At 40.0% G+C, this 57,671-nt stretch carries 55 protein-coding genes; 11 read left to right on the plus strand and 44 right to left on the minus strand.

All coding sequences use genetic code 11. The features are described from left to right. The 3 genes from G6Q00_RS04395 to G6Q00_RS04405 form a co-directional block, all read right to left on the minus strand. A partial coding sequence (locus tag G6Q00_RS04395) for a hypothetical protein (protein WP_163532030.1) occupies window positions 1-224 on the minus strand: 224 nt, incomplete at its 3' end. Window positions 225-1,803: 1,579 nt separating this feature from the next. Next, window positions 1,804-2,667 (minus strand): outer membrane protein, encoded by an 864-nt coding sequence (locus G6Q00_RS04400; RefSeq protein WP_163532182.1) that lies wholly within the window; start codon window positions 2,665-2,667, stop codon window positions 1,804-1,806. Window positions 2,668-2,784: 117 nt separating this feature from the next. After that, window positions 2,785-3,831, minus strand: coding sequence for a type II asparaginase (locus tag G6Q00_RS04405; protein WP_163532183.1), 1,047 nt, complete (start codon window positions 3,829-3,831; stop codon window positions 2,785-2,787). A gap of 156 nt (window positions 3,832-3,987) precedes the next feature. Between G6Q00_RS04405 and G6Q00_RS04410 the strand changes: the two genes are divergently transcribed. Beyond that, a complete protein-coding gene (locus G6Q00_RS04410; RefSeq protein ID WP_163532184.1) occupies window positions 3,988-4,539 on the plus strand; it encodes a hypothetical protein in 552 nt (183 codons plus the stop codon). On the opposite strand, the gene mnmA is transcribed toward G6Q00_RS04410, so the two are convergent. From mnmA to G6Q00_RS04460, 10 genes are all read right to left on the minus strand, one after another. Then, the gene (gene mnmA / locus G6Q00_RS04415; RefSeq protein WP_163532185.1) at window positions 4,536-5,573 is read right to left on the minus strand and encodes a tRNA 2-thiouridine(34) synthase MnmA; all 1,038 of its coding nucleotides are present in this window, start codon (window positions 5,571-5,573) and stop codon (window positions 4,536-4,538) included. The two genes, G6Q00_RS04410 and mnmA, sit on opposite strands and share 4 nt — an antisense overlap. 42 nt (window positions 5,574-5,615) lie before the next feature. After that, the gene (locus G6Q00_RS04420; RefSeq protein WP_163532186.1) at window positions 5,616-6,314 is read right to left on the minus strand and encodes a hypothetical protein; all 699 of its coding nucleotides are present in this window, start codon (window positions 6,312-6,314) and stop codon (window positions 5,616-5,618) included. A 16-nt stretch (window positions 6,315-6,330) separates the two neighbouring features. Next, window positions 6,331-7,470, minus strand: coding sequence for a methyl-accepting chemotaxis protein (locus G6Q00_RS04425; RefSeq protein ID WP_163532187.1), 1,140 nt, complete (start codon window positions 7,468-7,470; stop codon window positions 6,331-6,333). Between the two features lie 9 nt (window positions 7,471-7,479). Further along, window positions 7,480-7,971, minus strand: coding sequence for a PAS domain-containing protein (locus tag G6Q00_RS04430; protein WP_163532188.1), 492 nt, complete (start codon window positions 7,969-7,971; stop codon window positions 7,480-7,482). 105 nt (window positions 7,972-8,076) lie between these two features. Next, window positions 8,077-10,050, minus strand: a complete 1,974-nt coding sequence (locus G6Q00_RS04435) for an ATP-dependent helicase (RefSeq protein WP_163532189.1) — start codon at window positions 10,048-10,050, stop codon at window positions 8,077-8,079. A 45-nt stretch (window positions 10,051-10,095) separates the two neighbouring features. Then, window positions 10,096-10,863, minus strand: coding sequence for a hypothetical protein (locus G6Q00_RS08590; RefSeq protein WP_240330989.1), 768 nt, complete (start codon window positions 10,861-10,863; stop codon window positions 10,096-10,098). A gap of 12 nt (window positions 10,864-10,875) precedes the next feature. Then, window positions 10,876-12,504, minus strand: a complete 1,629-nt coding sequence (locus G6Q00_RS04445; RefSeq protein WP_163532190.1) for a DUF262 domain-containing protein — start codon at window positions 12,502-12,504, stop codon at window positions 10,876-10,878. 3 nt (window positions 12,505-12,507) lie between these two features. Next, a complete protein-coding gene (locus G6Q00_RS04450) occupies window positions 12,508-14,313 on the minus strand; it encodes a flagellar hook-basal body complex protein (protein WP_163532191.1) in 1,806 nt (601 codons plus the stop codon). Next, window positions 14,310-15,614, minus strand: coding sequence for a flagellar hook assembly protein FlgD (flgD, locus tag G6Q00_RS04455; RefSeq protein ID WP_163532192.1), 1,305 nt, complete (start codon window positions 15,612-15,614; stop codon window positions 14,310-14,312). The genes G6Q00_RS04450 and flgD overlap by 4 nt, the downstream gene beginning before the upstream one ends. Window positions 15,615-15,668: 54 nt before the next feature. After that, entirely contained in the window at window positions 15,669-17,192 is a 1,524-nt protein-coding gene (locus G6Q00_RS04460; RefSeq protein ID WP_163532193.1) for a flagellar hook-length control protein FliK, read from the minus strand. Between the two features lie 130 nt (window positions 17,193-17,322). On the opposite strand from G6Q00_RS04460, the gene G6Q00_RS04465 reads away from it, so the two are divergent. From G6Q00_RS04465 to G6Q00_RS04485, 5 genes are read left to right on the plus strand one after another with little or no spacing between them, the layout of a single operon-like run. Continuing rightward, on the plus strand, window positions 17,323-18,462 hold the full coding sequence (locus tag G6Q00_RS04465; RefSeq protein ID WP_205426511.1) for a YbfB/YjiJ family MFS transporter: 1,140 nt from the start codon (window positions 17,323-17,325) through the stop codon (window positions 18,460-18,462). Window positions 18,463-18,480: 18 nt separating this feature from the next. After that, complete coding sequence (locus tag G6Q00_RS04470) at window positions 18,481-19,617, plus strand: YbfB/YjiJ family MFS transporter (protein WP_205426512.1); 1,137 nt, start codon at window positions 18,481-18,483, stop codon at window positions 19,615-19,617. 42 nt (window positions 19,618-19,659) lie between these two features. Then, complete coding sequence (gene accD / locus G6Q00_RS04475) at window positions 19,660-20,505, plus strand: acetyl-CoA carboxylase, carboxyltransferase subunit beta (RefSeq protein ID WP_163532195.1); 846 nt, start codon at window positions 19,660-19,662, stop codon at window positions 20,503-20,505. Continuing rightward, a complete protein-coding gene (locus G6Q00_RS04480) occupies window positions 20,502-20,924 on the plus strand; it encodes a 23S rRNA (pseudouridine(1915)-N(3))-methyltransferase RlmH (protein WP_163532196.1) in 423 nt (140 codons plus the stop codon). The genes accD and G6Q00_RS04480 overlap by 4 nt, the downstream gene beginning before the upstream one ends. Before the next feature lie 16 nt (window positions 20,925-20,940). Continuing rightward, window positions 20,941-22,017, plus strand: coding sequence for a hypothetical protein (locus G6Q00_RS04485; RefSeq protein WP_205426502.1), 1,077 nt, complete (start codon window positions 20,941-20,943; stop codon window positions 22,015-22,017). A gap of 15 nt (window positions 22,018-22,032) precedes the next feature. Here the strand turns inward: G6Q00_RS04485 and G6Q00_RS04490 are convergent, their stop codons facing one another. The 4 genes from G6Q00_RS04490 to topA are packed head-to-tail and all read right to left on the minus strand — an operon-like array spanning window position 22,033 to window position 26,274. Next, window positions 22,033-22,458: a U1 small nuclear ribonucleoprotein gene (locus G6Q00_RS04490; protein WP_163532197.1), complete on the minus strand. Its 426-nt coding sequence runs from the start codon at window positions 22,456-22,458 to the stop codon at window positions 22,033-22,035. Further along, complete coding sequence (locus tag G6Q00_RS04495) at window positions 22,455-23,021, minus strand: nitrate reductase cytochrome c-type subunit (RefSeq protein WP_163498857.1); 567 nt, start codon at window positions 23,019-23,021, stop codon at window positions 22,455-22,457. Before G6Q00_RS04495 ends, G6Q00_RS04490 begins: the two co-directional genes overlap by 4 nt. A 54-nt stretch (window positions 23,022-23,075) precedes the next feature. Further along, window positions 23,076-23,987 carry a radical SAM protein gene (locus G6Q00_RS04500; protein ID WP_240330990.1) on the minus strand — a complete coding sequence of 304 codons (912 nt, stop codon included), beginning with the start codon at window positions 23,985-23,987 and terminating at the stop codon, window positions 23,076-23,078. Beyond that, window positions 23,980-26,274, minus strand: a complete 2,295-nt coding sequence (gene topA / locus G6Q00_RS04505; protein ID WP_163532199.1) for a type I DNA topoisomerase — start codon at window positions 26,272-26,274, stop codon at window positions 23,980-23,982. Before topA ends, G6Q00_RS04500 begins: the two co-directional genes overlap by 8 nt. Before the next feature lie 126 nt (window positions 26,275-26,400). On the opposite strand from topA, the gene G6Q00_RS04510 reads away from it, so the two are divergent. Then, on the plus strand, window positions 26,401-27,945 hold the full coding sequence (locus G6Q00_RS04510; RefSeq protein WP_163532200.1) for a flagellin B: 1,545 nt from the start codon (window positions 26,401-26,403) through the stop codon (window positions 27,943-27,945). A gap of 12 nt (window positions 27,946-27,957) precedes the next feature. Next, entirely contained in the window at window positions 27,958-29,865 is a 1,908-nt protein-coding gene (locus G6Q00_RS04515) for a motility associated factor glycosyltransferase family protein (RefSeq protein WP_163532201.1), read from the plus strand. Here the strand turns inward: G6Q00_RS04515 and rseP are convergent. The 16 genes from rseP to G6Q00_RS04595 all read right to left on the minus strand — a co-directional run bounded on the left by rseP (window position 29,837) and on the right by G6Q00_RS04595 (window position 45,100). Further along, entirely contained in the window at window positions 29,837-30,850 is a 1,014-nt protein-coding gene (rseP, locus tag G6Q00_RS04520; RefSeq protein WP_163532202.1) for an RIP metalloprotease RseP, read from the minus strand. The two genes, G6Q00_RS04515 and rseP, sit on opposite strands and share 29 nt — an antisense overlap. Then, entirely contained in the window at window positions 30,850-31,410 is a 561-nt protein-coding gene (pgsA, locus tag G6Q00_RS04525; protein ID WP_163532203.1) for a CDP-diacylglycerol--glycerol-3-phosphate 3-phosphatidyltransferase, read from the minus strand. Before pgsA ends, rseP begins: the two co-directional genes overlap by 1 nt. A 1-nt stretch (window position 31,411) precedes the next feature. Further along, the gene (locus tag G6Q00_RS04530; RefSeq protein ID WP_163532204.1) at window positions 31,412-32,026 is read right to left on the minus strand and encodes a phosphatidylglycerophosphate synthase; all 615 of its coding nucleotides are present in this window, start codon (window positions 32,024-32,026) and stop codon (window positions 31,412-31,414) included. A 6-nt stretch (window positions 32,027-32,032) separates the two neighbouring features. Then, window positions 32,033-32,803, minus strand: coding sequence for an enoyl-ACP reductase (locus G6Q00_RS04535; RefSeq protein WP_205426514.1), 771 nt, complete (start codon window positions 32,801-32,803; stop codon window positions 32,033-32,035). 5 nt (window positions 32,804-32,808) lie between these two features. After that, a complete protein-coding gene (dapA, locus tag G6Q00_RS04540; RefSeq protein WP_430734515.1) occupies window positions 32,809-33,687 on the minus strand; it encodes a 4-hydroxy-tetrahydrodipicolinate synthase in 879 nt (292 codons plus the stop codon). 1 nt (window position 33,688) lies between these two features. Beyond that, entirely contained in the window at window positions 33,689-35,029 is a 1,341-nt protein-coding gene (locus G6Q00_RS04545; protein ID WP_163532206.1) for a M16 family metallopeptidase, read from the minus strand. Further along, entirely contained in the window at window positions 35,026-36,048 is a 1,023-nt protein-coding gene (gene pyrD, locus G6Q00_RS04550) for a dihydroorotate dehydrogenase (quinone) (protein ID WP_163532207.1), read from the minus strand. The genes G6Q00_RS04545 and pyrD overlap by 4 nt, the downstream gene beginning before the upstream one ends. Beyond that, a complete protein-coding gene (gene ppk1 / locus G6Q00_RS04555; RefSeq protein ID WP_163532208.1) occupies window positions 36,045-38,054 on the minus strand; it encodes a polyphosphate kinase 1 in 2,010 nt (669 codons plus the stop codon). The genes pyrD and ppk1 overlap by 4 nt, the downstream gene beginning before the upstream one ends. Before the next feature lie 79 nt (window positions 38,055-38,133). Continuing rightward, entirely contained in the window at window positions 38,134-38,745 is a 612-nt protein-coding gene (locus tag G6Q00_RS04560; protein WP_163532209.1) for a MotE family protein, read from the minus strand. Beyond that, complete coding sequence (locus tag G6Q00_RS04565) at window positions 38,738-39,172, minus strand: flagellar FliJ family protein (RefSeq protein ID WP_163532210.1); 435 nt, start codon at window positions 39,170-39,172, stop codon at window positions 38,738-38,740. Before G6Q00_RS04565 ends, G6Q00_RS04560 begins: the two co-directional genes overlap by 8 nt. 1 nt (window position 39,173) lies before the next feature. Continuing rightward, a complete protein-coding gene (locus tag G6Q00_RS04570) occupies window positions 39,174-40,391 on the minus strand; it encodes an adenylosuccinate synthase (protein ID WP_163532211.1) in 1,218 nt (405 codons plus the stop codon). An 11-nt stretch (window positions 40,392-40,402) separates the two neighbouring features. Then, the gene (locus tag G6Q00_RS04575; protein ID WP_163498872.1) at window positions 40,403-41,338 is read right to left on the minus strand and encodes a ribose-phosphate pyrophosphokinase; all 936 of its coding nucleotides are present in this window, start codon (window positions 41,336-41,338) and stop codon (window positions 40,403-40,405) included. A gap of 8 nt (window positions 41,339-41,346) precedes the next feature. Next, window positions 41,347-41,841, minus strand: coding sequence for an HIT family protein (locus tag G6Q00_RS04580; protein ID WP_006565197.1), 495 nt, complete (start codon window positions 41,839-41,841; stop codon window positions 41,347-41,349). Window positions 41,842-41,849: 8 nt separating this feature from the next. Then, window positions 41,850-43,313 carry a Mur ligase family protein gene (locus tag G6Q00_RS04585; protein ID WP_205426515.1) on the minus strand — a complete coding sequence of 488 codons (1,464 nt, stop codon included), beginning with the start codon at window positions 43,311-43,313 and terminating at the stop codon, window positions 41,850-41,852. Window positions 43,314-43,328: 15 nt separating this feature from the next. Further along, window positions 43,329-44,054: an alpha/beta fold hydrolase gene (locus G6Q00_RS04590; protein WP_163532212.1), complete on the minus strand. Its 726-nt coding sequence runs from the start codon at window positions 44,052-44,054 to the stop codon at window positions 43,329-43,331. Then, window positions 44,054-45,100 carry a D-alanine--D-alanine ligase gene (locus tag G6Q00_RS04595; protein WP_163532213.1) on the minus strand — a complete coding sequence of 349 codons (1,047 nt, stop codon included), beginning with the start codon at window positions 45,098-45,100 and terminating at the stop codon, window positions 44,054-44,056. The genes G6Q00_RS04590 and G6Q00_RS04595 overlap by 1 nt, the downstream gene beginning before the upstream one ends. A 173-nt stretch (window positions 45,101-45,273) precedes the next feature. Between G6Q00_RS04595 and prmC the strand changes: the two genes are divergently transcribed. Beyond that, a complete protein-coding gene (gene prmC / locus G6Q00_RS04600) occupies window positions 45,274-46,104 on the plus strand; it encodes a peptide chain release factor N(5)-glutamine methyltransferase (protein WP_163532214.1) in 831 nt (276 codons plus the stop codon). Here prmC and nspC read toward each other — a convergent pair. The 10 genes from nspC to G6Q00_RS04650 are packed head-to-tail and all read right to left on the minus strand — an operon-like array spanning window position 46,101 to window position 54,589. Continuing rightward, a complete protein-coding gene (gene nspC, locus G6Q00_RS04605) occupies window positions 46,101-47,303 on the minus strand; it encodes a carboxynorspermidine decarboxylase (RefSeq protein ID WP_205426503.1) in 1,203 nt (400 codons plus the stop codon). The two genes, prmC and nspC, sit on opposite strands and share 4 nt — an antisense overlap. Then, window positions 47,303-48,274, minus strand: coding sequence for a chemotaxis protein (locus tag G6Q00_RS04610; RefSeq protein ID WP_163498877.1), 972 nt, complete (start codon window positions 48,272-48,274; stop codon window positions 47,303-47,305). The genes nspC and G6Q00_RS04610 overlap by 1 nt, the downstream gene beginning before the upstream one ends. 32 nt (window positions 48,275-48,306) lie before the next feature. Next, window positions 48,307-49,404: a redox-regulated ATPase YchF gene (ychF, locus tag G6Q00_RS04615; protein ID WP_163532215.1), complete on the minus strand. Its 1,098-nt coding sequence runs from the start codon at window positions 49,402-49,404 to the stop codon at window positions 48,307-48,309. Next, window positions 49,404-50,876 (minus strand): leucyl aminopeptidase, encoded by a 1,473-nt coding sequence (locus tag G6Q00_RS04620; protein WP_163532216.1) that lies wholly within the window; start codon window positions 50,874-50,876, stop codon window positions 49,404-49,406. The genes ychF and G6Q00_RS04620 overlap by 1 nt, the downstream gene beginning before the upstream one ends. After that, entirely contained in the window at window positions 50,870-51,502 is a 633-nt protein-coding gene (locus tag G6Q00_RS04625) for a DedA family protein (RefSeq protein WP_163498880.1), read from the minus strand. Before G6Q00_RS04625 ends, G6Q00_RS04620 begins: the two co-directional genes overlap by 7 nt. A gap of 9 nt (window positions 51,503-51,511) precedes the next feature. Then, a complete protein-coding gene (apt, locus tag G6Q00_RS04630; RefSeq protein ID WP_163532217.1) occupies window positions 51,512-52,060 on the minus strand; it encodes an adenine phosphoribosyltransferase in 549 nt (182 codons plus the stop codon). A gap of 6 nt (window positions 52,061-52,066) precedes the next feature. Then, window positions 52,067-52,399: a hypothetical protein gene (locus G6Q00_RS04635; RefSeq protein WP_163498882.1), complete on the minus strand. Its 333-nt coding sequence runs from the start codon at window positions 52,397-52,399 to the stop codon at window positions 52,067-52,069. Then, the gene (gene rpiB / locus G6Q00_RS04640; RefSeq protein ID WP_163498883.1) at window positions 52,393-52,842 is read right to left on the minus strand and encodes a ribose 5-phosphate isomerase B; all 450 of its coding nucleotides are present in this window, start codon (window positions 52,840-52,842) and stop codon (window positions 52,393-52,395) included. Before rpiB ends, G6Q00_RS04635 begins: the two co-directional genes overlap by 7 nt. Further along, window positions 52,842-53,714, minus strand: a complete 873-nt coding sequence (lepB, locus tag G6Q00_RS04645; RefSeq protein ID WP_163498884.1) for a signal peptidase I — start codon at window positions 53,712-53,714, stop codon at window positions 52,842-52,844. The genes rpiB and lepB overlap by 1 nt, the downstream gene beginning before the upstream one ends. Before the next feature lie 20 nt (window positions 53,715-53,734). After that, on the minus strand, window positions 53,735-54,589 hold the full coding sequence (locus tag G6Q00_RS04650; RefSeq protein WP_205426504.1) for a bifunctional 5,10-methylenetetrahydrofolate dehydrogenase/5,10-methenyltetrahydrofolate cyclohydrolase: 855 nt from the start codon (window positions 54,587-54,589) through the stop codon (window positions 53,735-53,737). A 68-nt stretch (window positions 54,590-54,657) separates the two neighbouring features. On the opposite strand from G6Q00_RS04650, the gene G6Q00_RS04655 reads away from it, so the two are divergent. Then, window positions 54,658-55,014, plus strand: a complete 357-nt coding sequence (locus G6Q00_RS04655) for a c-type cytochrome (protein WP_163532218.1) — start codon at window positions 54,658-54,660, stop codon at window positions 55,012-55,014. Here the strand turns inward: G6Q00_RS04655 and thiC are convergent. Next, entirely contained in the window at window positions 55,011-56,357 is a 1,347-nt protein-coding gene (gene thiC, locus G6Q00_RS04660) for a phosphomethylpyrimidine synthase ThiC (protein ID WP_163532219.1), read from the minus strand. The genes G6Q00_RS04655 and thiC overlap by 4 nt on opposite strands. 117 nt (window positions 56,358-56,474) lie before the next feature. On the opposite strand from thiC, the gene ispF reads away from it, so the two are divergent. Then, a complete protein-coding gene (gene ispF / locus G6Q00_RS04665; RefSeq protein WP_163532220.1) occupies window positions 56,475-57,647 on the plus strand; it encodes a 2-C-methyl-D-erythritol 2,4-cyclodiphosphate synthase in 1,173 nt (390 codons plus the stop codon). Window positions 57,648-57,671: the final 24 nt, after the last annotated feature.

The raw sequence follows: 57,671 nt of genomic DNA on the forward strand, positions 1-57,671 counted from the left end.
CTTTTAGTGATGTCAAAGTTGCCCATATGCTTTAATACATATTGTCTAACCTTGCGCTCCTCTGCTTGGTCTCTCCACTCCCCAGCGTGTTTGCCTTTATGATGGATAAACGAATTTTTTGTTAAACGGGGAATGTGATCAGATTCTAAATTTGAGAGATCAACTGGCTTAGATCTAATTAGATTTGCTAGCTCCTCTTGTGTCATGTCTTCGGGTTGTTTCAAGTGCTCCCCTTATTAAATACTTCATCTTGGGGGAGGATACAGACAATCGCCTTAAAATGCGCTTAGCACCCACCGCGCCAACAAGGCACGATCGCTAGTGCAATTGGCAAGGTCTACAATGCCGCTAATTGAAGCACCTAACTTTTTGACATACACGGCACAATTTGCAATAAAATGTTATTTACTTTGTTAAAAATAAAGGTTTATAGAACGCCTTAAAAGTGAGGAGTAGGTTTAAAATAAAACTCTAATTATTTTTTAAAAAAGAACACTTTTTTAGCCTCTCTAGATTTTACGGTGGGTTAATCTTTCTTACTTTCATTTTTCCTCTTTAGTTGTTTTTATTGTTCTTAAGGAGCTCGCATGCTAAATGTCTTAAAAATGGCTAGCTACCTTCAGAATCAAGCCTCTAATCAGAATTATAGTGATTTTCAAACTTACCTAGAGCCTTTAAAAAGGCGTGGGAGGTGTATAAACCTGTGTTGCTGAAGAATATAAGCGACAGATGGATGAATATAATCGACAGAGAGAGTTGGCTGAGGCATATAACAAGAAGTTTGAGACCTCTTTTGCGTTGAGAGGAGTAGAAGGGTTTCATATGATGCTGAGAAGTGCTGGTTTCTTCACCTATCTCTGATTAAAGAGGGGGTAGATTTAGAAGAATCTAAAAAGTTGTAGAGTTTTTTGTAAAGAGATTCTAGATCACACAAACTTTGAAGAAAATGCAAAATTTCAAGAGGATTTTAAACCCGCCTTTGAATCTCTAACCTCTTTTTTACATGCGATTCAGCTCTCTGAGGAAAGTAAGTTAAAAGATTACCACCAGTTGTTGGAGTAAAATAGAGCGGCTTGCCAACAGGCATGGAAAATTTTTTATTCTCTCGATAAACGGGAGTGTAAGGAGAAAGAGAAGAAAAACTTTGAATGGTTATCACAATAATCAGTATTTTAGCGAAGAATTAGAAGAAGTCCATGAGGATTTTGGGGCCTGTCTGGATCTAAGAGAGACTCTTAAGCTAGTTTTGAGATATGCAGAATCTATAACTAGGGTGCGTGTCTTGCGTAAAGTGTTGGATCTAGATGAGTATGCATATCATGAATTATATAAAGTGACACTGAGGATGTAGAGAAAAAGGTAAAATATCGAGGGATTAGGTTTTATATAAGGATTTGGAATTAGATTATTTATTAGACCGTTTAGATGAAGCATAAAAAACTCTCCAGTTTTAAGAAAGTCATTGCCCTTAAATGTTGAATACCCGCCCTGAACTAACCACAGTCATACCAACATTATTAAGAAAACCTACAATACCGCCAAATTAAAACACCGTCCTTTTGGCATCATGTTCTAAATAGTTGTTGGTTAAAGCTAATAGTATTAAGCACTCAATGAGAAAGAAGAGTTTATACAATGAGAGCCACCTATAATCTTTACAACAAACAACCTAACGCTTCTCTAACCCATTCTTATCTTTAAAAATGCCTACAGATTTTCCACCGCAGTATTTAGTTTAAAGTTTTACTAAACCTAAAACCCTATGCCACTTTGTATCTAACAAAGTAAGCATAGATTAACCCCCTAAAAGTTGATCACATAGTTGATATAAACAGCAACTTTGCGTCTGAGGGTGATAGTTTCTGTAGTACTACTAGAATAAGTATTCCCATAAGTATTATTAGAGATAGGGGACTGGGTGTTGGAGTAGGAGTAATAAGGATAGTTAATGGTGGGGATACGCACGCCAAATTCAATACCCTGATGTTTGCTAAAGTTAGCCCTTAAACCAATGTTAACGATGACTTGCCCGTACCGAGTTGTTATCTGAGATGATACCTGACAAGTACCATCTGGATTGGGAATACATGTTCCATTTTGATTATTTCCCGTTAACCATGAACTCCCCCCTCCCATCACACCAAGAGCCATACCAAAGGTTTTTTCATTCTTATCATAAAAATTAAAGAGCATATCCATGCCCACACCATAGAAGAGATCGGCTAAGGATTGGTTGTAATTAAAGGTATTGTAGCTCCCCTTACCCGGAACAACAGTTGCGCTCCCACCCTGACCACTGAAAAAAGCATAAAAACGCAAACCAAAGCGTTTTGTTTTGCCAAAAAATTGTTTATAACCAATTTGAATATCCCCTCCAAAGAGATTACCGTTATAGGTTGTGGTGGAAGTATAACTTGCTATGTTAGCATTTGTACTTTCTTGAGAGCTAGAGTTATCCTTACCGCCAAAATTAGAATACTGAAAACCTCCCTCTATAAAACCACCTTTTCTCTCCGCACTTAAAGGCGCTAAAGAGACAAAACTAAGAACACCGATTAAGGTAACAGAGCGGGTAAAAGCTAGAGAGAAAACGCTACGCGCTTGTCGCTTGTTGCTTGTTGCTTGTTGCTTGTTGCTTGTTAGACGATACCATAAAAATCCTTTCAAAAAAATAGAACTAGTAGTCTAGTAGCCTAAAAATAAAATGTCAAGAATGCGACTTAAAGTTGATAGAACAAAGCCAAAAGTCTAATTTTATTCTCTAATAAACTATTTAGCATGGTTTTAATGCGTCTCAAAATACTCTTGGATTTTTTGGCGATTATGGGTTTGGCTTAAGGCTAGCATTAAAAGTACCCTAGCCTTTTGGGGGTTGAGATTATCGCTAGTTAAAAAGCCATATTTAGAATCATCAATTTCACCTAGTGGTGTGATAAACCCACTCCCCACACGGCTAGAGCGCACCACCACTACTCCCTGTTTTACGGCACTTGCTAGCGCATTTAACACAGACGGATAAAGATTACCATTACCCACGCCCGCGCTAATAATTCCTTTAGCCCCATGTTGGATCGCACTTTGTATTAAATCTGCATGATCATTAGCATGGCTATAGATAATATCTACGCGAGGCAAATGATTAATCTTAGTAATGTCAAAAGCACTTTCTAGCGTGTGTTTGCGCAAAGACTGCATGTAAAAGCGCACATGCCCATAAAGTACTTTGCCCAAGGGACCACTATTAAGAGATTTAAAAGTAGCGACATCTGTGCTGTGTGTTTTACTCACTTCTCTGGCTGCATGGATAGTATCATTCATCACCACTAAAACCCCCTTGCCTTTAGATTGAGGATCACTAGCCACTGCAATAGCGTTATAAAGATTAAGGGGACCATCTGCGCTTAAAGAGCTAGCATTGCGCATTGCCCCAACCATTACAATAGGTTTATGGCTTTTAATCACTAAATCTAAAAAATAAGCCGTTTCCTCCATTGTATCTGTGCCATGTGTGATCACCACCCCATCTACATCTTTTTTAGAGAGTAAAGCCTGTACCCGTTTAGCTAGTTTAAGCCAAACTTGATTGTCCATTTCTTGAGAGCCGATATTGCTGATTTGCTCAGCTTTAAGATTGGCTAAGTCTTTAGCTTGTGGAATGGCACTAATTAAACTATCTACAGATAACACTCCAGAGTGATAAGCACTATTTAGCCCACTAGAAGAACGCCCGGCAATAGTTCCCCCTGTAGCAAGAATATACAAATTAGGTTTTGCGCACACAACCCCCACTAACGCCGCTACAATTATAAACGGATAAAATAACTTTAACATAACACTCTCCACTATAAATTTTGCCAGCTCAAGGTCTGATTTTTTAACTCTAAAATAATATTGTAACAGAAAATAAAACCCCTAAGTCTTTTCTCAAAAAAGCCTAAGATTTTGCATGTTAAAATACGAGTCTTCACTAAAATAAAAAATCAGGAGTTGGTTGATGGGGTATTTAAGCCATTGATTTTTGCGGTCTTTGTGAGCCGCGTGGCGCATGTTGAAGTTGGCTACGCTAGGGATTCTAGCGTGCTTGTTAATCCTTTAAGGTTGTCTGTTTTAAGTATCGGGTCTTTAGTTGCTGGTAAAGAAGAGAGGCGTACTTTTAATGCTATGTTTGATGCCTTTGTTTTAGGTAATACTAAGCAAGTGCTTAAGCGATTAGCAGCCCCTAGAACTACGAGTATCTTATACCGCCGGCGTGGGAGTGTTATGGGTAAATCTAATCTAACTATCTTAAATCTTGAAGCTTTAATTGCCGGTAAAAAGATAAGACGGCTTTTTAATGCTAGATTTGATGCTTTAGTTTTAGGTGATGCAAATCAAGTGCTTAAGCGTTTGACAACCCGCAATTTTTCAAATATTCTATCTTACCAGTATGATAATTTTGTAAGCAAGTGCCAAAAGCATGTTAAGATTCATGTGCCTAACATGGGCTCAGGCGTATCACCAACTTCTACCTTTCATGCTAGTTTTCACTGGAAATTTTAGGCGCTCTTGGTGATAACGCCTCCCCCTAAGACGCAGTCTTTTTCATAGACTACCAGCGCCTGCCCTAGAGCCACACCATAAACTGGCTCTTCAAAGGTGGCGTAGATAGTTTGGTGGTTTAAAGTGATCTGGGCTTTAGTGGGGGTACTTCTATAGCGCACCTTAACCATGTAGGTACCTGTTTTAAAATTAGAAGGTAGGGATTTATTTTCAGCTTCTAAAGTAAAGATCGCTAAGTCCTCTTTTTGCCCTACAATAATTTCATTGGTTTTAGCATGGATGCCCACAACAAAATGGGGGGTGTGTGCCCCTTGGACTGTAAAACCCTTGCGTTTACCAATGGTATAGTGCATGTAGCCCTTATGTGTACCCACCACCTCCCCTTTTAAATTACGCACTAAACCTTTTTGATCTACATTGGTATGTTGTTTAAGCGTATCAATATAAGAACCCTCTACAAAGCAAATTTCTTGGGATTCTTTATAAGTCTGTAAACTCCCCAAAAAAGGCATAACTTCTAGGGCTTTGGGTTTGATCTCACTTTTTAATAAAGCACCTAGTGGAAAGATAAGCGCATCAATGGCGCGTTGTGGGAGCGCGTATAAAAAATAGCTTTGATCTTTGCTTAAATCAAAGGCTTCTTGAATGCGCAACACACCCTGAATACGCATTAATCTAGCATAATGCCCTGTAGCTACCTTTTCACACCCGCGATTAAGGGCAAATTCTAGCCCCAAACCAAATTTCATTAAAGGGTTACACAAAGCGCAAGGGTTAGGCGTTTGGCCATTTTTGTAGGTGTCAATAAAAACTTCATAGACTTGTTTTTTAAAGGGTTCTTGTAAATCCACTACTTCAAATGGAATATCTAAAAAAGAAGCCACTTCTTGGCAATTTTTAATGTACATGGCATGTTTTTCTTCTTTTCCATGTAGTTTTAAATACAGCCCTAATAAATCATGGCCGGCTTGTTTTAACAAATAAGCGCTATAAGAGCTATCCACCCCCCCACTCATCAAAACGGCAATTTTCACATTCTAACCTTTAGTGTAATAGGGCGGCATTATAGCACATTTCTAACAACCCACCGTGAGTCTAGCCGTGAGGTTAAAGGTTTGTTTGCTATCTTGTTGCCCCTCTACTTTAAAGCGCATGGGGAAATGATTAGGGTAAAAATCTAGGCTTTTAATAGCGCATTGTCGTTTAAATTTCTGGCTAAAAAAGCTAGCTTTATCCTGAGCTTCTTTTAATAGCGCGCCTTGCAGGGCTACTATATCTGATTCTTGCATTTTGGCATAAAGAGCGGGCGTGTTAAGTACAAATAAAGCACTCTTTGCCACCACTTCAGAGATTTTATTTTTAAGGGTTTCATAGTCGCTTAGTTTGGGAGTGGGAATATTACAGATCATTAAGGCATGCAAAGAATAGCCGCTTAATTCCTGCTTAAAAGTGTAATTAGGCTTTAGGCTATAAGAAGTTTGTTGGCATAAATGGCTATCTTTTACAAGATCATTAATTTGTTTAAAACTCTCTTTGATCTCTTGTTCTTGTTCAGGGGTTAGTTTTTCTGTTTTTAAGAGTGCATTAGCGCTACTAAAAAGAAGATGCGCGTTATAACTCCCGGGGATAACCATTTGCTTACTTTGAATTTGCATGCTAATTTCACTACCACTTTCAGCTTTATGTTTGCCTAAGACAAACCGTTCAAAGGCAAGCCCGCCGATAAAACACCCTAAAAACACCACCGCTACTACCATAGTTAAAACATATTTCATATTATTCCTTTATCCATTAATCTAGTTCAACGGCATCTAATGCTTGCAAGCGCGCTGCCATTTGTTCTACCTCATCTAACTTATAATGATCCTTAACATGGGCTAAAACTTCCTGTGTTAGGGTTTTGGCTTTATCATTGAGTGCCTTTTCTAAAGTGATGTGTCCGGTCTCATTGGTGAGTACGCTTTTATAAATGTGCATTTTTAAAATAATCCACTCAATATGGCACATGATTTTACCAAGCCCTTGTTCTAACCCCTTATTATTCTCTAAACTTTTACGGCTATCTTGCACAAAGGCCTCTAGCACCTTTAAAAAATCTTGAAAATGCGCGCTAATCTCTGTACTTAAACTTGTTACTTCTGAAAACGCCTCCTCTAACTTATCAATTTCTTCTTTAAAACCACTAAAACTACCCTTAATGCTACTAACTTCCTTAGCCACCCTTTCAGCAAGTTTTCTAATTTCATCAGCCACCACTGCAAAACCGCGCCCATGTTCGCCACTTCTAGCTGCCTCAATAGCCGCATTTAAAGAGAGTAAATTAGTCTGATTAGCAATATCATTAATAATATCAGCAACCTGCATGATAAAATCCATGTTCTTTTTCAACTCTTCCATAACCGTATTAACATGGGAGCAATGCGCGCTAAAATTATCTAAATTAGTGTGAATACCTAAGATTTCATCTTGGCTTTTTAAAGAACTCTCTTCAATATTTTGCGCTAATTGCTTATTCTCTGTACACTGCTGTACCCTCCGGCTAAGTTCGCTTAATATGGCTAAAATCCCCTTAGCGCCCCCTCCCATTTCTAATAATCGTTGTACAATCTTACTATTATTGCTTGCAATGATTCCATCAACATGCGATCTCACATGCTCTCCATATTGCTTAAAAATCCCCCTATACCCTTCTAAAAAGATGTTGCGATAATCCCTCCCTTCTTTAGCCGCCTGTACACATGCATCCATTTCACGAAATAAGGATTCGATTTGATCTAGCAGATCGTTTAAACCATGCATCATAGCGCTATAGGGGCTTTTCTCATCAATATCTATAATCCGGCATTCCAAATACCCGTCTCTAACCTGAGTGATAAACTCATGGATTTTTTGGATAGCAAGATCAGAGTCGCCTGAAATCCATTTAAACATGCACCGTCCTTATAATCGTTGTAGCTGGTTGACCCATTGGTGGTAATCACAGCCTTGTTTTTGTAAAACTTGTTGGAGGGCACTGTAACTAGCCTGTATTCCCTGTGTTTTCTCAGCGGATAACAAAGAAGTATAAAGAGGAATGATCACCTCAAGGGCTTTTCTATTGGGAGCTCTCCTCACAGAATAATACCCGATAGAATTGTGTAATTCATCTACAGAGGCGGTTACATTGGCAAAAACCCAATAAAAATGCCCATCAAAGGTTTTATTTTTAATGTAGGCAAAGATTTCATGCTGGGCTTTGATGTTATCCCAAAGAAGTTTAAAAATGATCTTAGGCATTTCTGGATGGCGCACTATGTTATGGGGCTTATACAAAAGGTCTTTTTCTCCACTGCCCCCCACAATCTCTATAAAGGGCTTATTGGCATAGGTGATCACTCCCTTTAAATCTGTCTTAGTAACCAAAAAGTGATTTTTATCCACAAATTTTTCCATGTAACTCTTTTATTTATTCTTGTGCACCTAGCCCTAAAAAATCTAAACGCGCTTACCAAATCGTCCTAAAAACTAACTTTTTGACACTCCTTATAGCAAAGGTTTTTATAGCACTAGTTGTAAAAGCCCTGCTTCTTCTAAAAAACATGAGGGTTCATAACGGGTTTTTTTACGCCGGTCCTCTTTTGCATAGGATAGATAAAGATGATCCTTAGCCCTAGTAACTGCCACATAAAACAAACGGCGCTCCTCCTCTAAACCTCCATTTTGTTTAGCTAACTTAATATTAGGGAAGCGCTTTTGCATTAAATCAATCACATACACCTCGCTAAATTCAAGCCCCTTACTTGCATGCACGGTGAGTAAGTGTACCCCACTCCCACTACCCATTTCTTGAGAGTCAAGCCCTATTTCATTAATAAAATCTTTCAAATGGCTATATTTACTAGACATCTGTACAAGTAATTCCCCCCGCCTTTTAATTTTCTCTAAAGCCTGCTCATAGCGATCTGTATCCACACTCCCATCTTTATTTTTAGCGCGATCCCGCGCAAGCTTTTGCATAATGTTCTCAAACCACACAGATTGCATGATGTGCTCTAGGCTTTTAGCAGGGGTTTTAAAAGAGTGGGTTTTACAAAGGATATACAGATCTTCTAAAAAGCGCGTAATAGGTGTTTTTATTTTAGGGTGGCTTAAAAGGGGGTGATCTTTAAAATCAGAGTGCAGATCAAAGGTGGAGGTATTGAGCATGAGATTTTCAAATAAACCCATTTGGGGGCGCTTTATACTAGCATAGGGCTCTTTTTGATTAGGGGTAAGCAAGCCCTTTAAACTATTACCCTCGCCTAAAATCTGCAAACCCTCATAAAGCTCAGCACACAACTTAGCCCCTATCCCATGCCCATAGCCTAAAATTTGCATGGTTGCTACCATTTCCTTAGGCCGGATTAAAAAGGCACAAACATCTAAGAGTAATTTTATCTCTTTAGTCTCAAATAAACCCACCCCGCCTTTGCGAATTGAAGGGATACCAAGTAGCCGCAAAGCCGCCTCACAGCCTTCTGCGCTAGCGTTATTTCTAAAAAGAATAGCCACTTCCTCAAAGCGCCCCCTTAGCGCAATTCTCTTAGCAATGCCTTGATATTGATCTATTAACTCGTCATAAACCAAAAGTTGAGGGGTAGAGGGGTTATTTTGTTTCACCACTTCTAAGCTTTTAGGATAAATACGCGGGTTATTAGCAATCACGCGGTTAGCCAGATTTAAAATAGCCCCAGAGGATCGGTAATTTTTGCGCAAACTAAAAACCTGTGCGTTTTTGTGCTTTTGTGTAAAATTACTAATAATAGAAATATCTGCCCCATTGAAGGCATAAATGCTTTGATCATAATCCCCCACACAAAAAAGGCTAGCAGGTTGCAGGGCATCTAAAATTGAATCTTGTAAGGGGTTAGTGTCTTGATACTCATCGCATAAAACTTCACAAAAGGTTTTAGGTTGGTGCTTTATCTGCTCTTTAAAAAGAATTAAGAGATCGTTATAATCCACATAGTGCTGTTCTCTTTTACAGCTTTCAAAAAGCTCTAGCGCGCATTCATATAATTCTGTATATTCCTCTTGATCAGGGGTGCGCTTTAACAACCAATCTGTAAAACTTTGGGTGCAATTTTCATTCAGATAAGAAGAATACAACTCGTATAAATACTTCGCGCTATAAACTCTTTCTTTTTCTGTTTCTGCTAAAAAACTCTTAAGCAAAGTTTGCATATCTGTGGGTTGTTTTAAACTTAAAGAGGGGTCTTGTAGTTTAAGAAAGCGATAAGCTACAGCGTGGAAAGTCCCGGCTTCAATTTTTTCAGCTTCTTTAGTGTAGCGTGCTAGGCGATCTTTCATCTCTTGGCTGGCTTTATTGGTAAAGGTGAGTAAAAGAATTTGGCGCGGATCAATGCCACTTGTAAGCAGGTGTAAAATCCGCCCCACAATAGTAGAAGTTTTACCCGTACCAGCAGAGGCAATCACTAAATTACGCCCTAAAGGGGCTTTGATAGCCTGTAATTGTTCGCTATTAAGTTGCATAAATACCTACTTTAATGGGTTTAAAAAAATATGTAATTAAGCGCGCTACCCTCTTAGATTAACGATGGCATCTACTACTTTATTACACGCATCAGAACCGCGCTTGCACCATTTATACTCAATATTTATAAAGCCACTCTCAAGAATAAAACCCTCGTTCTTACACCTATAACCATTAATCACCGCCTGATTATCCCCTATGACAAAGAGTTTATAGCTAGAATCTAATTTATTGGTTTTAAGCATGGCTTGTAAATTTTTCATACTTGTAATAATGGCTTGTTTTTCAGCTTTAAAACTTTCATTGAGTTCTGATTTTAAGGGGCATTTGTAGCGATTAATCTCTTCAAAATACCCCTCCTTAAAAGAATAAAGGCAAAATCCACACATCACCTCATTTTCTTTAACCCCAGCATCTGTATAAAGAAAATAAGCCTTTTCTAAATCTTTAAAATCATAATCTTTAAAAATAGTCTCAGAGAGTGCAATTTTCTTTTCTCCAATGTGATCGTAGGTGCTTTTTGGAGGGATATAGGGAGTTTTAGGTTTTGTGGTGGTATTTTGGGTTATTGTTAAACAACTGCTTAGATCGTTTAACTCGCTAATTTGAAAACTTTTAATCTCAAGATTGGAGCTATTTAAAAAGGTTTTTATTTCAGATAGACAGGCATAAATTTGGGCTAATGGATTGGTATAGTGCGAACTTAAAATATACACGCCACCAATTAATTTAGAAAACCCATAACGACACAGCACACCCTTAAGCGTATCTAAATCCCCATTTCCCTTATATTCAATCCCTAAACACCACATCGCTATCCTTTTTTAGGTGATCTCGCGGATTTTCTCTAAAATTAAACGCGCACGCATGGATAAGAACTTTTGATAATCCTCTAAAACTTTAGAATCGTCTAAAGCGATTAAGTGGGTTTTTAAAATCCTCTCTAAATCCGGGTTATTTTGCTGATAACTTTTAATATATTGCTTGGGAGGGGTGTCTTTAATGGCTTGGTTTAAACTTGCACTAATGAGGGTGATATTAGCAAGTACATCTGCATTTTCCACGCCTATAGATTTAAGATAATTTTTAGGGAAGAAGTGGTGGATATTTCTTTTTTGTTTGTCTACTAAAAAGAGATGATCTAAAACCACTTTACTATTATTATCAAAGTTTTTAGGCTCTAAGGTTGCTAAAACACAAAGAATACCCCTCTGAAATCCACTTTTAATATTAAGTTTTTCCTCCATTAAATATTTTTCTGTGATGTAATAAGACAATTCCTTATCAAAATCAATAGCTTCCTCTTGATAGATCCGGCGAATCAAGCCTAGTTGTTTGAGTAGGGTATCGCCCACTGGACCAGAACTAAAAAAGGTACTTCTAAAAAAGAGTTTTTGTAAATTTGTAATCTGGCTAGCATTAGGGCTTTTTCCCTCGCTTAAAACAAAGAAATAGGCCATGAGCATTAAAGAGTTAGCGGAGGGTAAGAAGTCAAAAGAGGGGATTTTAAAATCATGTTTGAGTAGATGGGCGGCATTTTTAAAACAAGGGGCAATAAAATCCCATTGCTTTTGTACAAGCTTAGGTTCTAATTTTAAAAGGGTAGGAGTAGAAATTTTCTCTGTTAATCTACCGGATGCACTAAGTTGCAAAATATAGGAAATAAGTTGTAAAACCACTACACATTGGCTAAAATCAAAGCCATAATCTAAGCGATCTAGCTCTTCTCTTAGTTCTTCAAAACGCTCTTCTAAGTCAAAACCTTTTTGTATGCTTTGGTGGTGATTTACAGGGGGGATATAAAACTTAGCACAGAGGATTTGAGGGAGGCTTAGTTTGGTGCCTCCTGTGTTAATGCGTGTAAAGATTTCTACAATTTCTTCTAAAGTGGTGTCTGTGATCTCAATGATAGGAAATTGGTAGTTTTCAAGATTTGTTTTAAAACTTTCAAAATCCCTAGCAACTCTAACTTCTAATTCGTATTCGTCCTGTATGTCTAAAATACTTTTATTGAGCAAATCATAAGCACTCACGACTGTTTCTCTAACCAACTCCTTAGGTTTTTTAACAAAACAACATTCCCCGTTTTCATCAGGTTTTACCCTTAATAAAATATCCTTATAATCACCACCCTTAGCTACCTGTAACCCATAATAGACTAAAAACAGCGCTCCCATGCGTTGTTGCCCATCTAAGACATAGTACACATATTCCCCAAGATCAGGCCATTTAGGCGTAAAACCCCCAATTTCACGGCACGCCTGCAATCTTTCTTTTGTTTTCCATAATACAAAACTCCCTGTGGGAAAGCCCCTTAAAATACTATCAATGAATCTAGCTATCTGCTCTTTTTTCCACACAAAATTACGCTGGAAGCGCGGAATTTGATACTCCCCCTTATACAAAAACAAAACGAGTTCTTTAAATTTCTTCTCTACATAGTTACAAGGCATGGATTATTTCTTTAAATTAATGGCCTCTTTGATTAGATCATCGCCCGTTGTAAAGGCTTTAGCATTCATAGAATAACCCCGTTGCATTAAAATTAAATTTGTTAAAGATCGCCCGGCATTAACATTACTAGTTTCTAAATATTTATGCATGATCTTGCCAAATTTAAGTTTGCCATCATCTCTATCCCAGCCTAAAATGGGGTTTCCGCTTAAAGGTACAGCGCGGCCATTGCGCGTAGCGTTGCTAATATCAAATAAATTACTCCCCACCTTTTTAAGCCCTTGATTATTAGTAAAGGCCGCAATGCCCACCCGCCCCATCGTTTCAATCGCTCCATTGCTAAAGGATAAATGAATGATTCCATCATCATCAATGCGCATGTTTCTTAATATTCCCTTAGGTTTGCCGTCTTGAGAAACTTGGTAGATTCTAGAATCTTCATAGGGTACATCGCTAGATTCAAAATCATCGCTTTTATTGATTGAATAAACAAGGGGGTTACCTTTAAAATTAAGCGTGATAGGCTTAGATTGCATTTTACCGGCTTGATCAAAAGTGATAGTCTGGCGCACGGGTTTAGGGGTGATAGGGGTTTTATCGCGCATTTCTAAAATGGAGCTCTCCACATCCCATTTTTGCTCTGTGGGCGGGGTTGCCATAGGGTCTTTAGAATTAGTCATGAAAAAATCGCTTTTAAGCAAATATTTATCCCCAGCCTTATCATAAATTTCTGTAGTGGTGCTATAAAAAGGGATACGGATATTTACCGAATCGCGTGTTTCACCCTTTTTTAAAATCATGCCACTAGCAACCCAGCCTAATTTTTCTGCCATAGGACCCCCAATAAAAAGCGTGGCCTCCGGATCGCTAGGGTTTTTAATCTGTAACATCAAAGGCGAGATCACTTGATCGGGTTTGCTTTTAGCGATAGTGAGATCTAAATTAGCCTTGCTTTTAAGTAAATTTTTTAAATCCCCTAGCGTGTGAAACTCGTTTTTCCCAGGCCCGCCTGTGCCGTATTTAAAAGTCAAGTCTTGAGCCATATCGCCCTTAACAATCATGATCTCTAAATTGCGATGCGTGGCTAAATCTAAAGGTTCATTATCACTATTGGCTAAAGCATTGGCATCTTGGTTTAAAAAGCGATTGGTGATCACCTCTCCATTTTCATCTAAAAAATACTCCTCAGCCGGGCGTACATGGTTTTTAGGGTTTAAATTCAAACTCATGTTAACCTTAGTACTCACAACCGGTTGGTACTGTACATCGCGGGGCAAATACAGCGTGCTAAGTTTACCGCCCCTTAAAATTTTGGCTTCTGCATCTGCATTACCTGCCATGAGTACGCCATTTTTAATCTTGTGTAAATCAATGCCATAAACATAGTAGCCATGCGTGTTGACAATATAACCATCGGCATCGCGTAAGAAATTCCCATCGCGGGTGAAAAAGTTTTCCTGACTTTGCTTATAGCCATCTTTATCAATTTCAAAACTCCCATCTTTATTAGGCCCTACAATAAACCACCCACTCCCCTGATAGGCCATGTTAAAATCTGAGTCGCTTGGCATATACTCGCCATCTTTATCTGAAATTGCATTACTCCCCTTAGAAACCCCAAAATTGCGATCATCGGCTGTAACATTACTCCCCATCGAATCAAAATGGGCTGATAAGAGAGATTTAAATTCAGGTTCATTTTCACGATACCCCACCGTGTTAATATTGGCAAGATTGTTAGAAAGGCTATCAATTCCAAACTGGTGGGTTTTAATCCCGGAGTAGGCATGTAAGATCGTATCATTCATGTGAGATTTTCTTGTGGGTTAGAGTGGCTACTAGCCCGTTCTAAGGGATTAGGTTTTAAAGCAGTGTTGGGCGTTTCAAAGGCACTTTTGGGGTTAGGGTGGGAGTTGGCAGTACTGATCATATTATGCGCTAGAGCGGGGTTATTTAGTGGGTTTGAGCTATGAGGACTTGAGCTATTAACTCTAGCTGTATTTTGATTTGTGGTTTTTACCGGATTGGTAGGGGGCTTTTGGCCTAATCCTTGTAAGCTCTTATCTGGCGCGTGTAAACCTTGTTGGCTTTGTGGGGTTTTTTGATTAGACGCAAACGAAGTTTGCGCCTTTACAGGGGTTTTAGGATTTAAGGCGGTGTTTGTGTGGTGTGCATTTAAAGGGGGGTTTGAGGGGTGATTTTGGCTAGTGTTTAAGGGGGGGGTTTGTGTGGGGGGTTTTTGGGTTTTGGAGGGTATAAAGTGGGCTGCATTCTCGCGTTGTTCCTCTTCTTGACGCGAATTTGTTTTATCATAAAACTCTAAAGCACTATCCATAGGCAAAATCATCTCTCCCATGCGTAACATTGGCTTTCCCTTATCAAACACCACGCCTTGTATCTCGCCTCTACCAATACGGGTGTGTAGGTATTTATTACTCGTTGGGTTTAAATTATACTCGGCAAACACTTCATAAGTTCCTGCTGGTACAGGTTTACCCTGATCATTTAACCCATCCCACTCAAAGGCCACATACCCCTGTTTGCCATTTTTATCCTTTAAAGAGAGTGTGCGTACTAATTGTTTATCCTTATCAAAAATCTGTACCCCCGGGCTACCCTCACTCACTTTAATTGGCTCATCAAAGTATAAAGAAAAATCTACTTTACCCTTAGTAACATTAATCCCTTTCACATCAGTTTCTGCAATCTTACCAATCATAGAGACACTATTTAACCCTGCCACCTGAGCCATAGCCATATTGCTTTGCAAAGTATTATCCATTCCCTTATTAAGGTGTTCAAGCGTATCTTGGAGTTTACCCTGAGAGTCTTTTAAAGATTTATTGGTCTCTTTAGTTGATTGCATCGCATCGGCTACTTCTTTCATCGCCTTTTTGTTTTCCTCTTGCATTTCTACCTGCGAGAGTTGTGCGGTCTGGCTAATGATTTTATCTGTCTCCATAGGTGCGGTGGGGTCTTGGTTTTTAAGTTGCTCTAAAAATAACTTCATAAACGCATCTTTATTTAAGCCATTGGCAACTTTAGGCTCATGTTTTTTCTTTTCCATTGCCGCCTTAACCCCGGTTACCTCTGCTAAATCAATGGGCATGTGCGCCTCCAAAAATGCAGGATTTTAGCCATTATACACTAGAACTTCTACCTTTTAGGCGTAATTAGGGATTTGTGTACTAGAGGGGGGCGTGTTTTGATCGCGCGTGGTAAGAGTGGGGGTTTGGGTGGGTGGCTCTATATTTTGCTGGGGTTGGCTTTGTTGGGGTTGGTTTGGATTTTGCCCTAAATTTTGTTGTTGTTGGGGGTGTTGTCCGGGATTTTGGCCTAAATTTTGTTGTGCAGAACTCCCCCCCGTGTCATTTTGAGCATTAAAGCGCAAATCCACATCGTTAAAACCCATTTGGGCTAAGTTTTGGCGCAATTCGCTTTGGTGGGTGGCTAAAAGAGCGCTTACCGGTGGGCTAGAGGCCACACTCACCTGAATATTTTTACCCACCTGTTGAATCACCACCTCCACCTTGCCTAAATTATCAGGGTTAAGCTCTATAGAAAGTTTTGTAATGGGTGGTTTAAAATCTAAAAGTTCTTGGCGTAAAATAGTGGCAAAATTTTTCAAAGTTTCTTTAATTTGGGGAGCTTGTAAAGAGGGTTGGGACTCTACTTGGGCGTTGTGCATAGAATGATTGGGCGTTTCTATAGAACTAGTTTTAATTTCCTCGCTTGTGTCTTTAGAGGGTGTGGGGGGTTTACCCGGACTTTGTAAAGGTAAATGATTAGGATTAAAAGAGAGGGGAATTATGGCAGGTTTTTGTCTTAAAGGCCCTTCAAAGGCTTCTTCAAAGGCCTGTTTGATGTCTCTATCATTGGTATGGCTATCCTTAATCACATGAGAAGAGGGGGTTGGCGCTTTATTAAGGAGATTGCCTAGTGGTGTAGCTGGTGTGGGAGTGGTGGGGGGAGTGGCTAGCTTTGGGGTTTGAGGGGTTTGAGTAGGGGTTTTAGTAGCTTCTGTAGGGTTAGGGGTTTGCTTAGAGGCGGCTTGAGTGGGGGTTTTAGGGGTAGTGGGTGGGTTATTTTTAAGAGCTAATAAATCAGCTGTTGACATTTTATTATCTGGTTTTGTATCTACTTTAGAAGGGTTTGGGGTTTGTGTCTGTGTTTTTGTACCTTGATCTTTAGTAGTACTCTCACCGGGTTTACTCTCATGTTGGATTTTAGCTAAGTTGAGTTGCTTAGCGCTATCTAATTGTTTAATATCTGAGAGTTTGGCGCTATTTTTTTTAAGAGCATTTGCCTTTTCAAAGGCTTTAGATTGCTGGGCAAAATTTAACGGGGCTTTATCCTTACTCTTATCTGGGTGCGTTCCTTTAGACTCTGTACTTTTAAGGGGGGCTTTTTTATCAAGCAGTTGGGCTAGAGGGCTATTTGGAGAAATATGGGGGTGTTTGGTCTTATCAGTAGTTTTCTCAGAGGCTTTTTCTTCTTTGTTTAAATTTTTTGTCTTATCTGGGGGTATTTTAGCAATGCTAGGGGGTGTTTTAAGATTGGCTTTCTTTTTTTCAACAAGCTTTTTAAAGGCGTCCTTGTCCTCTGTAGCTGTGTGCTTTTTGCTAACCCCTTGAGTGGGTTTGCTTTTAAGATTAGGGGCATTTAAACCCTTAACATTGCTTGGCACAAATATCCTTGTGGTGGTGTTAACAAGTTACAAGCAAAAGTAATTCCTTAAAGATAGCCTGAAATGGTTAACAAAAAAAGGAGTATAGTTTGGTTTTCCCAACTCTAAAACTTAGGAACTTTTCATGGCAATGCGTGTATTTGTGTGCTTTTTGGCTACTTTTGTGTCTAATGGCCTAGCCCGCTTTGGTTATATCGTACTCATTCCTTTTCTCATTCTTTCGGGCAAATTTAGCGAATCACAGAGCATGCAACTAGGCATTGCCGTGATCGTGGGCTATATTTTTGGGAGTGCAGTTTTAAGTTTTTTTAAAAAATACTACTCCTTAGAAAGTATCAGCAAAATTAGCTTTTTAATCATTGCTCTAAGTTTTTTTGCCTGCTACTTAGATAACTTCCCTTTTGTTTGGATCTGGATTTGGCGCTTTTTAGCCGGTGTGGCCTCCTCTTGTTTGATGATTCTCTCAGCGCCTTTATGTCTAGGTTTTATTAAAGAACAACACCGTCCCTATGTGAGCGGTTTAGTCTTTAGTGGCGTTGGCATGGCAGCGGTTTTTAGTGGCTTTATTCTGCCTCACTTTTCTCATATTCTCTCTTGGTCTTGGATTTTTCTAGGAGGACTTAGCTTTTTAATCTTTCTTTGCTCACTCTCTTTAAAAACCCTGCACCCACCAAAGCCCGCTACCACCACACAAACAGAAAAATTTAAATTTTCCTATTACTTTGTACTCTTGCTTATCTCTGTTGCTCTTAATGCGATTGGTTATTTGCCCCACACGCTTTTTTGGGTGGATTATTTAGTCCGCTTTTTACATTTCAACAAAGCCACTGCTGGGGCTTCGTGGGCGCTTTTTGGTTTTGGGGCGGCTTTAGGGACTTTTTTAAGTGCGAGTTTAGCCGGTGCTATCGGGCTTAAACATGCCCATAGCGTGATTTTATTACTTAAAACCCTCTCTTGTATTCTAGCCGCCTATTGTACCAACATTTACTGGCTTAATCTCTCTATCTTTTTGATGGGCTTTAGTTCTATGGGTAATACCGCTTTGACAAGTACTATGGGACTTTACATCGTAGGCAAGCAATATTTCATGCCCGCCTCTAGCGCTATCTTTTTAACCTTTGGGATTTTTCAAGCGCTCTTTTCTTTCTTTTTCACTTGGTGTTTAGGGACTGTAAGTTTTTATTCGATGTTTATGATCTGTGCGGCTGTGTGTTTTGTAAGTTTTATAGTGTTACTCCCCATTGCACAAAAAACTTTTAAAAGCGCTTAAAAGGAGTTTGTTATGAAAATGCGCGTATTTGTATGCTTCTTGGCTACCTTTGTCTCTAATGGTTTAGCTCGCTTTGGCTATACTGCCCTCATTCCCTTTTTAATTCTCTCTGGTAAGTTAACAGAAAATCAGAGTTTACAACTAGGCATTGCTGTTATGGTGGGCTATATTTTTGGGAGTGTGGTTTTAACTCTTTTACAAACGCGCTACTCTCTTGAAAGCATTAGCAAGGGGAGCTTTTTAATCATTGCGCTTAGTTTTTTTGCCTGTTATCTGGATAACTTCCCCTTTGTTTGGGCGTGGATTTGGCGCTTTTTAGCCGGTGTGGCCTCCTCTTGTTTGATGATTCTCTCCGCGCCTCTATGTTTAGGCTTTATTAAAGAACAACACCGCCCTTATGTGAGTGCCTTAGTTTTTAGTGGCATTGGTGTAGGGGTGGTCTTTAGCGGTCTTGCTTTGCCCCATTTTGCCCATATCATTTCTTGGTCATGGATTTTTCTAGGCGCTCTTGCACTTTTAGCCTTTTTCTGCTCGCTCTCTTTAAAAACCCTGCACCCACCCAAACCTGCCACCACAAAAACAGAAAAATTTAAAATTTCTTATTTTTTCGCGCTCTTGCTTATTTCAGTTGTGCTTAATGCCATTGCTTATTTACCCCACACGCTTTTTTGGGTGGATTATCTAGTCCGCTTTTTGCATTTCAATAAAGCCACCGCCGGGACTTCATGGGCGTTTTTTGGTTTTGGGGCGGTATTGGGTACTTTTTTAAGCGCTGGAATGTCTCATAAAATTGGGCTTAAAAACGCCTCTAGTGTGGTTTTATTGCTTAGAACCCTCTCTTGTATTCTAGCCGCTTATTGTACCAACATTTACTGGCTTAATCTCTCTATCTTTTTAATGGGCTTTAGCACAACGGGTAATGTCGCTCTGACAAGTACCATGTGTATTTACATTGTAGGTAGAGAAAATTTTGTACCCTCCTCAAGTATTGTCTTTTTATCCTTTGGGATTTTTCAGGCGGCCTTTTCTTTTATCTTCACTTGGTGTTTAGGGACTGTAAGCTTTTATTGGATGTTTATGATCTGCACAGTTGCTTCATTCTTAAGTTTTGCGGTACTATTACCCATTCCACAAAAAACTTTCAAAAGCGCCTAGTCCATGCTAAAATAGTCCTATTTTTTGATTGAGGATACATAGATGGGTTTAGGAGACTTCTTAAAAAATTTCAAAAGAAATAGAGTGCAATCTTCTGGGCAGGACATGCCAAGCCATTGGATTAAATGCCCTAAATGCGCGGCTCTTATGTATTATAAAGAAGTGTTTTCTAAACACCATGTTTGTCTTAAATGCAATTATCATTTTAGAATGAGTGCTAATGATCGCCTTGAATTTCTCTGTGATTCTTTTATAGAGTTTGATAAAGAATTACAACCTATCGATCCGCTCAATTTTGTAGATAAAGAGAGTTACAAACAGCGCATCAAAAAGCACCAAGCCAAAACAGGACGGCCTAGCTCTCTGATCAGTGGGGAGGGAGAAATTAATGGGATTTCTTTACAAATTGCTGTTTTTGACTTTGCTTTTATGGGGGGATCATTAGGCTCTGTGGAGGGAGAAAAAATTGTACGCAGTATTAACCGTGCTGTAGAAAAATCCCAAGCTTTGCTCATAGTTTCAGCTAGCGGAGGGGCGCGCATGCAAGAATCTACTTATGCGCTTATGCAAATGGCTAAAACTAGCGCCGCTCTTAATAAACTCTCAGAGGCTAAATTGCCCTTTATCTCACTACTAACCGATCCTACCTTTGGGGGTGTGAGCGCCTCTTTTGCTTTTTTAGGCGACTTAATCATTGCTGAACCCGGTGCGATGATTGGCTTTGCTGGAGCTAGAGTGATTAAGCAAACTATCGGGGCAGAATTACCCGAAGGCTTTCAAAGCGCAGAATTTTTACTTGAGCATGGCTTGATTGATATGATTGTACAACGCAAGGATTTAAAAAAGACAATCAGCGATTTAGTAGGCATGTTAAGAGAAAATAGATGACTTGTATTATTTATTCTATTTCTAAGAAAAATTCCCTCTATGCCTCTCTTTTTAAACACCACCAACAGGCGTGTTTACAATTTAAAACCAAGCTTGAAATTGTAGATATTTCTGTATCAAAAGAGAGTAAAGAGCACTACAGCAAAGCCTTTAACCCCTATCTTAAGCCAAATTCTTATGCCATGCACCCAACAGGTAAGCTTTATGATAGTTTGCAATTTAGTAAACTATTAAGCACACATGCCCGTATGCAATTTTTCATCGCGGGGGCTTATGGCTTTGAAAGCACCTTTTTAGACAAATTAATCCCCCTCTCTTTAAGCCCGCTAACTCTAAGCGCTTCGCTAGCTAAACTTGTCTTGTGTGAGCAGATTTTTAGAGGGCTTAGTCTTTTAAACAAACACCCCTATCACAAATGAGAAAAATGGAGGCAATATGAAACTGCGCTACTATAGTACATTTACAATTTTATTTATGGCAGCTATTGGCTGGTATGTCTACCACGCCACCCCTGAAAAACTCGCGCTTAATGTCGCGCAACACACTTTTATTTTACCCGTTGCTGTTTGGGTGGTGGGGGCGGTGTTTGTGTTTTTCCTCTTTACCCTATTTTTTATGCTCTTAGGAGGGATTGGTAGCTTTTTTAAACGCTATGCAGAGAAAAGAGATTTTGAAAAACTAGTAGGGCAGATCATTGATCAAAACACCCATAATAGCTTTAGTAAACAAAATTATTCTAACCCCCATTTTGCAGAACTTTCTAATATTCTCTCCCGCTTTTTTCTCAAAGAGGATTTAAACACAGCACAAAGTGGGTATGAAAAAGTTGATCAACTTTTTGAGCTTTACCAAAAAGTACAAAAGGGGGAGGAAGTGGAGTGGCAAAAATACCATTTAGATGCGCATAATTCTCTTTACACCCAAAATATTTTCAACAAAATAGATCGCGATTTAAAATACGCCTCTTTTGTTCTTAAAAAAGAAGGCTTTAGTCCGGAGGCTAAAAAACAGGCGCTAATTAACATCATTCAAAGAGGTTCTTTAAAAGAAATCCCTAAGGTGCTTAAAGGCGCTAAAGAGTTGGTGGATAAATCTGTTTTAGCGGTTCTTTTGCAGGTTTTTTGGCAAAAAAATGTGGGGTTAAGCCAAGCAGAAGTTGTGGAGCTGTGTGTGGGGGTGGGTTATGATAAACAGGAATATTTGCAAATGGCACTAGACTCTAAGCCCTTTTTATCCCCTGATGATTGGTTTAAATTCTTTGAGCTTTTAGCTAGCAAGGACGAGTTAGCCGAAAAGGCTTTATTATTTGTACTATTAGATTTAGAAATGCTTGAGCAGGCAAAAGAACGCTTAAACACCCACCCTCAAGATGAGTTTTTAATTATCAAGGCTTATTTGGAGCTAAAAAAATCCGATCGATCCTACCCGCTTGCCCTATTCTTTGGCTTAACAACCCCGGTTAAACTTATCAAATTAGACAAAACAGAGAGTACACCACCGCCTAAGCTGTGATTACTCTTGTATGAATCACCACCAAGGCCCATACATCATGGGCATGCCTCCCATCATCGGATACATGCCCATAGGATACATGCCATAAGGATACATTCCCATTGGATACATTCCCATAGGGCTTATCATCGGACGCATCATCATCGGATTGTAGGGAATATAACCCGCTCCAGTTGGAGGCAGAGCTGAGAGGGCAAATTTACCCCCGTGGGCAAGTTTGATACCGGCTAGAAAAATATCATGGAAAGATCCGTATTTTTTAGGCTTAAGCGCTATAGGAATATCCCCATCTTTATTGCCCACGCACTCATTTTTCATTTCATTGCACTCATTAAGCGTGTCTACATCGGGGAGTTTAGGGTTGACATCTTTAGGATCACCCACCCAGCACCCCCCAAAAAATACAGCCACCCCTAAGCACTGGAAAGTTTTAAAATTCATTGCTTTTTAGAGTGTTTACCATAATCTTTAACCCCGACATTAACCACATTCATAAAATCAGAGCGGTACTCTAAAGATTTATTGGTAAAAACGGGTTTGAAATTGTTCTTTACAAGGGGTTGGGCATTAGCTTGGGGAGCGTGGCAAAGAGTGCAGTTAAAACGCGCATCGCTTACATTGCCTTTTCTAGTGGGGCGATTATGCCTAAAGTCAAAAAAATGTGATTGGGGTACAGGTGTAGCCCCTACAGTTTTAGCCACAGCTGGCATATGACAACCCAAACACTGGTTATTATCTTTTGTAATGGGAAGTAACCCGGTAGTGTCATGGGGAATCATGGGTGGGGCATTTTCATAAGCCCGTTCGAATCGTTGGCTTTCCCCGGGAGGGTTTTTATGGAAGTTATAATCATGTAAGTGTAAATCTTTCTCGTCCTCTAAAGGGGCTTTGCGCAAACCAATTTGTGTATCGCTTAGTAAGGATACATCTTTTTCATAAGCCTGAGTTAGAGTACAAAGTCCGCCTATAAATGCAGCAGTTACAAATAAAGCGCGTAGTTTCATGTTTTCCTCCTATATCGAGCTTTTAACGCCAAAATTATAGCACACTAAAAAGAATTAAGGCAAATGATAAAAATCCACACACCCGACTTTTTTAACCACAATTTCTCTTTGTGCACTGAGGCGCTCTAGTTGTACTGGTGTAAGATAACAGCGTGCCTCATCTACACTTAGGGGGCGGTATTTGAGTAAATCTAAAAAAGCTTGTGGGGTGGTTTGTAACTTTGTAATTTTAAAGGGAATGCGGCTAGGTAAGCTAATAGGTAAGCCTTCAAAATAAGTAGCCAATTCTAATAAATGCGTGGGAGTTAGAGGCTGGACTTTATAGGCTGGGGGGCGATCAATACTACTTAAATCTACACGGGCTAAGTTGGGGACTTTTTGTAAAAAGGCGGCTAAATCTTGAATATGTGCCTCTTGATCATTAATCCCTGCTACTAATAGCATTTCTGCAACTAAAAAGCCTTGATACTGGCTAGCAAAATCTAAAATGCCTTCTAAAATAGATTCTAGGGGTAGATTTTTATGGGGGCGATCTATCTTATTAAAAACTTGTGGCCAAATGGCATCTAAAGAGAATTTAACAATATCATAGTGTAAGAGTGCTTTTTGTACTTCTTTATTGCCAAGCCGCGTACCATTGCTTAAAATTAAAGACTGCACACCACTAGGGATTAAGGGCTTTATCGTGGTGATAAGCTCTTCTAAGTGAGGATAAAGAGTGGGTTCGCCATTAGCTGTAGTGGTGAGTACATCTAGGGAGCTGTATTTGTGGGCTAGGGCTTGTTTGATTGCAGAAACCAAAACCTCTAGGGGTAAAACTGAATGCATACTTTTCATAGGCTTATTTGGCGTGAGTTCGCAGTAAAGACAATCAAAATTGCACTGTTTGGCCTCTCCTGAAACATCAATCCCTAAGGACCAGCCAAAACGGCGCGATTTAATAGGGCCAAAAACTAAATTAGACATCTGCTGGCTCTGTAAAATCACATTTTAAGCAGCTATGAAGGCTAGGTTTTTTCTTATAAGCTTTTAAAACCATTAAAGAGCCACACTGCGGGCATGGTTTCTCTATGGGTTTATAATTGGTCAGAAAAGTACAGGTGGGGTAATTATTACAGCCATAAAAAATCCCTCTCTTGCTTCTTTTTTGCACCACTTGCCCCTGACACTGCGGGCATGGATAAGTAGAGCCTTGATCTTTAGGGGTTTGTGAACGGATATTTTTACAGCTAGGGTAATTACTACAAGCTAGAAATTCCCCAAAACGCCCCTTTTTAACTACCATAGCAGATCCGCACTTTTCACAAGGTTGTACATTTTCAGAGTCTTTAGAGGTGAGTTGGATAAATTTACACTTAGGATAACCACTACAGGCAACAAAAACCCCAAATCTACCCTTTCTTTGTACTAACTCTGAACCACATTTGGGGCAAAATTCCCCAGTGGGGATACTAACTTTTTGGGAGGCAATTTGGGCTTTGCCTATCTCTATTTGTTCCATAAAAGGCATGTAAAAATCCATGAGCATTTGTTGCCAAGAGGCTTTATTGCCAGCAATGGCATCTAATTTATCCTCTAAACTAGCGCTAAAGGCAGCATCTACAATATTGGTAAAATACTTCTCTAAAATACCCACGACTACAAAGGCATTTTCAGTAGGGGTAAGCTGTTTTTTCTCTAATTTGACATAATCACGGTTGAGTAAAAGGGCAATAGTGGGGGCATAAGTGCTAGGTCTACCAATGCCTAAACTTTCTAAAGTTTTAATCAAAGAGGCTTCAGAATATCTAGCGGGGGGTTCTGTGTGGTATTCACGGGCTTGTATTTTTTCTAAACCAATGGATTCTTTAAGGTTTAAAGAGGGGAGTAATTTATCCTCGCTATTATCTTTAAGAACTTTATGATAACCATCAAAGATCAGTTTACGCCCACTGGCTTTAAATATCGCCTCTAGTGGTGTACAGGCAATTAAAATATGTTGTTGCTCAAAGATCGCATCGCTCATTTGAGAGGCTAAAAAGCGTTGGTAAATAAGGGTATAAAGTTTGTGTTCCTCAGGTTTGAGATAATCTTTAGCAATATGGGGGGTAAAGGCTAACTGTGTGGGGCGGATAGCTTCATGGGCTTCTTGGGCGCTTTTATTCTTAGAGGTGTAATTTTTAAAAGTGGGTGGTAAATAGGAGTTACCATAGGTCTTTTGGATAAATTCTCTAGCGGCTTGTTGGGCTTCTTTTGCGATGTGTAAACTATCGGTGCGCATATAAGTAATTACCCCGCTTATTCCATCAGGAGTAGCTACACCCTCATAAAGCTTTTGGGCAATGCCCATAGTTTTAGAAGGGTTATAACCCAAATGGGTAGAGGCGCTTTGTTGCAAGGTAGAAGTCATAAAGGGAGGTGGAGTAGGGGAAGTCTTATTTTTATGGCTAATTTCTTGGACTTGATAAACTTGATCCTTTAAATTAGCCACCATTTCTAAGGCTTTTTCAACATCAGTTAAACTTTGCCTTTTAATTTTAGCACCCTGATAGCTTTCTAAACTTGCTTCTATCCCATGGGCAAAGATAGCCTCAATATTGTAATAAGTGAGGGGTTTAAACGCTTGGATTTCTTTTTCACGATCCACAATGATTTTTAAGGCTGCACTTTGTACGCGCCCGGCACTCATGCCCCGTGAAATTTTATGGGCTAATAAAGAGCTTAAACTAAAACCCACGATGCGATCTAAAAGCCTTCTAGCTAGTTGGGCGTTAATTTTATCAATGTCTAAAGTTTTGGGGTGTGCTAGGGCGTGTAAAATAGCTGATTTGGTAACTTCATGGAAAACAATACGGGGGAGTGCAAAAATAGGGTTGTTTTTGGGGTTATTTGTTTGTGCTTCTAAATCTAAAATTTCTTGTTTTGTAGAATGGGAGGTTTTTTTAGCCCCCCCTTGTTTTTCTTGAATGAGATAGGCAATGTGATAACCAATGGCTTCCCCTTCGCGATCTTCATCTGTAGCGATATAAATTTGTGAGGCATCTTTGGCTAAATCTAAAATCTGGCTCACAATTTCTTCATGATCTTTACTCACCGTGTATTTAGGGAAAAACTTTTCATTCTCAATATGAATACCCATAGCATATTTGCTTAGATCGCGTACATGTCCTTTGGAGGCAATAACTTGGTAATTAGGATCAAGAAAATGCGCGATTGTTTTAGCTTTTGTAGGGGATTCTACGATGATGAGGTTTTTAGCAGATTTTCTTCGCATACAAACTCTTTTTTTAAATTTAGTAATGGGCGGCATTATAAACTATTTTAAAAGACATTGCAGTTAACAATCTCATGGAACAGCCCTTGCTTGGTGTGTGTATCATAATTAGCAAAGGATGCAAAAATGAGTTTTCGAATCAACACCAATGTCGCGGCTTTAAACGCCCATACAATAGGCGTACGCAACAATAGAGACCTTGCTAGCTCTTTGGAAAAATTAAGCTCGGGTTTGCGCATTAACAAGGCAGCAGATGACGCTTCAGGGATGGCCATTGCGGATAGTTTGCGTAGCCAAAGCGCAAGCTTAGGGCAGGCCATTAAAAACGCCAACGATGCCATTGGGATCGTCCAAACAGCAGATAAGGCAATGGATGAGCAAATTAAAATTTTAGATACGGTTAAGACAAAGGCCGTCCAAGCCGCCCAAGATGGCCAAACAGCTGAAACGAGAAAGGCCTTACAAAGCGATATTTTGCGGCTTTTAGAGGAACTAGATAACATTGCTAACACCACTAGCTTTAATGGCCAACAGCTTTTAGCGGGTAGTTTTTCTAATAAAGAATTTCAGATCGGGGCTTATTCTAATACGACGATTAAGGCCTCTATTGGTCCCACTGGATCAGATAAGATAGGGCATGTGCGCTTTGAGACCTCAGCAATGGATAGGGACGGCATGGAGGTTAGCGCTGGGGCAAAAAACTTACAAGAGGTTACTTTAAATTTTAGACAGGCTAACGCGGTCAATGACTTTAAGATCGAATCGGTTAAGATTTCTACCAGTGCGGGTACAGGTCTTGGGGCGTTAGTGGAAGTGATTAATAAAAATTCTAACACCCTAGGGGTACGCGCCACAGCCACCGTAATAGGAACGGGCGGAAAACCGGTACAATCAGGCACGGTTAGGGGGCTTACCATTAATGGGGTGATGATAGGTACGATCAATGATGTTAAACGCAACGATCGCGATGGACGGCTTATTAATGCAATCAATTCAGTTAGAGAGCGCACAGGAGTAGAGGCCTACATAGATATATCAGGGCGCATTAATTTAAAATCTACTGACGGGCGGGCTATTTCTGTGCATGCAATTAGTGCCTCCGGGAAAGTTTTTGGGGGCGGGAATTTTGTAGGGATTTCAGGGAATGCCCATGCCATTGTTGGCCGTTTAACTTTAGTTAAGCAAGATGCTAGAGACATCGTCATTAGTGGCATTAACTATAGCCATATTGGGCTACACTCAGCACAAGGAATTGCAGAGTATTCTGTCAATCTACGCTCTATCCGCGGGGTTTTTGATGCCAATGTAGCTAGTGCTAGCGGAGGAAATGCCAATGCCGCGCAGGCTCATCTTAATTTTAAAGGCATTGGCGCGGGGGTTACGAGTTTGCGCGGGGCGATGGTGGTTATGGATATGGCTGAGAGCGCACGAGTCCAACTAGATAAAATCCGATCGGATTTAGGTTCGGTGCAAATGGAGTTAGTAACCACGATTAATAACATCTCTGTAACTCAGGTTAATGTTAAGGCAGCTGAATCACAAATTAGAGATGTAGACTTTGCAGAAGAAAGCGCAAGCTTCTCTAAATACAACATTTTAGCCCAAAGCGGTAGTTTTGCTATGGCACAGGCCAATGCGGTACAGCAAAATGTGTTACGACTCTTGCAGTAGGTTTAGGAGGGCATGGCATCTATTTATGAGCAAAATTTAGAGGTTTTAAAACACAAAGACCCCCTTTTAGCCTCAGATCTTTTACAGATTAAGGCTAACCTCAAATATGAAGTCTTCATGCAAAAAGAGGACTTTAATATTTTAGATGTCCGCACCAACACGCCCCTTTTTACCCATAAACCCTTAGAAGAAAACCTAGAAAAATTCAAGCACACAAACCCCACTCCCTATCTTTATTTTTATGGGGCGGGTAATGGAATGCTCTATCGCTTACTTTTAGGTTTAGATTCTATTAGCCGTATCGTGGTGATCGAGCCTGAAATTGAAATTCTTTTTATCATTTTTAACCTACTTGATTTTAGCCAAGAGATGCAAAGCGATCGCATTATTTTTTTACATAGCCAAGCCTGTTCTTACCAAATGTTAGCCTCGCTTTTTAACATGGATAAAAAGGCGCGTATTTATGCCAAACTTTACGAATTAATTGTCTTTAATGCCTACTATGAGCGCTACTTTACAGAAATTGAGCGCATTAACCAAGATTTGATTAAAGCCTTAGAAAACGCGGTTTTAAGTGTGGGCAATGATGCAAGAGATGCCATTATCGGGATTAAAAACCATGTACAAAATCTCCCCTTAGTGCTTAAAAGCCCAACTCTGCTAAGTTTAGCTGCTGTTTTGCAAGAGCGCAACCTCACGCATAACAGCGCTATTATTATCTCTACAGGCCCTAGTTTAAATAAACAACTCCCCCTTTTAAAAGAAATAGCCCCCTATGCTACTCTTTTTTGTATAGATGCTTCTTTTCCTATCCTTAGTACTTATGGCATTAAGCCTGATATTGTCTTTTCTTTAGAACGGGTAGAAGCTACGGCTAAATTTTACACACACACCCCTAAGCAAGCCCAAGAGGGCGTGATTTTTGCCCTCACCTCCATCGTTCACCCCACATTGCCCCAAGCTATCACAAAAGGGGTTAAACAATTTAGCCTACGCCCCTTTGGCTATACTAGCTTATTTGGTTTGCATGATTATGGTTATCTGGGTATTGGAATGAGTGCGGCTAATATGGCCTATGAGTTAGTCGTACATGCGCGCTTTGCCCGTTGTATTTTTATCGGACAAGATTTAAGTTTTTCTAAGAGTGGGCATAGCCATGCGAGTGGGGCGCTTTATGGGAATACAGAGATCAAACCCAAAACAGAGGATAAGATTTTTATAGAAAGCTATGGGGGAGAGGGGGAGGTAGAAACCACGCGTATTTGGAAACTCTTTTTAGATTTCTTTGAAAAGGACATCTTCCACACGCCCTATAATTTAGAAGTGATCAACGCCACAGAGGGAGGGGCACGCATACACGGCACTAAAGAACTTAGCTTTTTAGAAAGTGTAGAAAAAATTAAAGCTGATCTTAAACCCCTCACACCCAAACCGCCCCTTCTTTTGCCCTATCCTACAAAAGAGCAATACACCTACAACTTGCAAAGAGCTAAACAAACCTGCCTTCATCTTATCACCTATACTAAAGAGTGTAAGGAAAGAATTGAGGGGCTTTTTTTAGAGGTGGCTAAGTTTTTAGAGGAAGTAGAAAGCTTGCATGCTAAAGGACAGTTAGATCAGCTACAGATAAATCATTTAGAAGAACTAAGCCAAAAGATCAACGATTTAAAAGATATTTTTGAAGACCCTAGATTTAGCCATTGTTTTAACGATGCGATCCAATCTTATATTTTCCACCAAGAATTAGAGATCGCTAAAATCGTGGCTAAACCTGCTATAGATAAAGAAAGTTTGCAAGCTAAACAACTAGAGTGGATTTATGCGCATAAATATTGGCTTTTTAGTTTAGCTGGGGGCATTACCTGCGTAATGGAAGTGGTACAACAGGCGCTTAAAACTTGGGACGAGTTAGATCATTAAACAACCCAAGCCCCATAAGAGAGAGTAAAAAAGCAAGGCCCAATGCGTTAAGAAGTTGCATTGTCTGCGGGCTGATTTTTCGTTGTATCAAAGTTTCTAGCCAAAGTAAGGCTAATTGTCCGCCATCTAAAAGTGGGATAGGGAAGAGATTGAGTAAGCCTAGATTAATAGAGATAAAAGCCACACTTAAAGCCCAAGTTTGTAGCTGGCTTTGTGTGGAGAGAAAGTTTACAATCCCTACAACTGAATTCACTTCTGAAAGGGGCAAAGCGCCTAGTAAAAGTTTTTGCAATCCCTTAAGCGTGAGGATCATCATTTCTTGTACTTGTTTATAAGCGCGGCTTATGGCTTCTAAAGGAGAATAGGAGATGCGTACAATTTGCTTAGAGGGGGTGATGCCTAACATCTTAATTAAAATAGGTTCTTTAAAGGCGTTAAAAATCTTTTGCTCTGTGGGGAGGGCTTTTAGGTGTAGAATTTGGTTTTGCCGTTTGATTTCTAATACTAAAGACCCATTTTGTTGAATCGCGCTTTGTAGATCCTGCCAGTCTCTTATAAATTTATGATTGATAGAAAGAATTTGATCGCCGGGCTTAACTCCAGCTTGTTTGGCGGGCATATTGGGTAAAACAGATCCCACAATAGGGGCAAGATGGGGGCTTGGAGTTAAAAACAAGGCTAAATAAATAAAACCAGCTAGCAAGAGATTAAAAAGGGGCCCACCTAGTAAAATAAGGCTTTTTTGAGTAAAGGTTTTAGTTAAATAGCCCCCCTCTCCTTCTTGTTTAAGCGCCACATAACCCCCTAGCAAAATAAGAGAGAGGCAGTATTGGGTGTTTTTGTATTGTTTAATAAAAAGTTTAGGGCCAAAACCTAGAGAAAAAACCTCTACTTCTACCTTACAAAGACGCGCTATACAAAAATGCCCAAATTCATGGAAGATAATTAAAAATGCTAAAGCCCCTATGGCTAGTAAAATCCCCACTAGTTGCGCACTAATTGGTAGTATTTAAATACATAGTCTGCTCCTGAATAAAGGGTTGCAAAAACAGCAAGCGTAACTAAAAAATAACCCACCATTACCCCGTGTATGTGGATATCAGCGAGTAAAAAGAAAATGGCACAAACCTGTAAAAGGGTTTTGTATTTACCCAGTTGGCTTACTGCGATATTTTTACCCATGTATGAAACAGAAACTCTTAGCCCAGCAATAAAAAACTCCCGACTTAAAATCACAAAGGGTACCCATGGGGTGATTCGCCCTAAATGCAGCAGACCTAAAAAAGCGGCTAAAATTAAAATCTTATCTGCTAGAGGATCAAAAATTTCTCCAAAGAGAGTTTTAAAGTGATAACGCCTAGCAATTGTGCCGTCTAAAAAATCGGTGAGGGCTGCAAGGATAAAGATAAAGGCACTGGCATAATCTGCATTAGCTTTAGAGAGTTTAAAAAGAGCGGGGGCGTGTAAAATAAAAAAAAGCAAAAAGATAGAGAGGGCGATACGCAGGAGGGTTAGAGTGTTTGGGATATGTCTGATCCATTGCATGCTAGTGGGTTGAAATATATTTAAGTCTATAAAAACCAATAAAAATCATGCCCCAGCCTACCAAAATCCCTATGAGAAATAAAAAAGCTAATAAAGCCCTTTGGCTTAATACAACCGTAAAGAGCAATAAACTTAAAGACAAACTTAACAATAAAATTCCCTGTCTAAAAAAATGTTCCTGAGTTACACGGCTTAATTCATAAAAGAGTTTGCAAGAGTAATAGGTATAAAGGAAAAAAGTAATAATTTTAGAATTAAAAAGAGTGGTTACACTGGCATTAGGCAGAATTAAAAACAAGCTTAAAGAGAGGATCGCATCGGCGATATAGGGAAAGGCAATACAGCGAAAGATCAAAAGGTTACGGCCTACTTTGGCTAGTTTATAGTAGCCAAAAATCTGGCAAACAAACACAGAAAACCACATACACAAATAAAACCCTACCCATGTTGCATGGAGGTTTTTTAAAACACTGGCTATATCATTTGCATGAGATTTTTGTAGCCATGCAAAGGTGTAGGTTGTGCTAAGTAAGAGTAAAACTAAGAAAATATGTGAGCATAAAATAGCTCTTCTTGCAGCTTGTAATTCTCTATTATCCTGAATGTTAATAATCATTGGGATTTACTTAAAAGTAGTGCCTCCATCAACGACGATAGTTTGCCCAGTGAGCCATCCGCTTTGATTTGGATCGCAAAGAAAATACACAGCCCCAGCTAAATCCTCAGGATTACCCATGCGCTTTAGTGGCGATTGTTCTTCAACTTTAGCTTTAATTTCTGCATAATCAGGAAAGGCTTTTAGCGCGTCCGTATCAATTGGTCCCCCACTTACAGCATTAACACGGATTCCAAACTCCCCTAAATCCACCGCTGCGTATTTAACCATAGTTTCTACCGCATTTTTAGAATTGCCATGCCCGGCGTAATTGGGCATGTACACTAAATTTCCTGTAGAACTTAAAGAGACAATCGCGCCCCCGCCTACAAGTTTCATGCGCTTAGCTGCCTCTTGTGCGCCCACTACAAAGGCTAGCACGGTGGCGGTGTAAATATTGTTAAGACCTTTGGGTTTTAAGCGCATAAAGGGCGCAAACCCCCCCACCACAGAGCGCCCATAAATAATGGCGTTAGAAACAAAGCAATCCACCCGCTCAAAGTCGCTATCAATTTGCTTAAAAAGCGCGACATATTGCTCGGGCTCTAAAATATCTAAGCGGTAGTATTTGGCCTTAATTGCATAAAGATTTTGGAGTTGCTCTGCGATCTTTTCTGCTTCTTGTTCGTTTTTATTGTAGGTGAAGGCCACATTGACACCATTTTGTGCAAAGCGATACAAAATAGCCTTGCCAATGCCTCGAGTCGCTCCGCTAATCACTAAAGTCTTGCCCTGCATGCCTGTCATTTTAATACCTTATACCTTTCTAAAGTGTTCTCTATTCTTTTAAAATTTTGCTCTGTAGGGGGCACTAGGGGAAGACGGTAGGTTAAATGCTTGATCAAACCTGCAAGATACATCGCGGTTTTAATCGGGATAGGGTTACTCTCACAAAAAAGAACCTGATTGAGGTTATAAAGCTCATTTTGTATGGCTCTTGCGGTACTAAAGTCTTGTTTAAGAGAGGCATTAATTTGGGTTGCGATTTTATCGGGTAGTAAATTACCTGTTACAGAAATCACGCCTGTACCCCCGCCAGCCATAACTAGATAATTTAATTTATCCTCCCCGCTATAAATGGCTAGGCCTTGTACTTCATGTTCAAAATCTACAAGCCGTTGCATGGCCCCTGAAGCCTCTTTAATGCCCGCGATATTTCTAACCTCTTTAAAAAGCCTAGTAGCCGTTTCTACTCCAATTTGTACCCCCGTGCGCGTGGGTACATCATATAAAATCACCGGAATTTCTACAGAGTTAGCGATGGTTTTATAATGCTCAAAGAGACCTTGCTGGGTGGGGCGGTTATAATAAGGCGTTACGCATAAAATCCCATCGGCTCCAGCCTTTTGGGCAAACTTAGCTAAAAGTAGCGACTCACTAGTGGCATTACTCCCCACGCCAGCTAAAACCTTAGCCCCTAAAGGCTTGCACACATTAATCGCAATTTCAATACAACGCATGTGTTCTTGATGCGTGAGTGTAGCTGATTCACCGGTAGTACCTACCGGCACGCAAGCATCCATTCCTAGCCGAATCTGGCGCTCAATTAAGTATGCATAGACTTCTTCATCTACTTCTAAATTGGGCTTAAAGGGTGTGATTAAAGCGCTAAGGGCGTGCATTTTAAGGTTTGAGTGTAACGACGCTGTAGGCTTCATCGCTAAAATAGGTGTTAGCCACCCGCACAATGTCTTTAACCTCTAAAGCTTCAAATTCCTCTTGATAAGCTGCCATATCCTCAATTTTGCCCTGTGTGAGGTATTCAGCAAACATTTCGGCCACATCTGAGGAATCTTCTAACCCTGCGATAAAATCCACGCGGTTATTGATTTTGACTTTATCTAGTTGTTGCTGGGTGATACCCCCATGTTTGATCTTATCTAAAATGGCTAAAATTGCCTCGCGGATCTGATCGGCTTTAACATGCTGGTTAGCCCCTGCAACAAATAAAAACACGCTAGCATCTTTAAGTTCCATATTTTGCGCAAGAACCTGAGAAGCCAATCTTTTATGATCAATGATCTCTTTTTTAAGTAGGCTACTGCCCCCTTCGGCTAGTAATTTGGCTAAGGCATTCAGCGCCACTTGATCTTTATGCGCAAAGGGAGGGACTTTAAACCCAATGGCAAGCCATTCTAAGGATAAATCTTTTTTATGAATCACCGTTTCGCGCAAACCATTTTGCACCGGCTCTTGCATATACACCTCTGGCATGGGGTTGTTATCCTTATTAGCAATCTTAGAAAAATGCTTTTCTGCCTCTTTAAAGACATTTTTAGGGTCTAAATCGCCTACTACAAGCAAAATGGCGTTTTTAGGCTGGTAGTATAAAGAGTGGAAACGGCGGATATCCTCTATTGTCCAGTTTTGGATATCTTGCATAAAACCAATGGGTGTCCAGTGGTAGGGGTGGTAGACAAAGGCGGTGTTAAAAAAGCGAAAGTACAGATAACCCATAGGCGAATTATCTGTACGCCACAAACGCTCTTCAGCCACAACTTGGCGCTCGGGCAAAAATTCCTCCTCTTTGAGTTGTAAAGAACCCATCATTTCAGAAAAAAGCTCAAGGGATTTATCTAAATTGGCATTGCTAGCTTTGATGTAGTAGCGGGTGTAATCAAAACTAGTAGAGGCATTGCTCACCCCCCCAAAACCCTTAACAATGGCATCAAAATCACCCTCTTTTAAATGTTTGGTGCTTTTAAAGTTCATGTGCTCAAGCATGTGTGCAATCCCGCTTTTGCCCATTCTCTCATTGCGCGATCCCACTTTATAAAGTACATCTACTTCTATCACCCCGCTTTTATTAGCCAGAGGCACTGCCACCACCTGCAAACCATTTTCTAAAGTCGTGGTGTAGTATTTAGGCAAATACGCGCGTATACCTTGATCTATTGTTGCTCCCATGCTCACTCCTACCCATAAAATCAAAATAAAAAAGCTATAAAAAATCCGTACCATCATAACTTAATCCCAACTGCTTCATGGACTGATTTTAACCCGTCTTGTTGGAGTAATTCTACTATATCTTGATTGATTTGTCTACAAATAAAAGGGCCTTGGTAAATAAAAGCGCTAAAAATCTGTACAAAACTAGCCCCCATTTTTATGCGTGCATAAGCCTGTGTCGCATCACTAATGCCACCCACTGCTACCAAAATAGCTTTTTTAAAAAATACCCGCGCGATTTGCTCAAATACAGCCGTTGCTTTATTTTCTAAAGCCTTGCCACTAATCCCGCCTGTTGGTTGTGCATGGGGCAATATTGAGTAATCTGTGGTGGTATTAGTTGCAATAATGCCACTAGCGCCATGATGAATAGCTGTATCACAGATTAAAAGAAGCGTATCTATAGGTGTGTCTGGGGATATTTTAAGAAATAAAGGCTTATGCGTTCTAGCCCTAGCCATAGTAAAGAGTTCGCCTACAAAGCTTTCATTTTGTAAATCTCTTAAATTGGGGGTATTGGGTGAGGAAAGATTAAACACATAATAATCCCCCACCCCTAAACTTGTCTGTAAGGCATTTTCATAATCCTTTAATGCATGATTTAAAGGCGTGTTTTTATTCTTGCCTAAGTTAATCCCAATTAGGCTAGAGAGTACAGGGAGATTTTCTAGGCGTGATACAGCTTTTTTAATGCCTTGATTATTAAACCCCATTGCATTTTGTAAACTCTGCTCTTTAACAAAGCGCCATATACGCGGCTTTGGGTTACCAGATTGGGGTTTTGGGGTAAGTGTGCCCACCTCAAGAACTCCAAATCCTAAATAATCAAGCCCGGCTAACATTGTGGCATCTTTATCAAAACCAGCGGCTAGCCCGATAGGATTTTTTAAAGATAGCCCTAAAATCTGTTGTTCTAACATGGGGTGTGTGGTTGGAGAAATTTTAGGTAAAGCCCCTAGTATTTTAAGTGCCTGTTTTGCTAGGCTGTGGGCTTTTTCAGGTTCTAAACAAAATAGTAGCTTATGAAAATTCATAGCACACTCACCTCTTGCTCGTAAAAAATCTGTGCGTTTAAAAAATCCCCTGTAGGTACAACTTTTACATACTCTCCACTGGGCTCAAGTGCATAACTTTGGGCATTGTCTTTAAGCTGTACATGCAAAATACGCAATAATTTTTGTTGGATTATCTTAGAAGTAGAGGGCACTAACAATTCCACCCGCTTTTCTAAATTGCGCGGCATCATATCCGCACTAGAAAAATATATTTTAGCTTTGTCATGGGCAAAGTAATAAATACGCGCGTGTTCTAAATATTTACCCACAATGGAAAACACGCGGATATTTTCGCTTAATCCTTGAATCTGTGGGCGTAAACAGCAAATCCCACGAATGAGTAAATCAATTTTAACCCCCACACATGAGGCTTGGTATAAGTGTTTGATCACATCTGAATCTACAAGCGCATTAGCCTTAAAAATAATCCGCCCTCTGTGTTTAGCGCGCATCTCTTCTTGGATTAAAGCTAAAATTTTTGTTTTAATCTGTTTAGGCGCCATAGATAGGGTTTTAAGTTTGATCTTTGCTGCCATTGCTGTACTTAAAGAGTGGAAAAGCTTTAAAATATCGCTAGCAATTTGTGGGTTAGAGGTGAGTAAACTTAAATCTGTATAGATTTTAGCCGAAAGTATGTTGTAATTACCCGTGCTTACATGTACATATTCTTTAATGCTTTCTCCGACTTTGCGTACCACTAGAGCCAACTTAGCATGCACCTTTAAATGGGGCACACCATAAATCACATGCGCGCCGGCATTTTCTAAGGCTTTAGCCCAGTGTAAATTATTTTCCTCATCAAAACGGGCTTTAAGCTCTACTAGTACGCTAACTTGTTTATAAGGGGCGGCCTCTGTTAGGGCTTTAATAATAGGCGATTCTCTACCCACGCGGTATAAAGTCATGCGAATAGAGATCACATCTTTATCTTCTGCAGCGCTTTGAATGAAGCGCACAATTGGATCAAAGCTTTCATAAGGGTGGAATAACAACACATCTTGTTTATCTAATAAGTCAAAAAGCGCCCCATTCTTTGAAAAATCAATATCATTAAGAGGGGCTACAGTCTTTGGTACAAAGGTAGGGAATTTAAGATGGGCGTAGTTTTTTAAATTCACCAGTTCCCATAATCTACCTAAGTCTAGTAAAATGTGGCTGGTATATAGATCAACATCTGGTATTTGTTGCTTTATTAAAGAGAGCAAATCTGCACAATTCCCCCCCACTTCTAAACGCACCACATCTCCTCTATCACGGGTACGCAACCCTTCGCTAATGCGATTGACTAAATCATGCCCTTCATCTTCAATAATTTCCATATCCGCATTACAAGTTATTCTAAAAATAATACTTTCTAGTACGCGGTGGTGTTCAAATAATAAAGGAATAAATTTTTGCACCACTTCCTCTATGGCGACAAAAACCCCTTTTTCTACTTCAATAAAGCGTTTTAAAAGAGTGGGAATCTTCACCGCCGCATAAACCTTTTGTGCCCCCTGTAAACTTAAAAGAATCCCAAAACTTAGATTGCGCACAAAGGGAAAGGGGCGCGCTGGGTCTAAAAGAGTGGGGATAACTACGGGGTAAATATACTTGTAAAAATATTCCTGTAATTTGGGTAAACAAGATTTTGGTAGATCTTCTATACTGGCTATAGATAAATCTTTTTGGGCTAATTGTTCTTTTAAAGATAAAAATTGTTCTTGGACAATTTTTTGTTCTGCTAATACATAAAGGCGGATAGACTCTAATTGCTGTTTATGACTCATTCCATCAACACTATTTTGTGAGGCGTTATTATCAACTAAATGTTTAAGCCCGGCTACTCTGATCATGTAAAATTCATCTAAATTAGTACCATAAATAGCCAAAAACTTAAGCCGCTCTAAGGGGGGTAAAGTGGTATTACAAGCCTGATCTAAAACGCGGGTGTTAAACCGTAACCACGAAAGTTCTCGGTTAAAGTATAAATCCTTTGCCTCCATCTACTCTCTTGTGCGTTTCTAATAGATATATCATAAGTTTGATAAGTTAATCAACCTGATTTATTGTGATTTTTAACAATCATTCCTCATCATCGCTTTTAGGTTTGGGCGGAGGCGGAGGCGGGGGCGGGGCTTTAAAGGGCGGGCCTTTTTGTAACATCTCAGTTAAATTCGCCGCCTTTTGGGGGTCCATCTTAGCTAAAATCTTACCCATATCCTTAGCCTCAAGCTTGGATAAAATGCTAGCAGCCTCATTAATAGGCAAATCTTGTAAAATGGGCGCGGCTTTAGAATCTTTCATTTTGGCATAAGTGCTAGCTATCTTGCTATTGCTAGCTTCTTTAATCTCTTTAAGCAGTTTTTCATTATCAGCCATCATTTTTTTAAGCTTTTTTTCTCTATCATCTTGTAAGCGTTTAAAGTTAGCTTCTTTGGCTTCAAATTCCTTCATTTTAGCCTCTAAAGCCTGCTCTCTTTCACTCACCTTAGCCTTGCGCTGATTAAGTAGACTCTGGGTTTGTTCTTGCAGAGTTTGTAAGGCTAAAGCCCTCTCTTGGAGCATTTGTAATTGGTTTTTAATTTCGGCTTTTCTGGATTCAAAAATGGCGTTGCATTGCAAAAACTCTTTAGATGAAGGCGTTTGGGCTTTTGCAAAAATAAAGACTAGGGCTAATAAAAAAAGCCTAATCATGATTCTCTCTTTGTTGTTGGTAAAACACCTCTGCCCCAATAGAATCCATTTGCTGATCTTCTAGCTTTTTAAGTCTTTTAATTTTTTTCTGTTCTTCTACAGTTTGTAGATATTTGAATTTTTCATACTCAATAGAGGCGTTTTTATATAATTCCTTTAAATGTCTGCCCATTTCTTTAAGCTGGCTAATTTCCTCCCCTATGTGTTCTATTTGATACAAGTAATTTTTCTTCAAAGCATTTAGTTGGATAAAGGCATTAAACCCTCCCTCTGTAGGCACACTTAAGCCGTATAATTCTACTAGTAAGGCATGTTGTTGCTCTTGCTTGCTAGCAATTTGGCTTTTATTGTGGGCTATATCGCTTTCATAGCGCTGCATGGCTTGCTTTTTAATTCTGACTAATTTTTTAAAAGCCTCAAGATCCATGCTAAATCACCACCATATCCTCGCGTCTAGGGCTAGTAGAAAGAGATTTAATTTTCACACCCACTAACTCCTCTAAGGCTAAAACATAATCTTGCGCTTCTTTAGGCAAATCTTTAAAGTGTGCAATCCCTGCTGTACGCTTCCAACCTTTAAAAGCACGGTAAATTGGCCTTAATCCCTCTAAATCACTGGGCACATGTTCTAATTTTTCCCCATTTTTCTCATAACCTACCCCTACTAAAATCTCCTCTAAGCTATCCAGTACATCTAGTTTCATTAAAGCTAATTGGGTACAGCCATTTAAACGGCAAGCATAGCGCACAGCCACCGCATCAAAATACCCACAACGGCGCGCGCGCTGTGTGGTGGTCCCAAATTCATGCCCTTTTTTTTGTAAAAACGCGCCTATTTCTGCGCCCTCCTCTGTAGGAAAGGGTCCATGGCCTACGCGGGTACAATAGGCCTTAGCCACTCCAATAACCTCATCAATATCTTTAACACTTAGCCCACTCCCACTACATGCCCCAGCTGTTATTGTAGTAGAACTAGTAACAAAAGGATAAGTACCAAAATCAATATCTAGCATGCTCCCCTGTGCTCCCTCTAGTAAAATCTTTTGGCCCTTATCCACACTTTCCCATAAAAGTTCTGTTGTGTCTGTGATGTAGGGAATGACTTGCTTAGCATAGGTGTTTAAATAATTCTCTAAAGTTTTAAAACTTAGCCCTCGTATGGGTAGGCTAGAATAATGCGCGATTTTTTCTTTAAGAAATTTAGGTTCTAAAAGATCACCCATGCGCAAACCCAAGCGCGCAACCTTATCCTGATAAGCCGGTCCAATGCCTTTTTTTGTTGTCCCAATGGCCATTTTAGAGTTGTTCTCATGGCGGATATCTAAGAGGGGGTGGTGGGGTAAAATCAAGTGTGCTCGATCGCTAATAAACAAACGCCCTTTTAAACCGTTAAAAAGACTCATCTCCTCTACAAGAGCATCTAAGGCCACCACCACACCATTACCAATGACATTTTTACATTGTGGGTAGAGTACACCAGAGGGAATTAAATGGAGCGCATAAGTTTTTCCATTAGCTACAATGGTATGCCCTGCATTGTGCCCGCCCTGAAAGCGCACCACAAAATCATAATTAGGCGCTAGGCGATCAACTAGTTTACCCTTGCCCTCATCGCCCCACTGCACCCCCACAACCACATCTGCCATATCAAACTCCTTTAGACAAAGAGCGAATGTACGCTCTCATTATGATAAACCCTACGAATCACCTCCGCAAACAAGGGCGCTACACTCAAAACCGTGATTTTAGCATGCTTGCCTTTTAAAGGAATAGAGTTACTCACCACCACTTCATCTAAAGCACTCTCTTGGATACGCTTTATAGCATTTCCGCTTAAAACCGCATGCGTACCAATTGCCATAACTGAATACGCCCCCTTAGCCTTAAGCATACTAGCAGCCTTACAAACCGTCCCAGCCGTATCAATCATATCATCTACTAAGATCACACCCCGTTTTCTCACATCTCCAATAATATTCATCACCTCCGCTTCATTAGCCCGCTCTCTGCGCTTATCTACAATGACTAAATCTAGCCCCATTTGGCTAGCAAAATAACGCGCCCGCGAAACACCCCCAATATCTGGGCTAGCTACAATGGGATTTTTAAAATTGCGCGAGAGGATATAGTCTTTAAAAATAATAGAACCATAGAGATTATCCACCGGAATATTAAAAAAGCCTTGAATCTGGCCGGCGTGTAAATCCATTGTGATGATGCGATCAATTTGCACGCTTTGCATTAAATCAGCCACTAATTTAGCGCTAATAGGTACTCTAGGGGCGGCTTTTCGATCCTGTCTGGCATAACCAAAATAAGGAATTACTGCGGTGATTGAATTAGCTGAACTGCGCCTAAGCGCATCTACCATAATTAAGAGTTCCATTAAATTATCATTAACAGGTGCACAAGTGGGCTGGATAATGCAAACATCGCGTCCACGCACAGATTCGCTAATTTGTACATTGATTTCCCCGTCGCTAAAATACCCCAAAACCGCCTTAGATAGCCCAACATTTAAATGCCTAGCAACTTCTTTACTAAAACTCGGGTGTGCACTCCCGCTAAAGATTTTAAAACTGCGCGTCTTCATGCTTCTCCTTACAGTGGCTGGAAATACTGGGTTGCATTTGTTTTTAGATTTGTATAAATGGCCTCAAAATCCACGCCATAAACCCGCGTTTGCGCGATGGTTGTGATAAAATTAGTGTCCCTATTAAACCGGGGGATAACATGCCCATGCAAATGGGGGGCAATCCCAGCCCCTGCTGCTTCTTTGATATTAAAGCCTACATTAATGCCACTAGCCCCAAAGGCATATAAAAGCTTAACGCCCTCATAGATTCGTTGTTGTAAACACTGCCAATGATTTAGACTTAAGCATTCAGGGCTGTCTACATGTTGGTGTGGGATAACCATGAAATGCCCGGGGTTATAAGGGTAGCGATTCATGACCACAAAACAAATAGAATCACGGAATAAAACATGGTTTTGTGTGTCTAGGTGGGGATTTTGGCTAATGCCACAAAAAACACAACCCCCTGATTTTTCCCCCGTTAAATAGGCGCTTCTCCAAGGCGCATAAAGTCTTTCCATGGACTCTCCTAGATGTAATTGGGTGCGTCATTAGCAAACAAGATAAGGTCTTTAGCAAGTGCGATGGTTTGTAAAATTTGCTCTAATTGCCCCTTGTCTTTGAGAAACACCCTTTGAGGCCTTTGTAGATTCTGTGCAAATACACTTACATTTAATTCACCGGTGATAATGGCAATGTCAAATACGCTATCAATGGCTTTAGCTAGCGTAGTATTAGATTCTATATCACTCTCTACTAGCCCGGGTGTAACAATGATTCGACGCCCCATATACAAGCTAGCTAGCCTAACACTTTCTAACATGCCCTTTAAATTGCCATTAAACCCATCATCTATGATAAATTTATCATTAATGCGCAGGGGGTGGAGGCGGTGGGGGACGGGGTTAAGTTTGGCCACTAATCTTTGTAATTGCGGGATAGAAATATCAAAATAATGCCCCATTAAAACCGCTAAAGCGATGTTATCCACATTGAAAGCACCTAAAATTTTAGTTTCAAAGGCCACCCATTGGTTATCTAAAAACAACTCAAAAGAAGTCCCCTCTAAGGTGGCATTAGCATGGCGGATTTGTCCGGGATAGAGCTTGATCTTATCTGTAATCTCTGTATAAAAGGGCTCTAGGGGGTTTTTATCATAACAAAAGGCTTGGATTAAGCGAGGAGATTGGAGTAACTCCGCCTTCGTTTCATAGATACTATCTATATCTTTAAAATACTCAATGTGCTGGTTGCCAATTTCAGTAATGATAGCATAGTGGTGTTCTAAGAGTGAGCCAATGGCTTTAATATCACCCTTTTGTCTAGCCCCCGCCTCAGCAATATAAAGGGTACTTGTTTCATCTAGGTTTTGGTTAATATCTTGGCTTAGGCCTAATAAGGTATTAACACTATTAAGAGAAGAATAAATTGTGAATTTGCCTTGCAAGATTTGATAAAGATAATTCTTAACACTTGTCTTCCCAAAGCTACCGGTAATGGCAATGATTTGTAAATTTTTCATGCGCTTTAGTTTCTCTTTAGCTAGGCTTACATACCCGGAGGCAATTAAAGCTTCATAGGCCTTACAAGCAATGTGGACAAGAATTACAAGTAAGAGATAGAGTAAAGAACACACCTTGCCATAGACATGTACTAAAATCGCATCGGTGAGTAAAAATAAAAGTAAAAAGGTGAAGAAGCGTACCACCCGTGGGGTAAAAACAAGCCGTTTATCTAAGTGTACATTCCAAGAGAGAAGAGAAGGGATTTGTATAAAGCCTACGAATAATATGAAAGCCAAATCCCAATGCATGATCTGTGTGGTGATAAAAACAGCGGTGGGCAAGATAGCATGGTAAAAATGCCAACGCCGTTTGTGATGCTTGGTGATCACCCGCATATAGCTATAATGATACCACTGCAAAAGCGTGATTAGATAATAATTTAGACCTAGTACAAATGCCCATATCGCGATCCACTCTAGTGTATCCATGATCATTTTCAAGATTTAACCCTCTTGGAAGTATTCTAAACAGCGCCTCTCCACTTCCAACCCCTGCTTTAAAAAGAAATAATGATCGCCCTTTAAAACAAAAAAACAATTCTTGGGCACTAAAGAAGCAACTCTTTGCCCTGCTTCTAAGGGGGTGGTGGTGTCCTCTTGCCCCCATAAAATTAAAGTTGGCTTTTTACAGGCTTTAAAATGTTCTTCAAAATCCTCTTGTACCGTGTATTTGAAAGTTTCATACATGGCTTGATTCAGATGATGCGCATCTTTACTGGTTAGTAAGCCTAGCGCTTTTTTTAACCCCAAAGTTTTTAAGCCCTTAGCCAATCTAATTTTAAGACGGGTGATAAAAGGTTTGGGGATTAAAATTCCTGCTGTACTTAAAAGCACTAAATTAGTACTCCGGCACAATAACGCCACTTTACCCCCAAAGCTATGCCCAATGGCCATGTCAATTTCTACCTGCAAGGAAGCAAAAAACGCATCTACGATTTTAGCATAATCTCTAGGGGTAAGGAAAACATGGTTAGGGCTTTTACCAAATCCGGGCAAATCTAAATAAAAGTGGTTGTAATGGCTAAAAAAGGCTTTAAAAGCCATCTGCATTAACTCTTTAGAACTCCCCCAACCATGCAAAAACACCAAATTCTTAGATACATAGCGGTTATAAAAATTATAAGCGATTTCAAAAGTGTATCCCTGATACAACACACGACGCTTAGCCATCACTTGGCTTTTTGAATCTGGTTGATATAGTGATAAGTAATGGGGATAATGGGTTGTTTTGGTAAATAGATTTGTTCTAGCAAAGAGGAAAAATCCTCAAAAAGATAGTGGGCTAAACTGCCCGGAATGGGGTTAATTTCATTTAAATAGACTTCCTCATTAATCACAAAAAAATCACAACGGATAATCGCCCCTACAAAGAATGGATCGTAAATGAGTTGGAATATTTGGCGCATTTTTTCCTCTAAATGGCTGCTAATATTTGCTTGCTTGACTTTTTGTGTACGCCCAAAATCTAAATATTTTTCCTCAAACCCTAGCCATTCTTTCTTATGTGGCTCTTCTACTACAGAAAAGACAAATTTTCCCTCTTCGCTTTCGCCTTGAATCTTACAGCCCGCTAAATTATATTCTTTCACCCCTTGTTTAAAGGGTTCAATGAGTACTTGGTTATCAAACTCAAACACTTCATCTAAGACATAGGCAATATCTTTTGCATCTTTGATCACTCTAATACCAATAGAACTACCTAGCCGGTTTGGTTTAACAATTAGAGGATAATCTAGGTTTTGTAGCGCTCCCATATCATGTTGTTCTAAAAAGATATAGGGCAAAATATTAATCCCCTTTTCTTTGGCTAACATTTTTGTAAAATATTTGCTATAGCTTAAAACACAGCCCTCAACTCTAGGGCCTATAAATAAAACCCCAAAAAAATCTAAAAAAGAGGCGATCTTGCCATCTTCTCCATCGCCTCCATGGATTAAATTAATCAAAACAGACATGCTAACACTTTTTCCACCCAAAAGGCCGTGTGTATAAAAACCCCCATGTCTTAATACTAACTCAGGGCTTTTTTTATACTGCCCACTAGAGAAAAAATGAGAACGCATGTCTTTTTTATCAATCAAATAAAATTTATGCGCCCCATCTAAGAAAATAAAAGAACTAATTTGTGTTCCTAACACTTCCTTAAGCGCCACAGCGCTTACAATGCTGATTTCATGTTCATAACTCTTCCCGCCAAACAACAGCCCATAATCCACTTCTATCCTTCAAACTTACAAGAATCTAAGGGGTCTATTATACCTAATCTTTTGCAAATCCTTATGCCACTTAAACATGCATAAGGCTTTTTAAGATAGAATAACCGGCTAGTTTTAGAAGTAAGCGCTACAGGCGTGTATCTAATTTTAAATAATCCGGCCAAAGTGAGTTTATGGAAAATATCTCAAAAGCCTTGTATGAAGCTAAAAAGGTACTTAAAAATAGGGGAGTGCGCAGTGCCTTAGAGTCTGAACTTCTTTTAAGCCATCTTTTAGGTGTGGACCGGGTGTATTTGCATATCCACGCCCAAGAAGAATTAGATAATTTTGCCTTTGAACGCTTCATGCGCATGGTAAAAACAAGGGCTAAGGGTTTTCCGATTGAATACATCACTAATGAAGTGAGTTTTTATGGCCGTATCTTTTTTGTAGATGAGCGGGTACTTATCCCTAGACCAGAAACAGAGATTTTAGTCCACCAAGCTTCTGAGTTAATCCAAGATTATGGGATTAAAAATGTTGTGGAAGTGGGGATTGGTAGCGGTGTGATCTCTGTGAGCCTAGCTATGGCACACCCTAAAATTTCTATTTTAGCTACAGATATTTCTATGGAGGCTTTAGAGGTGGCTAGTGTGAATATCTCTACCTTTAGTCTACAAAACCGCATTAATTTATTCCAAACCTCTTTACTAGAAGGTGTAGATATTAAGGCTAGAACTTTAGTTGTAAGTAACCCGCCTTATGTTGCGCTAGATTATCCGCTAGAGGATTCAGTGCGTTATGAACCAGAGATTGCACTCTATGGGGGCGAATATGGAGATGAGATTTTAAAGGCTCTTATTGATCAGGCGGCAAATAAACGGGTAAAGTTTCTAGCCTGTGAAATGGGGCATAACCACAAGGCTTCTTTAAGTGAACATTTAGGGCTAAAAGGTTATCAAGCAAGTTTTTACACCGATTACTCTGATTTAGATCGAGGCTTTGTAGCGACTAGACCGACTTAATTGCGCTCTTTGTAGTGGGAAAAATCAAACTTTTTTAGTAACTTAAATTGGTTATGCTCAATAAGACCTAAACTAGGTAGAGCAATTCCATTAAAAGTATTGTTTTTCACAATCGTATAATGCAACATGTCCTCAAAGATAATTCGATCACCTACTTGTAAGGGGGTTTCAAAGTAATAAGGCCCAATAAAATCTCCAGCCAAACAACTCACACCCCCTAGAAAATAGCCAAAAGTCCCTGTTTCATTGCCCGGATATACACTGCCATCTAAAGCCACCTTAAAAATTTCAGGTTTATAAGGCATTTCTAGGCAATCTGGCATATGGTTGGTGATACTCACATCTAAAATAGCAATTTGTGCCCCATTTTCTACAATATCTAGCACGCTAGAGAGTAAAAACCCTGTCTGATAGCCCACCGCCTCCCCGGGCTCACAAAAAATTTCTCTCAGATTAGGATAGTCTTTTTTAAGTTGCTCTATGGCTTGAATTAAAATCTCTAAGGCATAGCCCTCTTTGCTCATGTGTTGCCCCCCTCCCATGTTAAGCCATTGTACTTGGGCTAGAATCTCTCCAAAATGTTTTTTGACATGATCTAAGCCCTCTTGTAGATCGGAGGCATCTTGTTGGCAATGGGTGTGGAAGTGTAAACCACTCACCCCCTCTAAACCATAGCGCGCTATGCCCTCTTTAAAGGCTTGTGGGGGGATACCCAAACGGCTATGAGGGGCACAGGGGTTATAAATCAAGGGTTGGACGCGGCTAAAAAGCGGGTTAATACGCAAACCTATTTTGATTGGCGAAAGCCCTAGTTTATTTAGTTGCTTGTTTTTTGCTAAGATGAGGTCTTTATAAGTGTGGTACTGGACAAAGGAATTAAAAATAATATGTGTGGCAATGGGTAAGAGTTGTTTAATATCCATCTCTTTAAATCCCGGACTAAAAACACAAATTTCTTTACCACTCTCTCTGGAGCCAAATTCTTCATAGGCTAACAAGGCTTCATACACCCCACTAGCACAGCAGCCATGCAAACTCACCCGCAACCATTCAAAACTCCGCCAAAAGGCAAACCCTTTTAGCGCAAGTACAATTTTAACCCCCGCTTCTTTTTGAACTCTTTCTAAAATGGCTAAGTTGTGTTGTAACTTAGCTAACTCTAATACATAGCAGGGTGAGGGGATAGAATGATAATCCATTAAGCCTGTTGTGTGTGCATGAATTGTTTAACAATGCGCTCTACATCTTTAGGGTTGGATTTGGAGATAAAATCATCAGCATGTAAAGAGCGCGCCATTTCCTCATTGCTACTCCCACTCATAGAAGAATTAACAACAATAGGGATATGCGCCATATTAGGATCTGATTTAGCCCGTCTGATCACCTCAAACCCGCTAGCCTCTGGCATTTCTAAATCTGTAATGATAAGCCCTATGTCTTCAAGTACCGTTTCTTTAGCAAAGAGATAATCTAAAAGCTGTTTTCCATTAATAAAATCTAAATGTTTAATCCCTAGTTTATCTAAGATCACCTGCATGGTTTTAAGTACGCTAGGGGAATCATCAGCTAGTAGTACAAGTTTATCGCTATAAAGCTGGGTGAGCGTGTCTAATTCTGCATGGCTTTCTTGCTCAATCCAAGGAAAGACATCTGTTAACATTTTTTCAATATCCACCACTTGTACTAAACGGCCATCAAAATAGCGGGTTCGACTCACTAGTTTACTATTTCCCGTATTACCCCCCACACCTGCGCTTTGTTCTATTTCTGTCCATTTTTTATTTAAAATGCGATCGGCTTCATAAATGCGTACCCCAATTGTCCAGCGAGAAAACTCACAAATCATCACAATATCATCTTTACCATCAGCCTTTTCAATGCAATAAGGACGCAAATCCTTTTGTTTATTGCTGCTGTCATAATAAAACCACTTTTTCATATCAATTAAAGGAATGGTAAGTTCTCTAATGATAATAAGCCCCTCTACTAAAGAGTTAGGTTCATGGCTAATAATAGTTAAACTCCCATTATATTTCACCACTTCGCGGATTTTAAACACATTAACCGCGTATAAATCCTTGTTTTTACCTAAACGAAAACACAAAAGCTGTAACTCGTTGTTTTTATGTAAACTTGTAACTTGATCAATGTGGGCTAAATTATTGGGCATACATTTCCTTTATCAAGTGCTTTATTAAATGTCTAAACATTAAATCTAAAATGCATCACATCGCCGTCTTGTACGATGTAATCTTTGCCCTCCACTCTTAAAACTCCCTTTTGTTTAGCGCCCTGTTCCCCTCCACAGGCGATAAAATCCGCATACGAAATTGTTTCAGCTTTAATAAAGCCTTTTTCAAAGTCCTTATGAATCACCCCCGCAGCCACCGGCGCGCTAGAGCCCTTTAAAATAGTCCATGCGCGCACTTCTTTAACTCCAGCGGTAAAATAACTCATTAAACCTAGAGTATCAAAACCCAAAGTAATGATTTTATCTAAACCGCTTTGACTCACCCCTAGGCTTTGTAAAAACTCATTAGCTTCATGTTCTGCCATACTCCCTAGCTCTTCCTCTAATTTAGCGCTTAAACCCACAAAAGGCGCGTTTCTTTGTTTGGCTAAATCTTGTACAGAGCGTGCATGGGCATTTAAAGAGTTGGCATGTGCCTCGTCTACATTAGCCACATAAATCACCTTTTTAGCGCTTAAAAAACGCAACTCGCGATCAAGTTCTAAAAAATAATCATCTTGAGGGGCAAAAGTACTCGCCGGTTTTAATGTATTTAAATGCGCTAAAAGCGCGCTAGCCACCTTTAAACTTGCTTGGGCATCCTTAGATGTTTTAGCAAGTTTATTTAGCTTATCTAGGCGTTTTTCTAAACTTTGAATATCAGCTAAGATTAGCTCGATCTCTATAGTTTCTATATCTGCTAAAGGGTTGATTTGGCCACTAACATGGGTGATATTCTCATCTTCAAAACAGCGCACCACATGTAAAATCACAGCACATTCTCTAACAGCTCCTAAAAATTGATTCCCCAATCCCTCGCCTTGACTAGCCCCTTTAATCAATCCGGCAATATCTACAAATTCTACGCTAGAGTGTTGGATTCTCTCAGGCTTGACAATGCGCGCTAACTCTTTTAAACGCACATCAGGTACATCTACCACTGCTTTATTTGGATCAATCGTACAAAAAGGATAGTTTGCACTCTGGGCCTGTGTTGAGCGGGTTAAGGCGTTAAATAAACTAGATTTACCTACATTAGGCAAACCTACAATCCCAATAGATAGACCCATTAAGACCTAGCCAAAACTTCTAGTACAAATTCTACACACATGCGTACCCCCGCCCCGCTAGCCCCAGCTGTATTAATATCCCAATCTTTTTCAATGTAAGCGGGTCCGGCAATATCAATATGTAGCCATTTATCTTTATAATCCTCACGGATAAACTCATTCAAAAATAGCCCAGCCGTGATCGCACCCCCATAGCGCACGGGGGTAATGTTAGCAATATCTGCCATTTTAGAATCTAGCAACTTGCGCAAATGGCGATTAAAGGGCAATTTAGCCACTAACTCCCCGCTTTTAAGCGCGGCATGTTCAAATTGGCTTTTAAGATGTTCGTTATTGCCCATAATCCCACTAGTATAAGAGCCAAGACCCACTACACAAGCCCCGGTGAGTGTAGCAAAATCTACGATCAGATCGGGCTGTAAATCTTGTGCAAAGCTTAAACAATCAGCTAGCACCAAACGCCCCTCAGCATCGGTATTGCGTACCTCAATGGTTTTACCCTCTTTAGAGACTAAAATATCATCGGGGCGATAAGAATTACCAGAAATCATGTTTTCAGCCAAACCCAACACCCCGTGTACCTCTGCATCTACAGCTAAATGTGCTAAAGCATTAACAGTAGCTAAAACTGCGCACGCCCCGCCTTTATCTGCCTTCATCGTGAGCATATACTCAGGGGTTTTAATGCTAAGCCCCCCACAATCATAAGTCAGCCCCTTACCCACAAGAACGATCTTTTTCTTAGCATTTTTAGGTTTATAGATCAGATGGACAAGTTGAGGGGGATTGGCTGAGGCTTTATTAACGGCTAAATAAGCCCCCATTTTCTTTTCCTCTAAATAATCCTCCCCATGGATAAAACAGTCTAATCCATTCTTTTCGGCTAAATCTTGTGCGATCTTAGCCACATAGGGGGCGTTAGCCACATTGGGGGGCGTGTTGACTAAATCGCGCGCTAGGTTGACATGTTCAACTAGAATACGGGATTTATGCAAGGCCTTTTCTAAAGCATGTTCTAAAGTTTTGCTTTCTGTTTTAAAATCTTTAGTCTGTACAGAGATAAAAATTTCTTGTAAATGCGCGGGTTCTTTTTTTTGCTTATAGGCCTCATATTCATACAGCCCAAACTGCGCCCCAGTAAAGATAGCTGCCATTGTTTCCTCTAGGGCGTGTTTATCTACAGAGTGTTTAGCCGCATAGAGCCCTACTTTTGCGCTTTTAAACTTGGATTTTTTAAGAGTGCGTACCGCTGTGTAAGCAGCCTCTCTAAATAGGTGGACATCACTTTTAGTAAGCCCTACATAAAGCACCCGGTGGGCTTGATCTAGAAATGTACCCTCCCCTTCATAGTGGAAGGTTTCTAAAGTGTTTTTATCCACCGCTACGCTTAAATCTTTCTCCACCACAAACACGATGCTTACATCTGCTTGTATTTGTTCCAAAGAAGCCTGTTCTAGCTTGAGTGTTAACATTTCTTTCCTTTCTTAAGTTTTAGTCCTTGCTGGACTTTTTGGATTCTCTTATCAATCCTTCTTGTAGACACATTAAAATACCAGATCACAGCCCCCAATACAAGAGCTAATAGTAGTATAATTAGGTAAGGATAACGCTTAAGCAATTCTAATAAATCATAAAGTTGTTCTCCAAAATACCATGCAAGTAAAATAGTAACCGATGCCCACACAAAGGCACTAGCTAGATTAATGAGGGCAAATTTGAGCATGTTATAACGAGTCAAGCCAATACTAATAGGGATAATTGTACGCATTCCATACATGTAGCGCTGGATAAAGATAATAAACCAGCCGTATTTTTGTAACAACAAATGCGCTAGGGCTAGCTTGCGCCTTTGTTTTTCTAGTTTTTTATTGATAAATTGTTTGCTAGTTCTACCAATGTAAAAATAAGTCTGATCCCCGCTAAATCCTCCCAAAGCAGCTACACTAATGGCTAAGAAAAGATTCATATGCCCCGCATAACAAGCCATGCCCGCTAAAATTAAACCAATCTCGCCCTCTAAAATACTCCAGAAAAAGAGAATCACATAGCCCCAATTAGCCGCGTAATTGTTCCACAATTCTAGGATATACGCTTCCATGAGCCCCTTTTATCTTTCATACTCTAAAACGCTAAAGACACTGATCTTTTCAGCAACTTTAGACAACCCCTCTAAATCTCTAAGCGCGATCAAAAAACAAGCTTCTATACATTTGGCTTGGAGTTTTTCTAACAACTCTAAACTAGCAAGAGCCGTACCTCCAGTGGCGATAAGATCATCTATGAGAATCACATGGGCACTTTTAAGCTCTCTAAACGCATCGCTATGGATTTCTACGCAATCTTGCCCGTATTCTAGGCAGTATTTTGCACTCAAAGTATGGTAGGGCAATTTGCCTTTTTTACGAATGGGTACAAAACCGGCTTGTAGAGCATAAGCTAAAGCCGCGCCTAAAATAAAGCCTCTAGCTTCAATCCCTACCACAAAATCAATGTTGTAGAGTTTATAGCGATCTTTAAGTGCATCAATAAGGGTTGCAAATAAAACCGGGTGGCTTAAAAGCGGGGTGATGTCTTTAAATAAAATCCCCTTTTGGGGGTGATCTTTAATCTCTCGAATCTCTTCTTTGAGTTGGGCTTTTAATTTCTGACTAAACATGTTTTCTCACAATAAGGCTTCAATTTTTTGTTCTAATTCGCGGATACGAGATTTATATTTATCTGTTTCTAAGCGGTACTGGGCATTTCTTTGCTTTAAAACTTTAACCTCATCTTTAAGCGCATTCATCTCATGGGTGAGAATATCAATATTGCCTAAAGATCGCTGTAATTGTAGCTGGTATTTTTGGATCAAAACTTCTGCCTCCTGTAAAGTGAGTTTCATAGACGCGGTGTATTTTTCCTGCTTTTTGGCCACTGAGCGGTAAAAAAAGGTACGCACCGCCATGTAACAGGCAAATAAAATAATAAGAGTAACTAGCATCCATTGGGCTAGCACTTAAACATCTCCTCTATTTTAGCCACCCGCCTAGCATGCCGCCCGCCCTCAAAATCTGTACTCAAAAACGCCTCTAAAATACTCTGCGCCACTCCAAAACCCACCACATTTTGCCCTAAACAGAGCACATTAGCATCATTGTGCAATCTTGCCATTTTAGCCATGTAAGCATCCGTGCATAAAGCCGCACGCATGCCCGGTATCTTATTACACGCCATGCTCATGCCTATTCCGCTCCCACACACAAGTACCCCCTTAAGGTTTTGCATATCTTTTAAAAGGTCTTTAGCCACTTGTTTAGCAAAATCTGGATAATCTACAGATTGCCCCTTTTCTGGTTTGTAAACCTTTAGCAAAGCCTGCTTTTCTTGTAAAAAATCTTGTATAAATGCCGCTAAGTTTAGCCCTGCATGATCACAACCCAGTACCACAAATTCTTGCACTAATCCTCCTGTACATGGCGTTGCTCTAGTTGGCTTTCTAAACCTGCTAGAGTTTTAAACATGCGCTTCCAGCGAACCGTAAAGATATTTTTAGAGCCCTTGCCAGCCTCAATACTATTAGTAAGATTAAGACTAAAATAAACAAACCAAGGGGTACCCACAATATGGCTATAGGGCACACTCCCCCAAAAGCGCGAATCGCTGCTATCATCACGATTATCCCCGATCATAAAAAAGTGATCTTTTTCAACTTTAACATAAAAGATATTTTCCCCGTCGTGATCAACTAGTTGCATGCTAATCCCGGGCAAATTAAGGATTTGGTGCGCATAAATGGCTTCCATGATGTTAAAAGTTTGGTTATTCTTGCTATAAAAAATCCCCAAATGTTTATCTGCATAGGGTGCAAAGACAAAATCTTTACCTAAAAATTGCTTTGTTTGGTGGTTGGGAAAATGTGTTGTAATGTACTTTGGATCTGTTTCACTCTCTACTGGGTGCAGATAAAAACCCTCTTGGTTAAACACCACCTCATCGCCTCCTACCGCAAAAAGCCGTTTGACATAATAGCCCTTATTAGTTGGCGGAATAAAAACCACCACCTCCCCGCGCTCAGGTCTCTTTCCCTCAAAAAGATGCCCATTGCCCTTAAAATCAGGCAGCAGTGGAATATCTAACCAAGGCAAACGCGGGATAGGAATGCCATAACTAAATTTTTTCACAAAGAGCATATCGCCCTCATAAAGTGTACCCACCATAGAGCGCGAAGGAATCACAAAAGCTTGGGCTACAAAAAAGATAGCCAGTAACACTAAAACAACCGTACCCGTCCAACTCATGATAAAACGGCGCAATGCCTGCAATATACCCATATCTACCCTTGCAATATAATTTAAGCCCCCACCCCTATTTGTTCTTTAGCCGCTAGAATCGTATTTTGTAGTAAGCAAACAATGGTCATAGGCCCCACACCCTTAGGTACAGGCGTCATATAACTAACCTTGTCTTTTAACCCCTCAAAGTCTGCATCTCCTACTACTTTACCCCCCTCTTTATTAATCCCAATATCTACCACCACCACCCCCTGTTTAACCATATCCGCGCGGAGTAATTTAGGTTTGCCCACACCCACACAAATAATATCTGCTCGCTTAGTATAAAGGCTTAAATCTTTTGTAAGAATATGGCATATACTCACACTTGCCCCCGCATTAAGCATTAAAGAAGCTAATGGTCTACCCACAATATTACTCGCCCCTATAATAACCACATCTTTACCCTTTATCTCAATCTCATAATGCTTTAAAAGCTCTATTGCTCCCATAGCTGTAGCGGGTAAAAAGCCCGCGCATAAACTATTAGAGTATACCCGCCCCACATTTAGAGGGTGAAAGCCATCTACATCTTTACACGGATTGATCGCCTCAATTATGCGCCTTGTATCAATGTGTTTAGGTAGGGGCAGTTGGACTAAAATTCCATGTACTTCTAGGTTTTGATTATGCTCTCTAATGATCTCTAAAAGCATTTCTTGGGTGGTTTGTTCCTCTAAAGTTTGGAGTATGCAAATAATCCCCACGCGTTTACAAGCCTTAGCTTTCATGTTTACATACAACACACTAGCCACATCTTGCCCCACTAAGATCACGGCTAAAGTTGGGCGTATCTTTGTATGTAATTTTTCTACTTCTTGGCATAACTCTTTTTCTCTTAAATTAGCAAGCGCTTGCCCGTCTAATAAAACCATTAACCCCAACCAAATTTTTGCGCTATTATAATCAAAGTTTTTTGAAAAACTTTTTTGAAAGGCAGAACTTGTATTATTTCTTAAGCTTTTTACTAAGTTTTTTCATGTTTATTAAGGCCAGCACGCAAGATGATAGTTTTATCACGCTTTTAGAGTACGGCAAGGAGCTTTATCACAACCCGCGCAATATTAGCTGTGCTAAGTGCCACGGAGAACTAGGCGAGGAGAAAATCATCACCCGCTACACCACAGCCAATAACCAAGAGAGGATTTTTAAAGCCCCTCCCATTTATAACCTTGATTTTGAGCGCTTTTCAAAAGCCCTTTTTAGCGGCAAATCCATCATGCCTCGCTACAATCTAACCCCTGATGAAATCCGCGCCATTTACTACTACATCACCTCCACCCATAGCAAAAAAGATTAAGCTTTATTACTCTCTTTTTGGTAATTTTTAAAAATATCTTGGCTCACCTTATAGCTACAAAACTTAGGCCCACACATAGAGCAAAACTCCGCTTCTTTGAAAACATCTTGGGGTAGCGCCTCATCGTGGTATTCTTTGGCACGATCAGGATCAAGGGCAAGTTCAAACTGTTTATTCCACTCAAAGGCATAGCGCGCATCGCTCATCAAATCATCGCGCACTCTAGCATTGATCCTACCTCGCGCAATGTCGGCTGCATGGGCAGCAATTTTATAGGCTAAAATCCCCTCCCGTACATCTCTTGCATTGGGCAAGCCCAAATGCTCCTTAGGCGTAACATAGCAAAGCATCGCCACCCCTTTCCACGCCGCCACGCATGCCCCAATCGCGCTAGCGATGTGATCATAACCAGCTGCAATATCTGTAACCAAAGGCCCTAGAACATAAAAAGGGGCGTGGTTGCATAGCTCCTTTTGTAATTTTACATTGCGCTCAATTTGATTTAAGGGTACATGTCCAGGTCCCTCAATCATCACCTGCACATCTTTTTCATAGGCGCGTTTAGCCAACTCTCCTAAAACTTTTAGCTCAGCAAATTGTGCTGCATCGCTAGCATCAGCTAAGCAGCCGGGGCGCAAAGAATCGCCTAAACTCAAACTCACATCATACTTTTGGCAAATGGCTAAAATCTCATCAAAGGCGCTATAAAAGGGGTTTTGTTTGTGATAGTGCATCATCCAAGAGGCCATTAAGCTCCCCCCACGGCTCACAATCCCCATTTTGCGCTGACTTACAAAGGGCATATGCTCAAGCAAAAACCCGCAATGAATCGTAAAATAACTTACCCCCTGTTTAGCCTGTTTTTCTAACACCCCTAACATTGTATCAATGTCTAATTGCATCACATCGTTGTTCACATCGTGTAAAATCTGATACATCGGCACGGTTCCAATAGGCACAGAAGAGGCCTTAATAATTTCTGCGCGGATTGTATCTAAATCCCCGCCGGTAGAAAGATCCATCACCGTATCTGCCCCGTATTTAATAGCCACGCGGAGTTTTTCTACCTCCTCCTCTGTAGAGTGGATAATAGCCGAGCTACCGATGTTAGCATTAATCTTAGTTTTTAATGCAATACCTATACCCATAGGCTCTAAATTGCTATGCTCTATATTAGCCGGAATAATCAGTCTGCCGCGCGCTACCTCAGATCGCACCTGCTCTGGGCTTATCTCTTCTATATTAGCGATATAAGCCATTTCCTCTGTAATGATTCCTTTTTTAGCGTAGTGTAGTTGGGTTTTAATTAAATCCTTACTTCTTTTAGCTAGATAATTGCGCATGCGCTCTCCTTCATATTTAGAAAAGCAACACACTAGCAAAAGCGCTTGAATATAGGCTTAAGAATTCTTATTAATTTTAAATAGCTAGAATCTTTCAATTTTTATCTTAGGATTGTTTTGAATCAAAATTTTTCGCTGATTTTACTTGCTGCAGGTTCTAGTAGTCGCTTTATACAAAGCTTGCCCCCCAAATTACCTCCCATTAAAAAGCAATGGTGGATATATCAAGGATTGCCTTTATGGGAGAAAGTATATAGAGATTTTAAGGCTTTGGATTGTTTTGAGCAGATTTTTTTAGTGGTTAGTAACTCTTTAGAGCAAATTTATATTAAACAAGCTTTAGAGGATTTAGAACTTAGTGTCATTTTAGGGGGGAAGAGTCGCCAAGAGTCGGTACTAAATGCGCTTAAATTAGTACAAACCCCCTTTGTAGTGGTAAGCGATGTGGCGCGTTTTAAAGGGGGGGCACAGATGTTTTTAAAGCTTTTAGATCGCTTTAAAAGCCAAGTTAAATTAGATGGCATCGCCCCAGCTTTAAGTGCCTCTGATACGATGGTTTTAAACCAGCAAGGCTACACCCCACTAGATCGCACCCACACTTTGCATGTACAAACCCCCCAGATTTGCCGGACAGAAAAGTTAAAAGAAGCTTATAACAAGGGAAATTTTAGCGATGAGAGTAGTGCTCTTTTAAGCAGTGGAGGGCAGGTTGTTTATATAGAGGGTAGTTTAGATTTGCATAAACTCACCTTTGCTCAGGATTTACCCCCCTATACTACTTGTTTGACAACTCATACCGGTTTAGGATTTGATATACATGGATTTGAGGCCAATAAACCCATGAAAATAGGCGGTGTTCTTATTGATTCCAAAGACAGCAAAGAACAAGGGTTTAAAGCCCATAGCGATGGAGATGTACTCTTACATGCCCTCATAGATGCAATTTTAGGGGCGATTAAAGGCGTGGATATTGGCATGTACTTTAGCGATCAAGACCCGCGCTTTAAAAACATGGATTCAAGTTTAATGCTCACCCAGATTTATCATTTAGCACGAGGAATGGGGCATACTATAGAGGGCATTGATTGTACCCTTTTGGCGGATAAACCCAAAATAGCGCCTTATAGAGGGGCAATTAAATCGCGCTTAGCTGATCTATTACATTTAAATAAAAGGGCGATCAATTTGAAGGCCACCACTTTTGAGGGGCTAGGATTTATCGGGAGAAAAGAGGGGGTAGGCGCGCAGGTATTGGTTCAAATGAGTGCCTTAAGTGTTATTTATCAGTGAGATTACAAGCCACCCTTGCTATTT

Source organism: Helicobacter suis, assembly GCF_902196125.1.
Classification (GTDB): Bacteria; Campylobacterota; Campylobacteria; order Campylobacterales; family Helicobacteraceae; genus Helicobacter; species Helicobacter suis_B.

Coding starts and splice junctions, on each gene's coding strand:
- G6Q00_RS04470 (WP_205426512.1), top strand. CDS start 18,481: ATGCGCGTATTTGTATGCTTCTTGGCTACCTTTGTCTCTAATGGTTTA.
- G6Q00_RS04420 (WP_163532186.1), bottom strand. CDS start 6,314: ATGAAATATGTTTTAACTATGGTAGTAGCGGTGGTGTTTTTAGGGTGT.
- G6Q00_RS04435 (WP_163532189.1), bottom strand. CDS start 10,050: ATGCAACTTAATAGCGAACAATTACAGGCTATCAAAGCCCCTTTAGGG.
- G6Q00_RS04515 (WP_163532201.1), top strand. CDS start 27,958: ATGGCATCTATTTATGAGCAAAATTTAGAGGTTTTAAAACACAAAGAC.
- pgsA (WP_163532203.1), bottom strand. CDS start 31,410: ATGCAATGGATCAGACATATCCCAAACACTCTAACCCTCCTGCGTATC.
- G6Q00_RS04565 (WP_163532210.1), bottom strand. CDS start 39,172: ATGGATCTTGAGGCTTTTAAAAAATTAGTCAGAATTAAAAAGCAAGCC.
- G6Q00_RS04560 (WP_163532209.1), bottom strand. CDS start 38,745: ATGATTAGGCTTTTTTTATTAGCCCTAGTCTTTATTTTTGCAAAAGCC.
- topA (WP_163532199.1), bottom strand. CDS start 26,274: ATGCGAAGAAAATCTGCTAAAAACCTCATCATCGTAGAATCCCCTACA.
- G6Q00_RS04510 (WP_163532200.1), top strand. CDS start 26,401: ATGAGTTTTCGAATCAACACCAATGTCGCGGCTTTAAACGCCCATACA.
- G6Q00_RS04570 (WP_163532211.1), bottom strand. CDS start 40,391: ATGGCAGATGTGGTTGTGGGGGTGCAGTGGGGCGATGAGGGCAAGGGT.
- G6Q00_RS04625 (WP_163498880.1), bottom strand. CDS start 51,502: ATGGAAGCGTATATCCTAGAATTGTGGAACAATTACGCGGCTAATTGG.
- G6Q00_RS04545 (WP_163532206.1), bottom strand. CDS start 35,029: ATGATGGTACGGATTTTTTATAGCTTTTTTATTTTGATTTTATGGGTA.
- G6Q00_RS04445 (WP_163532190.1), bottom strand. CDS start 12,504: ATGCCTTGTAACTATGTAGAGAAGAAATTTAAAGAACTCGTTTTGTTT.
- ppk1 (WP_163532208.1), bottom strand. CDS start 38,054: ATGGAGGCAAAGGATTTATACTTTAACCGAGAACTTTCGTGGTTACGG.
- accD (WP_163532195.1), top strand. CDS start 19,660: ATGGGTTTAGGAGACTTCTTAAAAAATTTCAAAAGAAATAGAGTGCAA.
- G6Q00_RS04405 (WP_163532183.1), bottom strand. CDS start 3,831: ATGTTAAAGTTATTTTATCCGTTTATAATTGTAGCGGCGTTAGTGGGG.
- ychF (WP_163532215.1), bottom strand. CDS start 49,404: ATGGGTCTATCTATTGGGATTGTAGGTTTGCCTAATGTAGGTAAATCT.
- nspC (WP_205426503.1), bottom strand. CDS start 47,303: ATGGATTATCATTCTATCCCCTCACCCTGCTATGTATTAGAGTTAGCT.
- G6Q00_RS04650 (WP_205426504.1), bottom strand. CDS start 54,589: ATGGTTTTATTAGACGGGCAAGCGCTTGCTAATTTAAGAGAAAAAGAG.
- flgD (WP_163532192.1), bottom strand. CDS start 15,614: ATGCCCATTGATTTAGCAGAGGTAACCGGGGTTAAGGCGGCAATGGAA.
- G6Q00_RS04480 (WP_163532196.1), top strand. CDS start 20,502: ATGACTTGTATTATTTATTCTATTTCTAAGAAAAATTCCCTCTATGCC.
- G6Q00_RS04530 (WP_163532204.1), bottom strand. CDS start 32,026: ATGATTATTAACATTCAGGATAATAGAGAATTACAAGCTGCAAGAAGA.
- G6Q00_RS04620 (WP_163532216.1), bottom strand. CDS start 50,876: ATGTTAACACTCAAGCTAGAACAGGCTTCTTTGGAACAAATACAAGCA.
- G6Q00_RS04575 (WP_163498872.1), bottom strand. CDS start 41,338: ATGAAGACGCGCAGTTTTAAAATCTTTAGCGGGAGTGCACACCCGAGT.
- lepB (WP_163498884.1), bottom strand. CDS start 53,714: ATGGGTATATTGCAGGCATTGCGCCGTTTTATCATGAGTTGGACGGGT.
- G6Q00_RS04425 (WP_163532187.1), bottom strand. CDS start 7,470: ATGTTTAAATGGATTTCAGGCGACTCTGATCTTGCTATCCAAAAAATC.
- G6Q00_RS04590 (WP_163532212.1), bottom strand. CDS start 44,054: ATGGCTAAGCGTCGTGTGTTGTATCAGGGATACACTTTTGAAATCGCT.
- thiC (WP_163532219.1), bottom strand. CDS start 56,357: ATGCGCAATTATCTAGCTAAAAGAAGTAAGGATTTAATTAAAACCCAA.
- G6Q00_RS04465 (WP_205426511.1), top strand. CDS start 17,323: ATGCGTGTATTTGTGTGCTTTTTGGCTACTTTTGTGTCTAATGGCCTA.
- pyrD (WP_163532207.1), bottom strand. CDS start 36,048: ATGAATTTTCATAAGCTACTATTTTGTTTAGAACCTGAAAAAGCCCAC.
- G6Q00_RS04535 (WP_205426514.1), bottom strand. CDS start 32,803: ATGCAGGGCAAGACTTTAGTGATTAGCGGAGCGACTCGAGGCATTGGC.
- G6Q00_RS04485 (WP_205426502.1), top strand. CDS start 20,941: ATGAAACTGCGCTACTATAGTACATTTACAATTTTATTTATGGCAGCT.
- dapA (WP_430734515.1), bottom strand. CDS start 33,687: ATGCACGCCCTTAGCGCTTTAATCACACCCTTTAAGCCCAATTTAGAA.
- prmC (WP_163532214.1), top strand. CDS start 45,274: ATGGAAAATATCTCAAAAGCCTTGTATGAAGCTAAAAAGGTACTTAAA.
- G6Q00_RS04430 (WP_163532188.1), bottom strand. CDS start 7,971: ATGGAAAAATTTGTGGATAAAAATCACTTTTTGGTTACTAAGACAGAT.
- G6Q00_RS04500 (WP_240330990.1), bottom strand. CDS start 23,987: ATGTCTAATTTAGTTTTTGGCCCTATTAAATCGCGCCGTTTTGGCTGG.
- apt (WP_163532217.1), bottom strand. CDS start 52,060: ATGTTTAGTCAGAAATTAAAAGCCCAACTCAAAGAAGAGATTCGAGAG.
- G6Q00_RS04585 (WP_205426515.1), bottom strand. CDS start 43,313: ATGGATACACTAGAGTGGATCGCGATATGGGCATTTGTACTAGGTCTA.
- G6Q00_RS04450 (WP_163532191.1), bottom strand. CDS start 14,313: ATGAATGATACGATCTTACATGCCTACTCCGGGATTAAAACCCACCAG.
- G6Q00_RS08590 (WP_240330989.1), bottom strand. CDS start 10,863: ATGTGGTGTTTAGGGATTGAATATAAGGGAAATGGGGATTTAGATACG.
- G6Q00_RS04610 (WP_163498877.1), bottom strand. CDS start 48,274: ATGCCCAATAATTTAGCCCACATTGATCAAGTTACAAGTTTACATAAA.
- G6Q00_RS04580 (WP_006565197.1), bottom strand. CDS start 41,841: ATGGAAAGACTTTATGCGCCTTGGAGAAGCGCCTATTTAACGGGGGAA.
- G6Q00_RS04495 (WP_163498857.1), bottom strand. CDS start 23,021: ATGAAACTACGCGCTTTATTTGTAACTGCTGCATTTATAGGCGGACTT.
- G6Q00_RS04490 (WP_163532197.1), bottom strand. CDS start 22,458: ATGAATTTTAAAACTTTCCAGTGCTTAGGGGTGGCTGTATTTTTTGGG.